This window comes from Ruegeria sp. BHSA123 (assembly GCF_059613425.1).
Map to the genome: position 1 here is coordinate 1 of NZ_JBXWSL010000019.1, position 45,000 is coordinate 45,000.

General features: G+C 58.4%; 44 protein-coding genes and 1 tRNA gene (1 of these 45 only partly in view). 21 read left to right on the plus strand and 24 right to left on the minus strand.

What is annotated here, in order from left to right; genetic code table 11:
* Positions 1–3: 3 nt before the first annotated feature.
* Together AC2FNC_RS11655 and AC2FNC_RS11660 are read right to left on the minus strand one after the other, a co-directional pair.
* Complete coding sequence (locus AC2FNC_RS11655) at positions 4–1,167, minus strand: tyrosine-type recombinase/integrase (protein WP_480625469.1); 1,164 nt, start codon at positions 1,165–1,167, stop codon at positions 4–6.
* A gap of 367 nt (positions 1,168–1,534) precedes the next feature.
* Positions 1,535–1,804: a hypothetical protein gene (locus AC2FNC_RS11660; RefSeq protein ID WP_480476954.1), complete on the minus strand. Its 270-nt coding sequence runs from the start codon at positions 1,802–1,804 to the stop codon at positions 1,535–1,537.
* Here AC2FNC_RS11660 and iolG point away from each other — a divergent pair.
* The 9 genes from iolG to AC2FNC_RS11705 all read left to right on the plus strand — a co-directional run bounded on the left by iolG (position 1,757) and on the right by AC2FNC_RS11705 (position 11,532).
* Positions 1,757–2,770 (plus strand): inositol 2-dehydrogenase, encoded by a 1,014-nt coding sequence (iolG, locus tag AC2FNC_RS11665; RefSeq protein ID WP_480554164.1) that lies wholly within the window; start codon positions 1,757–1,759, stop codon positions 2,768–2,770. The two genes, AC2FNC_RS11660 and iolG, sit on opposite strands and share 48 nt — an antisense overlap.
* Positions 2,771–2,894: 124 nt before the next feature.
* Entirely contained in the window at positions 2,895–3,815 is a 921-nt protein-coding gene (locus AC2FNC_RS11670; protein ID WP_267364100.1) for a sugar ABC transporter substrate-binding protein, read from the plus strand.
* Between the two features lie 68 nt (positions 3,816–3,883).
* Positions 3,884–4,990 carry an ABC transporter permease gene (locus AC2FNC_RS11675; protein ID WP_480475272.1) on the plus strand — a complete coding sequence of 369 codons (1,107 nt, stop codon included), beginning with the start codon at positions 3,884–3,886 and terminating at the stop codon, positions 4,988–4,990.
* A 1-nt stretch (position 4,991) separates the two neighbouring features.
* Positions 4,992–5,813, plus strand: coding sequence for an ATP-binding cassette domain-containing protein (locus AC2FNC_RS11680; RefSeq protein WP_480475274.1), 822 nt, complete (start codon positions 4,992–4,994; stop codon positions 5,811–5,813).
* A gap of 151 nt (positions 5,814–5,964) precedes the next feature.
* On the plus strand, positions 5,965–7,797 hold the full coding sequence (iolD, locus tag AC2FNC_RS11685) for a 3D-(3,5/4)-trihydroxycyclohexane-1,2-dione acylhydrolase (decyclizing) (protein WP_496715412.1): 1,833 nt from the start codon (positions 5,965–5,967) through the stop codon (positions 7,795–7,797).
* On the plus strand, positions 7,794–8,693 hold the full coding sequence (iolE, locus tag AC2FNC_RS11690; protein WP_496715413.1) for a myo-inosose-2 dehydratase: 900 nt from the start codon (positions 7,794–7,796) through the stop codon (positions 8,691–8,693). The genes iolD and iolE overlap by 4 nt, the downstream gene beginning before the upstream one ends.
* Positions 8,694–8,740: 47 nt before the next feature.
* Positions 8,741–9,922, plus strand: coding sequence for a phytanoyl-CoA dioxygenase family protein (locus AC2FNC_RS11695; protein ID WP_496715414.1), 1,182 nt, complete (start codon positions 8,741–8,743; stop codon positions 9,920–9,922).
* 48 nt (positions 9,923–9,970) lie between these two features.
* Positions 9,971–10,777: a 5-deoxy-glucuronate isomerase gene (gene iolB, locus AC2FNC_RS11700; RefSeq protein ID WP_480518586.1), complete on the plus strand. Its 807-nt coding sequence runs from the start codon at positions 9,971–9,973 to the stop codon at positions 10,775–10,777.
* The gene (locus tag AC2FNC_RS11705; protein WP_496715416.1) at positions 10,774–11,532 is read left to right on the plus strand and encodes an SDR family NAD(P)-dependent oxidoreductase; all 759 of its coding nucleotides are present in this window, start codon (positions 10,774–10,776) and stop codon (positions 11,530–11,532) included. The genes iolB and AC2FNC_RS11705 overlap by 4 nt, the downstream gene beginning before the upstream one ends.
* A gap of 15 nt (positions 11,533–11,547) precedes the next feature.
* Here the strand turns inward: AC2FNC_RS11705 and AC2FNC_RS11710 are convergent, their stop codons facing one another.
* Genes AC2FNC_RS11710 through iolC form a run of 3 tightly spaced genes read right to left on the minus strand, consistent with a single transcriptional unit; the run spans position 11,548 to position 14,210 of the window.
* Positions 11,548–12,387 (minus strand): class II fructose-bisphosphate aldolase, encoded by an 840-nt coding sequence (locus AC2FNC_RS11710; RefSeq protein ID WP_496715417.1) that lies wholly within the window; start codon positions 12,385–12,387, stop codon positions 11,548–11,550.
* Positions 12,384–13,220, minus strand: coding sequence for a 5-deoxy-glucuronate isomerase (locus AC2FNC_RS11715; RefSeq protein WP_480475288.1), 837 nt, complete (start codon positions 13,218–13,220; stop codon positions 12,384–12,386). Before AC2FNC_RS11715 ends, AC2FNC_RS11710 begins: the two co-directional genes overlap by 4 nt.
* A 9-nt stretch (positions 13,221–13,229) precedes the next feature.
* The gene (iolC, locus tag AC2FNC_RS11720; protein ID WP_496715419.1) at positions 13,230–14,210 is read right to left on the minus strand and encodes a 5-dehydro-2-deoxygluconokinase; all 981 of its coding nucleotides are present in this window, start codon (positions 14,208–14,210) and stop codon (positions 13,230–13,232) included.
* A 111-nt stretch (positions 14,211–14,321) separates the two neighbouring features.
* Here iolC and AC2FNC_RS11725 point away from each other — a divergent pair, with 111 nt between their 5' ends.
* Entirely contained in the window at positions 14,322–15,425 is a 1,104-nt protein-coding gene (locus AC2FNC_RS11725; protein ID WP_480518597.1) for a Gfo/Idh/MocA family protein, read from the plus strand.
* Between the two features lie 37 nt (positions 15,426–15,462).
* Positions 15,463–16,596, plus strand: coding sequence for a Gfo/Idh/MocA family protein (locus tag AC2FNC_RS11730; RefSeq protein ID WP_480518598.1), 1,134 nt, complete (start codon positions 15,463–15,465; stop codon positions 16,594–16,596).
* Here the strand turns inward: AC2FNC_RS11730 and AC2FNC_RS11735 are convergent, their stop codons facing one another.
* The 5 genes from AC2FNC_RS11735 to AC2FNC_RS11755 form a co-directional block, all read right to left on the minus strand.
* The gene (locus tag AC2FNC_RS11735) at positions 16,597–17,595 is read right to left on the minus strand and encodes a LacI family DNA-binding transcriptional regulator (RefSeq protein WP_480518600.1); all 999 of its coding nucleotides are present in this window, start codon (positions 17,593–17,595) and stop codon (positions 16,597–16,599) included.
* A gap of 225 nt (positions 17,596–17,820) precedes the next feature.
* Positions 17,821–18,603: a dimethylarginine dimethylaminohydrolase family protein gene (locus AC2FNC_RS11740; RefSeq protein ID WP_480518602.1), complete on the minus strand. Its 783-nt coding sequence runs from the start codon at positions 18,601–18,603 to the stop codon at positions 17,821–17,823.
* 3 nt (positions 18,604–18,606) lie between these two features.
* Positions 18,607–20,211, minus strand: a complete 1,605-nt coding sequence (locus AC2FNC_RS11745; RefSeq protein ID WP_496715421.1) for a 5-guanidino-2-oxopentanoate decarboxylase — start codon at positions 20,209–20,211, stop codon at positions 18,607–18,609.
* Positions 20,208–21,392 carry a pyridoxal phosphate-dependent aminotransferase gene (locus AC2FNC_RS11750; RefSeq protein ID WP_496715422.1) on the minus strand — a complete coding sequence of 395 codons (1,185 nt, stop codon included), beginning with the start codon at positions 21,390–21,392 and terminating at the stop codon, positions 20,208–20,210. Before AC2FNC_RS11750 ends, AC2FNC_RS11745 begins: the two co-directional genes overlap by 4 nt.
* A complete protein-coding gene (locus tag AC2FNC_RS11755; protein WP_480475304.1) occupies positions 21,389–22,045 on the minus strand; it encodes a TetR/AcrR family transcriptional regulator in 657 nt (218 codons plus the stop codon). Before AC2FNC_RS11755 ends, AC2FNC_RS11750 begins: the two co-directional genes overlap by 4 nt.
* A 77-nt stretch (positions 22,046–22,122) precedes the next feature.
* Here AC2FNC_RS11755 and AC2FNC_RS11760 point away from each other — a divergent pair, with 77 nt between their 5' ends.
* The 4 genes from AC2FNC_RS11760 to AC2FNC_RS11775 are packed head-to-tail and all read left to right on the plus strand — an operon-like array spanning position 22,123 to position 25,280.
* Positions 22,123–22,920 (plus strand): ABC transporter ATP-binding protein, encoded by a 798-nt coding sequence (locus AC2FNC_RS11760; protein ID WP_496715424.1) that lies wholly within the window; start codon positions 22,123–22,125, stop codon positions 22,918–22,920.
* Positions 22,921–22,959: 39 nt separating this feature from the next.
* Positions 22,960–23,724, plus strand: coding sequence for a transporter substrate-binding domain-containing protein (locus AC2FNC_RS11765; protein ID WP_480475308.1), 765 nt, complete (start codon positions 22,960–22,962; stop codon positions 23,722–23,724).
* Positions 23,725–23,733: 9 nt separating this feature from the next.
* Positions 23,734–24,486, plus strand: coding sequence for an ABC transporter permease (locus AC2FNC_RS11770; protein ID WP_480475310.1), 753 nt, complete (start codon positions 23,734–23,736; stop codon positions 24,484–24,486).
* The gene (locus tag AC2FNC_RS11775) at positions 24,483–25,280 is read left to right on the plus strand and encodes an ABC transporter permease (RefSeq protein WP_480475312.1); all 798 of its coding nucleotides are present in this window, start codon (positions 24,483–24,485) and stop codon (positions 25,278–25,280) included. The genes AC2FNC_RS11770 and AC2FNC_RS11775 overlap by 4 nt, the downstream gene beginning before the upstream one ends.
* Positions 25,281–25,607: 327 nt before the next feature.
* On the opposite strand, the gene AC2FNC_RS11780 is transcribed toward AC2FNC_RS11775, so the two are convergent.
* The 4 genes from AC2FNC_RS11780 to AC2FNC_RS11795 all read right to left on the minus strand — a co-directional run bounded on the left by AC2FNC_RS11780 (position 25,608) and on the right by AC2FNC_RS11795 (position 31,229).
* The gene (locus AC2FNC_RS11780) at positions 25,608–27,023 is read right to left on the minus strand and encodes an FAD-binding oxidoreductase (protein WP_496715426.1); all 1,416 of its coding nucleotides are present in this window, start codon (positions 27,021–27,023) and stop codon (positions 25,608–25,610) included.
* 103 nt (positions 27,024–27,126) lie between these two features.
* On the minus strand, positions 27,127–27,384 hold the full coding sequence (locus AC2FNC_RS11785; protein WP_209504668.1) for a DUF4242 domain-containing protein: 258 nt from the start codon (positions 27,382–27,384) through the stop codon (positions 27,127–27,129).
* A gap of 26 nt (positions 27,385–27,410) precedes the next feature.
* Complete coding sequence (locus AC2FNC_RS11790) at positions 27,411–31,007, minus strand: ATP-binding protein (protein ID WP_496715428.1); 3,597 nt, start codon at positions 31,005–31,007, stop codon at positions 27,411–27,413.
* Positions 31,008–31,153: 146 nt separating this feature from the next.
* Positions 31,154–31,229, minus strand: a tRNA-Val gene (locus AC2FNC_RS11795).
* A gap of 256 nt (positions 31,230–31,485) precedes the next feature.
* Between AC2FNC_RS11795 and modA the strand changes: the two genes are divergently transcribed.
* Genes modA through modC form a run of 3 tightly spaced genes read left to right on the plus strand, consistent with a single transcriptional unit; the run spans position 31,486 to position 34,060 of the window.
* Complete coding sequence (gene modA, locus AC2FNC_RS11800) at positions 31,486–32,265, plus strand: molybdate ABC transporter substrate-binding protein (protein WP_496715430.1); 780 nt, start codon at positions 31,486–31,488, stop codon at positions 32,263–32,265.
* A 5-nt stretch (positions 32,266–32,270) separates the two neighbouring features.
* Positions 32,271–32,963, plus strand: coding sequence for a molybdate ABC transporter permease subunit (gene modB / locus AC2FNC_RS11805; RefSeq protein WP_480476900.1), 693 nt, complete (start codon positions 32,271–32,273; stop codon positions 32,961–32,963).
* Positions 32,960–34,060, plus strand: a complete 1,101-nt coding sequence (gene modC, locus AC2FNC_RS11810) for a molybdenum ABC transporter ATP-binding protein (RefSeq protein WP_480518616.1) — start codon at positions 32,960–32,962, stop codon at positions 34,058–34,060. Before modB ends, modC begins: the two co-directional genes overlap by 4 nt.
* 2 nt (positions 34,061–34,062) lie before the next feature.
* Here the strand turns inward: modC and AC2FNC_RS11815 are convergent, their stop codons facing one another.
* Together AC2FNC_RS11815 and AC2FNC_RS11820 are read right to left on the minus strand one after the other, a co-directional pair.
* Positions 34,063–34,989 (minus strand): Hint domain-containing protein, encoded by a 927-nt coding sequence (locus AC2FNC_RS11815; protein ID WP_496715431.1) that lies wholly within the window; start codon positions 34,987–34,989, stop codon positions 34,063–34,065.
* Complete coding sequence (locus tag AC2FNC_RS11820) at positions 34,990–35,502, minus strand: toxin-activating lysine-acyltransferase (RefSeq protein ID WP_480518620.1); 513 nt, start codon at positions 35,500–35,502, stop codon at positions 34,990–34,992.
* A 182-nt stretch (positions 35,503–35,684) separates the two neighbouring features.
* Here AC2FNC_RS11820 and AC2FNC_RS11825 point away from each other — a divergent pair, with 182 nt between their 5' ends.
* The gene (locus AC2FNC_RS11825) at positions 35,685–36,092 is read left to right on the plus strand and encodes a hypothetical protein (RefSeq protein WP_480495565.1); all 408 of its coding nucleotides are present in this window, start codon (positions 35,685–35,687) and stop codon (positions 36,090–36,092) included.
* Between the two features lie 3 nt (positions 36,093–36,095).
* Here AC2FNC_RS11825 and hemF read toward each other — a convergent pair whose 3' ends face one another.
* Genes hemF through clpS form a run of 4 tightly spaced genes read right to left on the minus strand, consistent with a single transcriptional unit; the run spans position 36,096 to position 39,175 of the window.
* Positions 36,096–36,980, minus strand: a complete 885-nt coding sequence (gene hemF / locus AC2FNC_RS11830; protein WP_480495567.1) for an oxygen-dependent coproporphyrinogen oxidase — start codon at positions 36,978–36,980, stop codon at positions 36,096–36,098.
* A 5-nt stretch (positions 36,981–36,985) separates the two neighbouring features.
* On the minus strand, positions 36,986–37,786 hold the full coding sequence (locus AC2FNC_RS11835; protein WP_480475342.1) for an SDR family NAD(P)-dependent oxidoreductase: 801 nt from the start codon (positions 37,784–37,786) through the stop codon (positions 36,986–36,988).
* Between the two features lie 37 nt (positions 37,787–37,823).
* The gene (locus AC2FNC_RS11840; RefSeq protein ID WP_496715433.1) at positions 37,824–38,789 is read right to left on the minus strand and encodes a class I SAM-dependent methyltransferase; all 966 of its coding nucleotides are present in this window, start codon (positions 38,787–38,789) and stop codon (positions 37,824–37,826) included.
* Between the two features lie 44 nt (positions 38,790–38,833).
* Entirely contained in the window at positions 38,834–39,175 is a 342-nt protein-coding gene (gene clpS, locus AC2FNC_RS11845) for an ATP-dependent Clp protease adapter ClpS (protein WP_480475346.1), read from the minus strand.
* A gap of 93 nt (positions 39,176–39,268) precedes the next feature.
* Here clpS and AC2FNC_RS11850 point away from each other — a divergent pair, with 93 nt between their 5' ends.
* Both AC2FNC_RS11850 and AC2FNC_RS11855 read left to right on the plus strand, forming a co-directional pair.
* Entirely contained in the window at positions 39,269–39,970 is a 702-nt protein-coding gene (locus AC2FNC_RS11850; protein WP_480518624.1) for an HAD family hydrolase, read from the plus strand.
* A gap of 279 nt (positions 39,971–40,249) precedes the next feature.
* Positions 40,250–41,644 carry a D-alanyl-D-alanine carboxypeptidase family protein gene (locus tag AC2FNC_RS11855; protein ID WP_480475350.1) on the plus strand — a complete coding sequence of 465 codons (1,395 nt, stop codon included), beginning with the start codon at positions 40,250–40,252 and terminating at the stop codon, positions 41,642–41,644.
* Positions 41,645–41,699: 55 nt separating this feature from the next.
* Here AC2FNC_RS11855 and AC2FNC_RS11860 read toward each other — a convergent pair whose 3' ends face one another.
* The 4 genes from AC2FNC_RS11860 to AC2FNC_RS11875 all read right to left on the minus strand — a co-directional run.
* Positions 41,700–42,947, minus strand: a complete 1,248-nt coding sequence (locus AC2FNC_RS11860) for a hypothetical protein (RefSeq protein WP_496715435.1) — start codon at positions 42,945–42,947, stop codon at positions 41,700–41,702.
* A 150-nt stretch (positions 42,948–43,097) separates the two neighbouring features.
* Positions 43,098–43,859: a LamB/YcsF family protein gene (locus AC2FNC_RS11865; RefSeq protein ID WP_480625495.1), complete on the minus strand. Its 762-nt coding sequence runs from the start codon at positions 43,857–43,859 to the stop codon at positions 43,098–43,100.
* Positions 43,860–43,871: 12 nt separating this feature from the next.
* A complete protein-coding gene (locus tag AC2FNC_RS11870; protein WP_496715437.1) occupies positions 43,872–44,870 on the minus strand; it encodes a 5-oxoprolinase subunit C family protein in 999 nt (332 codons plus the stop codon).
* Positions 44,867–45,000: the final stretch of a 5-oxoprolinase subunit B family protein gene (locus tag AC2FNC_RS11875; RefSeq protein ID WP_480475358.1), read on the minus strand. It continues 616 nt past the right edge of the window; 134 of the gene's 750 nt are visible here — the last part of the coding sequence; its start codon lies beyond the right edge, outside the window; the stop codon is at positions 44,867–44,869. The genes AC2FNC_RS11870 and AC2FNC_RS11875 overlap by 4 nt, the downstream gene beginning before the upstream one ends.

A 45,000-nucleotide genomic window follows, 5' to 3' on the forward strand; every position in this document is an offset into this window, starting at 1 on the left:
GTTTCAGGAACTGCCACCGCTGATCTTCTTACCCATCACATCCGCTGCCTGCCGCAACGGGTCATCTGCGAGGTGCGCGTAGCGTTGCGTGGTAGACGGGTTCGTGTGTCCCAAAAGCCTGCCCACTATCGGTAAGCTCAAACCACTAGAAACCAGATGTGAAGCGTGTGTATGCCGGTTATCATGTACCCTGTAGTTTTCGAAACCTGCGGACTTCGTTATTGACCGCCAGAACCCTTTCAAGTCCTTGTACGGCTGCCCAGGATCGCGTCCGGGAAAGAGCCATGAGCTGTTTAGCGTATTCGACACTTGCATTTCCGACAGCAAGGCAGTGGTTGCCGAAGACAAAGGTAGGTGTTCTCGCCGTTTTTGCTTGGTGTGATGCGATGGTTTCGTCCACACGCGACGTTCTAGATCAATGTCTTCCCATTTGGCTGTCAGAACTTCTCCAATCCGCGCGCCTGTCAGAAGCTGGAAGCGGATTGCATTGGCAGCAGTCTGATTGGGGTGTTCGGATAGCGCCAATAGAAGCCGTTGAAGTTCCGCATCGGAAAGCCAGCGATCACGTTTTTCCTCTACGTATTTTTCAACACCACGCGCGGGATTGTCAGATCGCATCCCCCAGCGTACCGACAGTTGGAACATTTTTGAAGCAAGCGCGAGCGTTCGATTGGCCTGATAAGGAGTGTCGCGCATTTGGTTGTGCAATTTCTGGATATGCTGGTGTGTCACTTCAATGACCTTCAATTCACCCAGCTTAGGCAAAATGTACCTCTCCAACATGGAAAGATCATTCCGTACGCTACCGGGCCTTTTCTTTGGGACCGCATGTTCGGTCAAGTATTGCTCGGCAAGTGAGGAGACTGTTGGCGATTTTCGCAGCAACTGCCCGTCTGAGACCGGATCCCCACCTCTGATAACTTCGGCGAGAAGGTTTCGCGCCATCTCACGTGCTGTGCCAAGCGAAAGCGTTGGCCCATACTTGCCCAAAGTCTTACGTTTCGACCGACCAGTTTGCTTGCTTCGGTATTGAATGACAAAACTCTTCACGCCAGTGGTTTTCACCCGCAGTCCGAAGCCCGGTAAACTCTCGTCCCAATAGATTGCCTCACGATTTGTGGGCGAAAGGCGATCAATGCTTGTTTTTGTCAGTCGGATGTTTGGCATCGTAAGAGCATTCTACGCTAGGTAAGCAATAGGTAAGCACAAGAAAGAGAGTTGACAAGAGCTCGATCGTAGGCGGTAGTCCATAAGTTCCATAAAAATAAAGAGATTTGGTGTTTGAAAGAAGTGCCTGGAACTGCATCGAAAGGAGAGTAGTAAGACTTCTAATCAGCAGGTTGAGGGTTCGAGTCCTTCAGGGATCGCCATTGTCAAACCAGATCAATACCGGACATGCGCCTGCTTTGGTCGGCGCGATGTGATCTTGTGGCTGTTTGGTGTGGTATGAGGGGCTGGACGAGGGGGTCATGCCAGCCCCTCTAAGGGGTCACAGAGTGGTAGTATGTGTTCCTTAAGTACAATCTAACGTGATTCACCGGGCGGCGATATTGGGGGATTCCCGTAGGCTGGCATTTGCGCGGAAAATGCGTGTCGGGCGGGGTAATCCTGTTGAGATCAGACCGGGTTTTTGCGCGGTATTCGCGTTGAGGCTGCGGGAGCCGCTGGCAAAACCGGGGGCGATGCAAAAAATATATTGCAACCGGTTGCAAAGAAAATCATTGTTACGCACAACAACAAGATTCGGGAGAGCTGCATGTTGAGGGTCGGATTGCTGGGTGCCGGGCGTATTGGGCGTGTTCATGCGCAGGCCATATCTTCCCATCCGGGGAGCAGGTTGTGTGCCGTATCCGATGCGCTGCCCGAAGCGGCAGCCAGCCTGGCGCGTGAATATGGGGCCGAGGCACGCAGTTCAGAAGAAATAATTGCTGATCCCGAGATTGACGCGGTTCTGATTGCAACGCCGACGGATACGCATTCCGACCTGATCGAGGCGGCCACGGGCGCTGGCAAAGCCGTTCTGTGCGAAAAGCCCGTCGATCTGAGCCTTCAGAGGGCGCAAGACTGTCTGACAGCCGTCGCGGGGCGCGGCAAACCTGTCATGATCGGGTTTAACCGGCGGTTCGATCCTAATTTTGCAGCTTTGAAGGCCGGTTTGGACGCAGGTGAAATCGGCAAGGCCGAACTGTTGTCGATCACGTCATTTGACCCGGCACCGCCTCCGGTCAGCTATGTAAAAGTGTCCGGAGGACTGTTTCGGGACATGATGATCCACGATTTTGACATGGCGAACTTTCTGATGGGGGATGTGCCTCAGACCGTCACGGCGGTGGGATCGTCGCTTGTGGATGCGGAGATCGGCGCGGCAGGCGATGTGGATACGGCTGTGGTCACAATGACTTACGCAGACGGCCGGATTGCGGTCATCAAGAACTCGCGCCGGGCGGCCTATGGCTATGATCAGCGGGTCGAGGTGCTGGGTTCGGAAGGGTTGTTGCAGGCGCATAACATGCTGGAAAACACCGTCGTGAAATCGACGGCAGATGGCGTTGTGGGCGCAAAGCCGACTTATTTCTTTCTGGAACGCTACATGCCGGCCTATCGCGTGGAATGGGCCGCATTTGTTGATGCCGTCAGCGGCGGTTCCAACGTTCCCGTCACGTTGCAGGATGGTGTGGCGGCGCTGGCGATGGCCGAGGCCGCGACCCTGTCAGCGCAGACGGGAAAGCCCGTCCGGATGGAGGAAATTTTGAAACCGGTTGCAAAATGACCAAAATTCTTCAAACTAACGACAGCTCGGCCCTGCGCCGCAGCCACTGAGATTCGGCACAGCCGGATGATTGGGGCCGGTACCCCAACAGAAGATCAGACTGAACCAATGGGAGGAAACTGAAATGAAGAAATTCGTTAAAGGTGCACTTGCCGCGGGGGCACTGGCCCTGGCTACACCCGCTCTTGCGCAGGACATCGTGGTCGTATCGCATGGCCAGGCCAATGACGCATTCTGGAACGTCGTGAAGAACGGTGTTGAACAGGCTGGCAAGGATGTCGGTGTGAATGTGGAATACCGCGCACCGGAAACCTTCGACATGGTGGCCATGTCGCAGCTGATCGACGCTGCGGTGAACCAGGAACCTGATGGCCTGATCGTTTCGATCCCGGATGCGGATGCGCTTGGCCCGTCAATCGAACGTGCCGTTGCCGCAGGCATCCCGGTGATCTCGATCAACTCGGGGTCGGATGTGTCGAAACAGCTGGGTGCGTTGCTGCACGTGGGTCAGGACGAGTTTGACGCCGGGAAAGCTGCGGGTGAACAACTGGCTTCGATGGGGGGCAAAACCGCGATCTGTGTGAACCACGAAGTGGGCAACGTTGCGCTGGACCTGCGTTGCGCAGGTTTCGCGGAAGGCTTTGGCGGTAATGTCGAAGTTCTGCCGACCTCGAACGATCCGTCGGAAATCGAGTCGAAGGTCTCGGCTGCTCTTGCTGCTAACGAAGCCGTCGATACGGTTATGGCGCTGGGTGCAAGCTCGGCCGGTGAGCCGACTGTTGCCGCTGTCAAAGCGTCGGGCCGTGATGTGAACGTTGCATCCTTCGACCTGTCGGCCAACTTCCTGCAATCGATTGCGGATGGCGACGCGGCCTTTGCCATTGACCAGCAGCAGTATCTGCAAGGGTACCTGTCGGTGAACTTCATGGGCCTGCACGCCAAATACGGCCTGATGCCCGGTGGCAACGTTCCTTCGGGTCCGAACCTGATCACTCAGGACAAGGCCGCGCAGGTGATCGAGCTGTCCGCGCAGGGCATCCGCTGATCCATACCGCAACCTGAACTAAACGGGGCGGCGCGGTGGCGCCGCTCCCACCCAAGTGGGAGGAAACGATGAGTGACTCAGCGCAAATCGCCGGGGACGAAAGGGTCAAGAAAGAACCTTTCATGACCAAGCTCATGAAACGGCCCGAACTCGGTGCGATGGCCGGTGTCGTTCTGGTGGTCATCTTCTTTGCCATCACAGCAGACGATTCGATGTTTACCCTGGCCGGGGTCATGAATTTCATGACACCTGCGGCACAGCTGGGCATTCTAGCAATCGGTGCGGCCCTTCTGATGATCGGTGGTGAGTTTGATCTGTCCATCGGATCGATGGTGGCGTTTGCGGGCCTGTTCTTCGGCGTCTGCGTGGTGACATGGCATCTGCCACTGATCATTGCGATCCCCATGACATTTGTATTCGCGGCATTCGTCGGAGCAGTGAACGGCAATATCGTCATAAGATCTGGCCTGCCGTCCTTTATCGTGACGCTGGCTTTCCTGTTCATTCTGCGTGGCTTGTCCCTTGTTGGCCTCAAAGCGGCGACCGGAGGGTCGACCCAGTTGCGCGGTGTGCGTGACGTGGTTGAAAACGACTGGCTGGCGCCGTTCTTTTCGGGCGAAGCCTTTGGCAGCCTGTTTGCCTGGCTGGCGGCCAATGGCATGATTGACACCTTCAAAAGCGGAGCACCCAAGGTGCCCGGCGTTCCGGTCGAAATCCTGTGGTTCATCGTGCTGGCATTGGCCGCCACCTATGTGTTGCTGCGAACCCCGGCGGGGAACTGGATTTTCGCGGCGGGCGGTGACAGCACTGCGGCATCGAATTCCGGTGTTCCCGTGAGCAAGATCAAGGTGTCTCTGTTCATGCTGACTGCCTGTTGCGCTGCACTGGTGGCCATCATTACGGTGATCGACGCGGGCTCGACCGACGCACGGCGTGGTTTCCAGAAAGAATTCGAGGCGATCATCGCTGCCGTGATCGGGGGCTGTCTGCTGACGGGCGGATATGGCTCGGCCATCGGGGCGTTCTTTGGTTCGATCATCTTCGGCATGGTTGTCATCGGACTGACCTATACGGATTTTGATCAGGACTGGTTCCAGGTGTTCCTGGGCGCGATGCTGCTGATTGCCGTTCTGTTCAACAACGCGATCCGCAAACGCGTAACCGGGGAGCGCTGATATGACCGAAGATACCAAGTTCCACCATGGCGATGCGGCAGGCGATCAGGCCCCCATCGTGGAAATGAAGGATATCGAGAAGCACTTTGGCAACATCATCGCATTGGCGGGCGTCAGTTTTGACGTCAAGCCGGGTGAATGCCACTGCCTGCTGGGCGATAACGGCGCGGGCAAGTCGACCTTCATCAAGACCATGTCCGGGGTACATAAACCCACCAAGGGCGAGATCTTTTTCGAGGGCAAACCGCTGCATTTTGACACTCCGCGGGATGCGATGGAGGCAGGCATTGCGACCGTGTTCCAGGACCTTGCGATGATCCCGCTGATGAGCGTCACGCGCAACTTTTTCATGGGGCGCGAGCCGACCAAGGGTAAGGGTCTGCTGAAACGGTTCGATGTTGAACACGCGAATGAGGTCTGCATGGAAGAGATGCGCAAGATGGGCATCAACCTGCGCGGGCCGGATCAGGCGGTTGGCACCCTGTCTGGGGGGGAACGGCAGACCGTTGCCATTGCCCGCGCCGTGTATTTTGGTGCCAAGATCCTGATCTTGGACGAGCCGACCTCGGCCCTTGGTGTGCGCCAGACTTCGAACGTTCTGGCCACCATCGACAAGGTGCGCAGTCAGGGCGTCGGCGTGGTTTTCATCAGCCACAACGTGCGTCACGCGCTGGCGGTGGGTGACAGGTTCACCGTTTTGAACCGGGGCAAGACGCTGGGTACAGCAACGCGTGGCGAGATCACGCCAGAGCAGTTGCAGGACCTGATGGCAGGCGGTCAGGAAATGGCCGAGCTAGAAGGATCGCTGGGCGGTACGGTTTAAAGTACAGAACTTGGATGCCCCAATGGGGCATCCATCGGGCGGTGGCACGTGACGCCCCACTTTTTTCAGGCTTTGATACAAAAGCTGGCACCTTCGCAAATGACAAAACCCGCAGGTCGCCAAAGGCGGAGCTGAGTTGAAAGGGATCATGATGAGCAAGACAGTCCGATTGACTGCGGCGCAGGCTCTGGTGCGCTATCTGGGCGCGCAGATGAACGAGGCCGGAGAGCCCTTTATCGCAGGTGTCTGGGCGATTTTCGGCCATGGCAACGTGGCCGGTCTGGGCGAGGCGCTGCACGGTGTGAAAGACAGCCTGCCCACCTATCGCGGTCACAATGAACAGACCATGGCGCATTGCGCGATTGCCTATGCCAAGCAGTTGGGGCGCAGGCGGGCGATGGCGGTCACTTCGTCCATCGGGCCGGGGGCCACCAACATGGTCACCGCTGCTGCTCTGGCCCATGTGAACCGCCTGCCGGTTTTGTTGCTGCCCGGTGACGTGTTTGCCACGCGTGGTCCCGACCCGGTTTTGCAGCAACCCGAAGTGTTTTCGGACGGAACCATCAGCGCGAATGACTGTTTCAGACCGGTCAGCCGCTATTTCGACCGCATCACCCGGCCGGAGCACCTGTTGACGGCGCTGCCGCGCGCCTTCCGCACGATGACGGACCCGGCGGATTGCGGTCCGGTGACGCTGGCCTTTTGTCAGGATGTGCAGGCCGAGGCTTATGACTATCCCGAAAGCTTTTTTGAGCCGCGCGTCTGGTATCAGCGCCGAATTCGTCCGGATGAGGGTGAACTGACACGGGCCGTGGCCGCGATTAAAGCAGCCAAGCGCCCTGTGATCGTGGCCGGGGGCGGTGTGCATTATTCGGACGCGACCGCCGCTTTGCAGCGCTTTGCCGAGGCGCACAACGTGCCGGTGGCCGAGACGCAGGCTGGTAAATCCGCGCTGGCCTGGGATCACCCGCTGAACCTTGGTCCGATTGGCGTCACCGGCGGTGAGCCTGCCAACGATATCTGCGCCGAGGCGGATCTGGTGCTGGGCGTCGGCACCCGTTTTCAGGATTTCACCACCGGGTCTTGGGGATTGTTCGCGAACCCAGAGCGGGAATTGATCAGCCTGAACACCGCCGCCTATGACGCGGCAAAGCACGGCGCGATGCCGCTGCAGTCTGACGCCCGCGTTGGGCTGGGTGAACTGAGCGACGCGTTGGGCGGTTACCGCGCGCCTGATATGCCTGCAACGCTGAAGTCGGAATGGTTTGCCAAGGTCGACGCATTGACCGACGCGCCCGCAGACAGCAATGCGCTGCCCACGGATATGCAGGTGATTGGTGCCGTGCAGCGGGCGGCCAATGAAAACACCGTTGCCATGTGTGCCGCGGGCACGATGCCGGGTGAGTTGCACAAGCTGTGGAAGGCACCGCGCTCCGGTGCCTATCATATGGAATATGGCTTCAGCTGCATGGGGTATGAGATCGCCGGTGCGATGGGCATCAAGATGGCCCAGCCCGACCGCGACGTGATCTGCTTTACCGGCGACGGTACTTACATGATGGCGAACTCGGAAATGGCGACGGCGGCGATGATGGGGATTTCGTTCACCGTTGTGGTCACCGACAATCGCGGCTTTGGCTGCATCAACCGTTTGCAGATGGGAACCGGCGGGGCCGAGTTTAACAACCTGCTGGATCATGCAATCGGCGGCGAAAATTCGGCGATCGACTTTGCCAAACATGCCGAAGCAATGGGGGCGACCGCGGTCAAGGTCAGCTCGATCGCCGAGCTTGAGGCGGCACTGGCCAAACGCGCTAAGGTCAAAGGCCCTTATGTGGTGGTGATCGACACTGATCCCTACCCATCGACCGAATATGGCGGAACGTGGTGGGAAGTGGCGGTGCCCGAGGTCAGCATCCGTCCGGAAGTAAACGAAAAACGTGCGGCCTATGAGGTCGCCATCAAGGAAAGAAACACGAAATGAGCGTGAAGATCGGTATCTCTCCGATTGCCTGGCAGAATGACGATCTGCCGGACCTGACCGCAGCCTACACGATGGAGCAGGCGCTGAAAGAAGCGCGCGAGATCGGCTATACCGGTGTTGAACGGGGCCAGCGGATGCCCGGCGACACCGAAGGGTTGCGCGCCTATCTGGACGCAAACGACATCGCGCTGTGTGGCGGTTGGTGTTCGGGCAGTACTCTGGTCAATGACCTTGAGGCCGAGATCGCCATCGTGCGCGAGCAGGTGGAACAATTTGTTGCGCTGAACAGCCCCTGCATTGTTTACGCCGAGTGTTCAAATACCGTTCAGGGGCAGATCGGAACGCCGGTCAATGACCGCCCAAAGCTGTCCAAAGACGAGGTTCTGGCCTATGCGGGCAAGCTGACCGAGCTTGCCAAATGGATGGCAGATCAGGGTATGCCGATGGCCTATCACCATCATATGGGCACGATCATCGAAAGCGAAGAGGATGTGAACTGGCTGATGGAGGGTTCCGGCCCCGAGCTGAAGCTGTGTTTCGATACGGGTCACTTGCTGTTTGGTGGCGGCGACGTGATGGCCACGCTGAACCGTTGGGGCGACCGGGTGCATCACGTGCATTTCAAGGATATCCGTCCAGACATCGTGCAGGACACGCGCGAGAACAATCTCAGCTTTCTGGATGCCGTAATTGCCGGGGCATTCACCGTGCCGGGTGATGGGTGCATCGAATTTCAGGCCGTAGCCAACGCGTTGAAAGCAATGGATTACAGCGGCTGGATCGTGGTCGAGGCCGAGCAGGACCCCGCCAAGGCGCCGCCCTATGAGTACTCCAAATTGGGCTATGACCACATCGTCGAGGTTTGCGGCAAGGCAGGGTTGGAGATCACCGTTTAATCACTGCCCCTCGGGGCAACACCGAAGCCATGAAAGAGGAGTTTGTCATGGTACATCAAGACCTTGGATATGTCGGCTATTTTGACCGGGAATCCTGTGATCTGGATGAATTCAAGGTGTTGACCTCGCAAAACCTGACAGCCGGTGCGGTGCCTCACGCCGCATCGGTGCAAAAGAACGTTCCGATCTATGATATGCATGCGCTGCGCCCGGCGCTGGAGAAGGCAGATCAAAGAAAAGCGCTGCTGGCGGAATGGGCAGGCGTGTTGGACAAATCTGCGGGTGTGATCGTTCTAAAAGGCGCATTTGCGGATACGTCCGTGATCGACCGGGCGACGGCTGTGTTCCAGCAGATCATCGAGGAAGAACGTCAGGGCGGGGCCGGAGAAGGCGACCACTTCGCGGCCTCGGGCGCGAATGACCGGATATGGAACGCATTGCAGAAACAGTGCTTGCGCGACCCCGAAGGCTTTGCACTCTACTTCGGGAATGTGGCCATTGCAACGGCTTGCGAAGCGTGGCTGGGGCCGAACTATCAAATGACCGCGCAGATCAATCAGGTGCGCCCCGGCGGCAAGGCACAGCAGGCGCATCGGGATTACCATCTGGGCTTTCAAACCGCCGACAGCGCCGCCCGGTATCCGGCCCATGCCCATCTGGTGACGGCCTCGCTGACCTTGCAAGGCGCGGTTGCGCATTGTGACATGCCCGTGGAAAGCGGCCCAACCAAACTGTTGCCGTTTTCGCAGCTTTACGCGCCGGGATATCTGGCCTTTCACGATGCGGCACACCGGGCGTTTTTTGAAGAGAACTACATTCAGTTGCCCCTTGCGAAGGGGGATGCGGTGTTCTTCAACCCGGCGCTGTTCCACGCTGCCGGGGAAAACAGCAGTACGGATATTCAGCGGATGGCGAACCTGTTGCAGGTCTCATCCGCTTTTGGCCGCGCGATGGAGATGGTTGACCGGCAGTCCATGTCGCAGGCGGTGTTTCCGTCGCTGGTCGCCCTGAAACAACGGGGGGCGCTGAGTGCGGCAGAGCTGAATGCCGCTATTGCCGCAACGGCTGAGGGCTATCCGTTCCCGACCAATCTGGACACCGACCCGCCGATTGGTGGCAACGCGCCCGAAAGCCAGGCCGACATATTGCACAGGGCCGTATCGGAAGGGTGGGCCGAGGCTCAGCTGTCTGCCGCGCTTTTGGCCCTGCAAGCACGGCAAGCGGCCTGAGGGCAATACAGGCGGGCCGTTTAGGCCCGCCCAATAAGGAGAACAAGAATGGCAGATCTGCTGAAGAAGCCTATTGGAACCCGTGGCAAAGTACATGACATCACCCCGGACAGTGCCGGATGGCGATATGTAGGTTTTGGGCTCTATCATCTGCAAGCGGGCGACCGGGCGGCCGAGGCGACAGGAGACCGCGAAGTCATTCTGGTGATGGTCGAAGGCAAGGCGCGGATCACCGGGGCCGGGCAGGACTGGGGCGTGTTGGGCGGTCGGATGAAAGTGTTCGAAAAGACACCGCCGCATAGCCTGTATCTGCCCAACGGAACCGAGTGGGAGGCTGTGGCGGAAACCGACTGCGTTGTGGCGGTGTGCTCGGCCCCGAGCAAGGGCGGCCACAAAGCGCGCCGGATCGGGCCGGATGGCATCACCCTGACCGAACGCGGCAAGGGCGTGAATACGCGATATATCAACAATATCGCGATGGAGAACGAGGATTATGCCGACAGCCTGCTGGTGACCGAGGTTTTTACGCCCAATGGGCACTGGTCCTCTTACCCCAGTCATCGACATGATGAGGATGATTTTCCCCGCATCACCTATCTGGAAGAGACGTATTATCACCGCCTCAACCCGGCCAACGGGTTCGGAATTCAGCGGGTCTATACCGATGATGGCCAGTTGGATGAGACGATGGCTGTCTCCGATGGCGATGTTGTGACTGTTCCGCGCGGCCATCACCCTTGCGGCGCGCCCTATGGGTTTGAGATGTATTACCTGAACGTCATGGCGGGCCCCCTGCGCAAATGGCGGTTTGCCCTGGCCCCTGAGGTCGAATGGATCATGGAGCGTGACGGATGAGCCAAGACTTCGCCAATTACCCTAGCCTTGCGGGCAAAACGGTTATCATCACGGGCGGGGCCGGGGGAATTGGTGCGGAAACCGTTCGCGCCTTTGCCGCGCAAGGGGCGAAGGTCGGGTTTCTGGATATCAATGCGGATGCGGGCCATGCTCTGCTGGCGGACCTGGACGGTGAACACGCCTTTGCGCAATGTGACCTGCGCGATATCGAAGGGACGCGGGCTGCGCTGGAGCAACTGGTCGAGGAGCTGGGCGAGGCGGATGTGCTGGTCAACAACGCCGCCCAGGATGACCGCCACGACTGGCGCGAGGTGACGCCGGACTATTGGGATGAGCGGATGGCGACCAATATCCGCCATATGTTCTTTGCCATTCAGGCTGTGGCCCCGGGTATGATCGCCAAGGGCGCAGGTTCGATCGTCAACATAGGATCGAATTCCTGGTGGGAGGCCGGGGCAGGTTTTCCGGCCTATGCCACCGCCAAATCGGCGGTGCATGGCCTGACCCGCACCATGGCGCGCGAATTGGGCGATCACAGCATTCGTGTGAACACGGTGGTGCCGGGCTGGATCATGACCGAGCGCCAGAAGAACCTCTGGGTCACGCCCGAGGCGCTGGCCAAACAGGTCGACCGCCAATGCCTGCCCGATCCGATTGAGCCTGTCTATGTCGCGCGCATGGTGCTGTTTCTGGCCTCGGACGACGCCGCCATGTGCAGCGCGGGCAACTTCATGGTCGAGGGGGGGTCGATCTGAGGACGAAAGCGCGCGTCAACGTTGCGGCGGCGCGCCAAAGGTACGGATGACCATCCGCGCGGCGGCTTCGACCGGATCGTGGGTTTCTTTCAGGATGGTCACGCGGTCAAATCGTTCGGGATCGCGATTGACAGCGTCTCGCAGGGCATTGCCGAAGGCCATGCGCAGCTCGGTTCCGATGTTGAACTTGCAGATTGAGGTTTCGCGGGCCAACTTCATACGCTGATCTACCGGCACACCCGATCCGCCATGAATGACCAGAGGCACGGTGGTCAAGGCGTCGATCTCGGCAATGCGCGCTTCGTCCAGACCGCCTTCCTTGTTTTGTTGCAGGTGGACGTTGCCAACCGATATCGCCATCCCATCCACACCGCTTTCACGTGCGAACTGGGCCGCTTCTGCCGGGTCGGTGCCGTTTGATCCTTCACCGCCCGAGTACCCGACAAAACCAATCTCGCCTTCGCAGGAAATCCCTGCCGCATGGGCCATCTCGGCAATTGCGGCGGTTTCATCGATGTTTTGCTGCAGGGGTTTGCGCGACCCGTCGAACATCAGGGACGTAAAACCGCTGTCGAGCGCGATCTTGCAGTCTTCGAACGTATAGCCGTGATCCAGATGCGCAACGACGGGCACCGAGGCGTTTTCCGCCAGATACCGGAACATCTTGCCCAGTACGGGTAGCGGAGTGTGGTCGCGGCAGCTGGGTCCGGCTTGCAGGATCACGGGCGCATTCTCGGCCTCGGCCGCGGCCACATAGGCGCGCATATCTTCCCAGCCGAGTGTGACCAGCCCGCCTACGGCATAGCCCTGTTCATAAGCGGGTTGCAGGACGTCTTTCAGCGTGACGAGGGTCATTTGAATTTCGCAATCATGTCTTTGATGCCGGGAATGGTTTCGATCTGATAGGCATGTGTGGGCTGGAAATACTGCACCAGAGAACGCTGGGTCAGGCCGCCGAGGATGGTGAAATAATACATCTCGTACCCCGGCAAAACGCAGCAGGGGTGATAGCCCTTGTCGATGCAAACGGTCGATCCATCCACGATGTGATAGGCGTCGCCCGGCTGGTTATCTTCGCGCTGAAGCATCTGTAGACCCGAGCCCCAGTTGGGTTTGAACCGGAAATTGTAGGTCTCGTCGTGGCGGGTCTCATCCGGCAGGCGGTTGGTGTCGTGCTTGTGGCTGGGAAAGCCCGACCAGCCGCCCTGACCGACGGTGAACAGCTCGCTGACCAGCAGGCGACCGACCTTGTCGTGTTGCTTTTGGCCAAGGATGTGTTTGATCTTGCGGTGGGTTTTGGTGTCGTCGCTGCCATATTGCACAAGGTCGTGTTCGCGCACATCGAACGGGTCCAGCACCTTGTCATATTTCGCACCGGCAATGAACACCTCGGTCGCGTCAGAAAGGCAGACCATCTGCACCTTTGCGCCGACGGGAACATAGACGCCCTCGGGCTCGCCATCCCAGACATCTTCGCCCCGGTTGCCCAGCCTGGGGAAGGAAACGCCTTCGACATCCACATCGACGCTGCCGGTTGCAGGGACGATGCAGGTCTCGTAGCCCGGCACCCGGTATTCGAACGCCTCGCCTTTTTTCAGTTTGACGATGTTGAAATAGTTCAGCGGAACGGTCGGATCGCCGGCGTCAACGATGGGCTTGTTCTGATTGTCATAGGGCGCGATATGCATGGGATACTCCTATGTGGTCGGACCGGAGTGAGAGGCGAGGAACGCGTTCAGTTCGGGGGTCGTGGGCATAGCGGGGGCGCAGCCGGGTTTGGATACGACAATGGATGCGCAGGCAGAACCGCGCATCACCGAGTCTTTCAGCGCGTGCCCCGCCGCGATCGAAGCCAGAAGCCCTGCCATGAAACTGTCACCGGCCCCGACGGGCTTGATAGCGTCCACTGGGTAGATCCCGGTTTTGATTTCCTGCCCATCCGCCAGCGTCACGGCGCCTTTTTCGCCCATCTTGTAAATGACGACCCGGCCCGGTTTTTTGGCGAGGTCCTGTGCCTTGGCAAAGCCCTTTTCCAGACCTCCGGCCATGAAGCCGAACTCTTCATCATTGCCGACAATCAGGTCACTGGCTTCGCCCGCACGGGACAGAACGTCAGCGGCAATTTCCGGCGAAGGCCAGCTGTAGGGGCGGTAATCAACATCGAAAATGATCGGAAGACCAGCTTTGCGCGCATTTTCAAACCCTCGGAACGTGGCGCTGCGCGAGGGTTCGGATGCAAAGACGGTGCCAGCCGAAATCAAGGCCGAGAAGGATGAGTAATCAACCCTGTCCACATCCGCGTCAGTAACCTGAAAATCGACCGCTCCGTTGCGGTAGATGACATTCTGAAAGTTCTCGGTCCGGCTTTCATACAGGGCCAGAGAGGTGCGATACTCGCCCCCCAACACGCGGATATAAGAGGTATCTACCCCGTAATGTTGCAACCGGTTGAGGCAGAACCGACCAATTGCATCGTCCGAGATGGAGGTGATCAAGGATGCCTGGCTGCCCAGCTTGACCAGACCGGCACAGATATTCGCGGACGAGCCGCCAAGATCGGCATGGAACGTATCGGCCTCTTCGCTTTTGACACCGACCGGGTCTGCGTAAAGGTCCATACCCGCACGCCCCAGAACGGCAAAGCGATTTCCTTTGATACCGTCTATCAAAGCGCTCACGTCATGTCCTCCGGCAAAGTGGGTGGGCAAAGTTTGGACCTTGCGTTGAATCGATTCACACGATACTGATTTTGCAACCGGTTGCAAACACAATGTGCGAGGCCATGGCAGATGCCTGAAATCGGAGTGGGAATCGTGGGTGGCGGTTATATGGGCAAGGCCCATTCCGTCGCGATGTCGGCCGTCGGAGCGGTTTTCAACACGGCGTTGCGCCCCCGGCTTGAGGTCATCTGCGCGTCGAGCCCGGACAGTGCCGAACGCTACCGGGCGGCCTATGGATTTCAGCGGGCAACCGATGACTGGCGCATGTTGGTTGAAGACCCCAAGGCCGAGGCAATCGTGATCGCCTCGCCTCAGTCAACACATCGTCAGATCGCAGAAGCGGCTTTTGCCTTGGGCAAACCGGTCTTGTGCGAGAAACCATTGGGCGCATCGCTTGAAGACAGTCGGGCGATGGTTGCTGCGGCCGAGGCTTCGGGGGCGGTGAACATGGTGGGGTTCAACTATATCCGCACACCCGCCAGCCAATATGCCCGCCAGTTGATTACCGATGGCGCGATTGGTGACATCACGTGGTTCCGGGGCGAACATACCGAGGATTTCTATGCAGATCCGCAGGCCCCGGCCACCTGGCGCACGACCGGTATGGCCAACGGCACAATCGGCGATCTTGCCCCGCATATGGTCAATGGCGCATTGGCCTTGGTCGGGCCCATTGCGCAGGTGATGGCCGATGTTGAGACCGTTCACAAAACCCGCCCCGGTGGTGCGGTAACAAATGACGACCATGCCCAGATGATGTGCCGGTTCGAAAACGGGGTCATGGGAAGCCTGTATTTCAGCCGCGTCGCGACGGGGCGGAAAATGGGCTATGCCTATGAAATATCAGGCACAAAAGGCGCAATCCGGTTCGATCAGGAGGACCAGAATGCGCTGTGGCTGTACAAGCGCGAAGGGCCCGAAGCCGCGCGCGGGTTCACCAAGATCCTGACCGGCCCCGCGCACCCGGATTATGAGCCCTTCTGTCAGGGTCCGGGTCACGGAACCGGCTATCAGGATCAGATCATCATCGAGGCCAAGGACTTTTTACAGGCCATCCATACCGGCGAGGCGATCTGGCCCACGTTCCGCGACGGGCATGAGGTCAACCGCGTGCTGGCCGCTGCGCTGGCCTCGTCCGATCAGCGGCAGTGGCAGGACATCAGCGATTTCTGATCGCTCTACGAGACAATTCCAATGAGAGACAATGACCATGGCTAAGTTGAGATGGGGCATGATCGGGGGTGGTGAAGGCAGCCAGATTGGCCCCGCGCACCGCTTGGGGGCACAGGCTGACGGGTTGTTCGAATTTGCGGCTGGCGCGCTGGATCACCGGCCCGAGGTGGGCCGCGAATACGCGCAGCGATTGGGTGTTGCTGCCGATCGTGCCTATGGCGATTGGCAAGAGATGCTGGCGGGCGAAAAAGACCGCGAGGATCGGATTGATCTGGTAACCATCGCGACGCCCAATTCGACCCATTTTGAGATTACCAAGGCCTATCTTGAGGCAGGCTTTAACGTGTTGTGCGAAAAGCCGATGACCATGACGGTGAAAGAGGGCGAAGAGATTGTGCGCGTGGCCGAAGCCTCGGGCAGGATCTGTGCAGTGAACTACTGTTATTCCGCCTATCCGATGGTGCGTCAGGCCCGTGCGATGGTGCGCGCAGGCGATATCGGCAAGGTGCGTCTGGTGGTGACCAATTTCAGCCACGGCCATCATGGCGATGCCACAGATGCGGATAACCCGCGCGTGCGCTGGCGCTATGACCCTGCGATGGCCGGGGTTTCAGGGCAGTTTGCCGATTGCGGCATCCATGCGTTGCACATGGCCAGTTTCATCTGTGACGATCAGGTGAAAACCCTGTCTGCCGACATGGCCTCGACCATCGTCAGCCGTGAGCTGGAAGATGATGCAATGATCAACTTCCGGATGGAGGGCGGCACGGTTGGACGCCTTTGGACGTCATCAGTGGCGATCGGGCGGCAGCATGGCTTTGACATTCAGGTCTTTGGCGAAACCGGTGGGCTGCGGTGGGCGTCCGAGCAGCCCAATCAGTTGATCTATACTCCGGTCGGCGGGCGTACTCAGATCATCGAAAAGGGTGAGGGCGGTCTGCACGATGAGGTGCAACGCCTGTCGCGTGTCGCCATTGCGCACCCCGAGGGTTTTCCGCTGGCGGTCGCCAACATCTATTGCGATCTGGCGGATGCGATCCGTGGTGAAAGACGCGACGGTCTGCCCGGTGCGGCAGATGGGCTGCGGTCCATTGCGGCCGTCCACGCGGCTGTTGCGTCGGGCAAGGCCGATGGCGCATGGCAGGACGCGCGCCCGCCGATGTTTCGCTGATCAGGGGCGGGGCCGCAATGTGCCCCGTTCGATCACGCGGCAGGGGAAAATGCGGGCCTCGGGATAGCGCTGAGGCTCTTTCAGCATCTCAACGACCAGATCGACGGATGAAGTGATGATCTGTTTGATCGGCTGGTGGATCGTTGTCAGGTTAACGCTTTCCCAGCGCGACATCTCCATGTCGTTCAGACCGATGATTCCAATGTCCTGACCCGGTTTCAGCCCGTGATCGGCCAGTGCGGACAATGCGCCAACAGACAGGATGTCATCGCCGCAGAAATACGCCTCGGACGGGGTGTTGGCCAACAGGCGCAACATTTCGGCGCGGCCGGCCTCGAAGGAATAAGCCCCTGCGAAACAATGGCTTACTTCGATATCGGGGTGGTCTGCCAGTTCTTCCATGAACCCGCGATACCGGTCAAGTGCCGAGGTTGCATCTTCGGGCCCGCCCAGATAGCCGAGACGCTTGTATCCGCGCGCCAAAAGCTCGCGCGCGGCCATGCGCCCGCATTCGACGTTGTCGATTCCCACCACATGCACTTCGGGCGAGGTGGCCGAGCGGCCAAATGTATGCACCACCGGTACGCCCGCATCGTGGAACGCCTTGGCAAAGCTGGGCGGCAGCGTCGAAGACGCAACGATGGCCGCGTCAACCGAATACTGGCGCAGCATGCGGACCGAGTTTGCGGGCTCGGTCTCGTCCGTCAGGTTCACAATCAAAGGGCGTAGCCCGCGTTCCTGCAAGGCGCGGGTGAACTGATCGAACACCTCAAGAAAAATAGGGTTGTGAAAGTTGTTCGAAATCAACCCGATCAGTTTGGTGCGCCCGGTTGTCAGGGACGAGGCGAGGGCATTGGGGCTGTAGCCAAGCTCTCGCGCGGCCTTTTCAACTTTACTGCGTGTTTTTGCAGAGACCGAGGCGCCTTCGGTGAAGGTGCGCGACACCGCAGATCGCGATACGCCAGCCAAGGCGGCGACGTCTTTCAGGGTCACGCTCACGCAGTGCGGCTCCGGTCGTTGATGGTCAGAGATATCAAGGTGTTTTGCATCAGAGCTTCATTATGCACCATCGCAAAAGTCTTGCAACCGGTTGCAGGTCGCACTTGGCGGACGAGATCATCGACAGCCACCTATGTTTATGAGCGAATGGCGGGAAAGGAAAGACCGGTACGGGCGACAGTTTTCGCAAGAAACACCAAGGATCGAACGCTACCGGTTACACTCCTAAAATCTTAGCGAAAGGCAGGACATTCCTCCATCCAGCTTTGCGCAGTCGATGTTGTCGATTTCAACGACCTCATACCCTTCACGATCTAACATCTCAGCTGTGCGTGGGAAGCCAGCGGCCATCAGCACCAGATTGTTGAAGCGGATCGCATTGGCGGCAGCTTCCTCTCCGTCCGCAACATGCAGCACCCGGTAGCCCTCGAAACAGCCCGAGGCATCCAGCCGTCGGGTCGACAGTATTGTTTCGGCGTCCATCAGTGAACAATCTGTCTTGAAGTGTAAGACGCCCTCGGGCGTGAACACCTCGCGCAGTTTGTGCCCCCACTCCGAGGTGATTTTCGCCAGCTCGGCGACACCTTCCGCGTCGGTACGGTCTGACCGGCCCACCAGAATTTCGCGACCGGTAACAAGGATATCTCCACCCTCGATATGGCCGGGGCCCTGGATTTCCAGAACCGTATCGTAGCAGCCGTGAAGGGTCGGTGCCATTTCAGCCACTTCACCCATCCGCGAAGGTGCGCCAGGTCGCATCAGTATCGCACCTTGCGGCAGGCAAAGGGCTGTATCCTCGACAAATTGTGCGTCGGGAAACGCGTTCAGGGGATCCAGTTCGATTACCTCGGCCCCGGTGCTTCTCAGTGCTGCCACATATGCCTTATGCGCCGCTGTCATCCCGTCGAAATCCGGGTTTCCGATATCTTCTGCACGCAACCCGCCTGCAATAGTCGGAGCCGGACGGCGGGTGATGGCGCGGGAAAACTCAAAGGTTGGGTCTGACATGTTTCAATCTTTCTGAGCTGCGAATTTCGGAGTGGTGACTTCGATCATTACCGGCCCGTTCTGGGCGGCAGTTTGGCGCAATGCCTGCGCGACAGCCTGCGGTTCAGCTGGAACCGAAGCGAATGGAATGCCGTATGACTTGGCCGTTGCTGAAAAATCGGGAGGCGAGGGATCACATCCTATGACTGTTACGCCCGCATCCTGCATTGACGTGGCAATTTCCTGGTATCCATGATTGTTCCAGATCACGAAGGTGACCGGCAGGTCTTCGTCGACTGCTGCCATAATCTCAGGCAGAGAAAACTGCGCGCCTCCATCGCCCGCGATGCATATCACACGTGCTGTGGGATCGGCGACCGAAGCGCCGATGGCTGCGGGGATTCCATAGCCCAGTGCGCCGTACCCAGTTGCCGCGTTAAACCAGCCTCCGGCCCGGTCGTGGTCGTAGAAAAGATTGCCGGCATAGATCGGTTGGGTGGAATCTCCGACCATTAGCGCGTTCGGGAGCGCAGAGCGCATTGCGTTGAGGATTTCTACCTGTTTGCGATAGTCCGGACCAATCTCCGCCCAGGCGGCGTCACGTGTTTTGCCTGCACGTTCCGTACCGTCGCTTTGCTTTGGCTTGTGCGGTAAAGCGTCAACCAGCGCTGATACAGCCAAGTTGACGTCACCTTGAATGATGAGCGCTGCCTCATGTCGCGTCAGTTGCTCGCTGCATCGATCAACCCGTATCAACCCTGACATTTCAGCAATTTGGCCGGTGGCATACATATCATAGTCGGTTGGCCCCAACTCAGTTCCCAGCGCAAGGATGCAATTGGCGCTTTCTATCAAGCCGCGTACCGCGTTCAGGCTGGGGCTGGCCGGAACGGTCAGTGGATGCCTGTGCATCAGGCCGCGCGCGTTGACGGTTTGCACCACGGGGGCATCCAGAGCTTCGGCCAGTGCCTGCAATCCAGCCTCTGCATGCTTTGCGCCGCCGCCCGCCAGAATGACAACGTTCTTCGCTTTGGCCAGTTGCTTTGCGGCTTGGGTGATCAAAGCCGGGTCAATCGGTGAGACCGAGACAGGCGGTTCGACCGGTGTTTCCTGATAATCTGAAGCTGCGATATCCAACGGAACTTCGATATGCACCGGTCCGGATCGACCGTTGGCGAGGGTGTGGAACACGCGGTCCAAGACCGGGTCCAGAGCGTTGGTGGCGGAAACTTGTTCGGACAGCAACGCAACGGTCCTGGCCAGTCCCAACTGGTCTGGCAATTCATGCAGATGCCCTAAACCCCTGCCAAGAGATGCGGTTTTGTTGACACCGGACACCACCAGCATCGGTATTGAATCCGCGCGGGCCTGCGCCATCGGCGTCAATGTATTGGTCAATCCAGGCCCGGTGATCACAAAGGCCACACCCGGTTTGTCTGACACGCGCGCATAGCCGTCGGCCATAAACCCTGCACCCTGTTCGTGTCTGGGTGTAACGTGACGAATGCCCGAGCCTGCAAGCCCGCGGTAAAGCTCGACCGTATGAACGCCCGGAATTCCGAACACGCAGGTCACATCCTTTTGGCGAAGCTTTGCAACCAATGCTTCGCCCACGGTCATTTCACTCATGCAACCTCGCGTGATTTTCTGTTGGCGTGATCGATGAGGCGGGACACCGCAGTGGCAAAGTTGGTGTCACTGATCGTCAGGGCCACTCGCACCCAGTCTTTCAAGCTGTCCCCAAAGGCGGATCCCGGCATGACAGCCACCCCGGTCTGCAACAAGTCCCAGGCATAGGCTTCGCCGTCCAGCCCGGTGGCGGAGACGTTGATCATGGCGAACATTCCCGCCTGAGGCCGGTGAACGGTCAGATCCGTTTCTGCTTCGAGGCGATCAGCCAAAAGCGTGGCGCGCGCTGAAAAACGGGCGGCCATGCCGGAGGCAACCTCGGACCCGTCGCGGATCGCCTTTTCAGTCATATCGGCGATAAAGGGCTGATTGCCGAAAAGCATGGTCTCGGAATAGGGCAGTAGCGCTTCGCAAAACGCGGCTGGCCCGACACACCAGCCACTGCGGAACCCCGGCGCGGCATGTGATTTCGAGATGGATGATACGCCTATGACACGATCCGCCAGTTCCGGGTCTGCCAGTGGCGACACAAATCTGGCCCCGTCAAAGATCAGTTCTTCATAGACCTCGTCCGAGATAATCCACAAATCATGCGCAATCGCGAGCTGTCCGATCTCGGTTAACTCCTCGGCGGTCAGGATCGCGCCCGTTGGGTTGTGTGGCGTTGTCAGAAGAATGGCGCGGCTGCGCGGTGTTACGCGTGCGGCGATATCTTTGGCCTGCATGCGAAACCCGTGTTCCGGGCGCAGAGGTACGGGCACCATTTCCGCCCCGGAAGCACGCACGACCCCTTCGTAGGTTGCATACATCGGATCACCGACCAGAACTTCGTCACCGGCCTCGGCAACGCCGGCCATGGCAGCGAACAATGCGGTCTGCGTTCCGGGAAAGCACAGAAAATTCTCGGGCCCGAAAACGCGTCCGCGGGAAGCCGAGTAACGGGCGGAAAGCGCGTCAAGCAAGCCAGCTTCGCCACGGCCATTGGAGTAGCCCGTTCGCTGGGCCCGTAGTGAGGTTACGGTGGCTTCGACCAGCGCGTCCGGCACCGGCACGTCCGGTTCACCTATCGTCATTTCGACGATGTCCGCTCCGGCCTTAATAAGGTCGCGCGCTTTCAGATGTACGCCCCATTTGGCGCCACCCAAGCCCGCTAACCGTTCTGTCACAGATGTGGTCTTCATGGTTGTTCCACCTCTTTGATCAATGGGATACCGACGATAGCACTGACGGAATCCAATCCGATCTGCGCCAATTGACCTTCGGAAAATTCATCTGGAAGCGCACCGCCTTCCAGCCAAAGACCATCGATAACCGCGTTGCAGGCAATGGCCAGTTGCACGGCTTGCGGCGTGGTGACTGGACGTCCGGTTTCTTGCAATGCGGCGACGATCAGCTTTTCAAGCTGATCCCGGAAATAGTTATAGGTTTGCTGGTGGATGCGTTGCATTTTCGGATCACGCTGCACCTTGTTCAGGAAGCCGGCCCACAAGGCCACAGCGCTTGGATCAACGATTGGCGGTCGCAGCGACGCATCAACGAAGTTGGTCAACTGAGATACTGCGCTGCCTTTCCCTGACGACGCAGCTGTCTGATCGGTCAGCGTATTCATGTGATGTTCGTACGCAGCCTGAACCAGTTCCTCCTTGGATGAGAAATAGTGCCGGATCAGCCCTTGGGTCACGTTCGCGCGGGCCGCGATCTGACGCACAGTGGCACCCCGAACGCCCATCTCGGCAATCAGGTCCAAAGTCGCCAGGATAAGCGCCTCGCGCCGAAACTCGGCAGATTCACGTGTAAATTTACGGCTGTCGTCCTGCACGTCCGGGCCATCCATGGTACGGAATTATTATACACTTGCATAATTGCGAGATTCGAGGCTTACTGCAAGCTGAAATCAGAAGATTCTTGGATATGGACACAGCCAAAGCAGCAACACCCGCACGCGAAGCAACCACGTCTGAAGAGGCGATAAGGGTTGAGGACCTGCACAAGTCTTTCGGCACGCTGGAGGTTTTGAAAGGTGTCTCGCTGACAGCGAACAAGGGCGATGTCGTTGCCATCATCGGGGGCTCAGGCTCGGGCAAATCCACGATGCTGCGCTGTATCAACTTTCTGGAAACACCAAGCTCGGGAAAGATCACGATCGGCGGTGAGCTGGTTGAAATGCATGCCGACGGCAGCCCCTCGAACCGCCGCCAGATCGAACGTATCCGTACACGGCTGGCGATGGTTTTCCAGCAGTTCAATCTGTGGACACACCGTACGCTTCTGGAAAACGTGATCGAGGTGCCGGTATATGTCCTTAAGGTACCAAAGGCCGAAGCTATCGCTCGGGCGCATGACCTGCTGAAAAGGGTAGGGCTGGGGGACAAGGCCGACACGTATCCGGCCTATCTGTCAGGCGGTCAGCAACAGCGCGCTGCCATCGCACGCGCGCTTGCGGTGGATCCTTCCGTAATGCTTTTCGATGAGCCAACTTCGGCGCTTGATCCAGAGCTTGTAGGCGAAGTTCTGACCGTAATCCGGGATCTTGCAGCGGAAGGGCGCACAATGCTGCTTGTGACCCACGAAATGAAATTTGCGCGCGAAGTCGCGAACCACGTCGTCTATCTTTTCGAGGGCCGCATTGAAGAGCAAGGCCCACCTTCCGAAGTCTTCGGAAATCCAAAATCAGAGCGATTGAAGCAGTTCCTCAGCTCGGTCGCCTGATCCAGAAAAACAACATAATGAACCAAAGGGAGTAACAAAATGAACGTCAAAAAACTGCTCGCGTCCGGTCTTGCCGCCGCTGTCCTTTCGGCTGGTGTTGCCAGTGCAGAAGAGGTCAAGATCGGCATCGCGGCCGAGCCTTATCCGCCCTTCGCGTCGCTGGACAGCTCAGGCAACTGGGTTGGTTGGGAGATCGATGTCATCAATGCAGTTTGCGCCGCCGCGGAACTTGACTGTGTTATCACGCCGGTGGCCTGGGACGGTATTATCCCCTCGCTGACCGGACAGCAGATCGACGCCATCATGGCCTCGATGTCGATCACCGAGGAACGGTTGAAAACCATTGATTTCAGCGATCCTTACTATAACACACCTGCGGTTATCGTTGCCGATAAATCGATGGATATCGAAGCAACCCCGGAATCGCTGGCGGGTAAAGTCATTGGCATTCAGGCTTCGACGATCCACCAAGCCTATGCGCAGGAATACTTCAAGGATTCCGAACTGCGCGTCTATCAAACTCAGGATGAGGCCAATCAGGACTTGTTTGCCGGTCGGATCGACGCCACACAAGCTGACAGCATTGCGATGGCCGATTTTGTGAATTCGGATGCCGGTGCTTGCTGCGAAATCAAAGGTGCCGTGAAGGACGATCCCGCCATTTTGGGGCGTGGTGTCGGTGCGGGCGTTCGTAAAGGGCAGGATGACCTGCTTGCGGCGTTGAACAAGGGCATCGCGGCAATTCTTGCCGATGGAACGCACGAGAAGATCACGTCGAACTATTTCTCGACCAGCATCTACTAAGCCGTTGCCGTGACCGGATTTCTGGAATCACTTGGTTTGGCGCAGAGCGCAGAGCTTTTGTCGCTCTCGCCACCGGGGTGGGGGGCCAATCTGCTACGCGGATTGTCCCACTCATTGCAGATCGCTTTTGGCGCATATGCACTGGGCCTCGTGATCGGATTGTTCGGAGCGTATGGCAAACTTTACGGCGGGAAGGTCACGCGCGACCTTCTTGCCATTTACACGACCGTGATCCGGGCCGTGCCGGAACTGGTCCTGATCCTAATCCTGTATTACGTGGGATCCGATATTATCAACAAAATATCTGCTGCCATGGGTGGTGGCCGGGTTGAGATCAACGGCGTTGCCGCAGGCATTTGGGTGCTGGGCGTCGTTCAGGGCGCGTATGCGACCGAGATTCTGCGCGGCGCCATTCAGGCGGTTCCGCCCGGTCAGATCGAAGCGGCGAAATCCTACGGAATGCCGGCCTTCATGACCATGCGGCGCGTCACGATCCCTGCCATGATGAGCTTCGCCGTACCTGGTCTGGCCAACCTGTGGCTGATTGCAACCAAAGACACAGCATTGCTGGCTGTAGTCGGTTTTAACGAGCTGACGTTGGAAACGCGCCAGGCGGCCAGCAGCACGCGGGCCTACTTCACCTTTTTCTTGGCGGCGGGCTTCCTTTATCTGATGGTTACGCTGTTTTCGGGTGGGATCTTTGCGCGGATTGAGAAATGGGCCCGTCGCGGCCAACCCGCTCTGAACGGAGGCAGCAGATGATCGACCTCAGATCTCTGATGCAACCTCATCGTATCGTGATGATGCTGATCTTTGCCGGGATCGTGGTTTGGTGCGCGATGACATTGCGGTGGGACTGGATACCCAATTATGCGCCGCTTGCATTGCAGGGAATCTGGACCACGCTCTGGCTGCTGGTTGTCACGATCGTTCTTGGTTTTTTACTGGCTGTACCCCTTGGGTTAGCGCAGGCCGTTGGGCCATGGTACCTAGCGGCACCTGCAAAGGCGTTTTGCACAATCATTCGCGGCACGCCGCTGCTTTTGCAGCTTTGGCTGCTGTATTATGGCCTCGGCTCTCTGTTTCCGCAGTTTCCATGGATACGATCGTCTGATCTTTGGCCGTACCTGCGTCAGGCTTGGCCCTATGCGGTGCTGGCGTTGACACTTTCTTATGCGGGTTACGAAGGTGAGGTCATGCGCGGAGCCTTCAAGGGCGTTGCCAAAGGACAGCTGGAGGCGGCCAAGGCGTTTGGTATGCCAAGGCTGACGATGTTTCGCCGTATCTGGTTACCACAGGCAATCCGCAATGTTCTGCCGACTTTGGGCGGTGAAACCATCCTGCAATTAAAGGCAACACCGCTGGTCGCCACAATAACCGTGGTTGATATCTATGCCGTGTCGTCCCGTGTGCGCGCCGATACGTTTATCGTCTACGAACCGCTTATCCTGTTGGCCGTATTCTACATTCTCGTAGCGGGCGTAATTGCCTTGGTGTTCCACTGGCTGGAGGTGAAGGTTTTGGGAACCGGACGCCGCAATGGGCCCATCGGATAGTTCTAGCAAGAAGCCGAAGGAAACTTGCTCTGCGATTAGCGAAGCGGTTATTCGATGAATTGCTCCTAGCGACCGAGATTGCAGGCTTAAGCGTAAAACAGGTGTTTGAAACGGGATCAGGGAAGTTGGTTTCGTTCGCGATCCGTAAATTCAACGCTCTAATGATACAGCATCTAGGGTAGCTGCACGACAAGAGGGCATGAGTGCCAGCGCGGCCATAGGTGAGAGGAACCGCTTGGCGCGATAGCCGAACAGCGAGAAAATTGAGTGGTGCTAAGACAGCGGTCCCAACATCAATGCAGTTCGGGAATTGCCACTCTGGTTGTCTTACGTTGGTAGAATATTGTGGTTCATCCTGAACAAATTGGTGGGATCGTACTGTCCTTTGATCTTGGAAAGTTTTTCGCCGTTCACACCATAAGCGCCGGTCACGTGGTCTGCCTGGTCTTCAGGCATGAAGTTCACATAGGCACTGCCTGTTGAGTATGGTTTCATCTGTTCGTACAGCTGGCGTGCCCACCCGATGCAGGTGTCATCCTTGTCAGGGTCCTCCCATCGTGTGTGGACATTCATGATGAAATGCGCAGATCTTTGCGGGTAGGCGGTAGAAGCGGGTTCAACGCGGGCCATCGCGCCACCGACATGAGCAATGAAAACCTCACATGCTGGGTCAGGAAGGGTGGAAATCGCGTCCAGCAGGTCCGTGATGGCGGCCGGGGGCAACGTATTGAAGTCATGACTTTTCCAATAGTTGCGGACGCCCGGCGACAACAGGGGATCAAAAGCCGCCTGCCAGTCCACGAACCTGTGCGGTGAAATGACATCCACAATCGGTTCACCCAGCGCGCGCAAGGCCGACATCGCTTTTTCACCCTCATCCATCGGGCCGCTATAGCACGCCGCGAAAATCAGCACCTCGCGCCCGTGCCACTCTTCCGGCAGGAACGGGAGCGGCGGCGCTTTTCGCATCACGCTCCAGACGGTGAGCTCATCGGGGGCGGTGTCCGCAATGGCCACAAACGCGGAAAGCAATTCTGGTGCCTTTTCGATCGGGTGCACGATCAGGCCGGACAGGACATCCGGCCCAAGATCATGCAACTGGAATTCGAATGAGGTGACGACACCGAAGTTTCCACCACCACCACGAATGGCCCAGAAAAGTTCCGGGTGGCTCGTGGACGAGGCGGTGACGATCGCGCCATCCGCCGTCACGACTTCTGCCGACAGAAGGTTGTCGATCGTCATGCCGAATTTCCGCGTCGTCCAGCCAAAACCGCCACCCAGGGTCAGCCCGGCGATGCCGGTGGTCGAATTGATGCCTGTGGGGACAACAAGACCATGGGCCTGTGTTTCGCGATCAACGTCTCCAAGCAACGCACCAGGTGCAACGCGGACAGTTTTGCGGGCAGGGTCCACGTGAACCGAACGCATCTGGGACAGGTCCAGCATGACGGCCTTGTCCGCGACGGCGTGCCCTGCAATCTGGTGCCCACCTGATCGAACGGTCATCATAAGGCCTGCTTGTCGGACGAAGTTTATTGCCTTCTGGACATCGCTTGCCCCCATCGCACGGATCACGAAGGCGGGGTAACGCTCGAACATGCTGTTCCAGGTAATCCTGGCTTCTTCATATTCCGGGGTTCCCGGCAGGTAGACCCCACCGCGCAGTGAAGTGTCAAGCGCGTCCAAATCGCCTTGATCCACAGTCGCGATACGTCCGTCGAGTGCTTTCAGGTCAAACATGCTTAGGCCTCCCTTGTTTCAGGAAAGGTTTCGCGCACGGCTGCCTCGTGAATTTGTTATTGCCCTGAGAAGGGGATACTTGGTTGTGGGGGAAAGCTGGTCGTCAGGCAAATATTCCCGGATCGATCCGATCTACCGGCGTGATGACATCGGCAGGAATGTTTAGACGCTCGGCCGCTTTTCGCAGGCTTTCTTCATCCGGGGCTTCGTAAAGGCAGTATGTTTTGCGCTTATCTGCGCTGAGGAAGGAAAAGATCCATTCAATGCCGACTTCGTCGTTGATTTCTTTGATGTGAATTTTGTCGTTGTCGCTGATATTCAGCTGTTCCGCAAAATTTCGTTCAATGATGTATCGTGGCATTATGCCCCCCAAGCATTTTCCGGACCTTAACTGGCTACCCCTTCGAGCTTTGACTTAAGGGAAACCATACTCAATTTCTGTGATATTGCCAACGCTTCCCCTTCCAGTTGAAACGCCAGTTCCAAATCGCTGGGGCGGCCCTGTTGTCTGAGTGCTGATGCATACGCTGCCTTGGAATGCGCAATCCAGGGCGGGCAATTCATCCGCGTGTCAATCTCGATGGCTTTCCGGAACATCTTCCCGGCAATTTCCCAGTCTTTCAGCACCGTTGCCAGGCTCCCCAAGCGTCTGGCTGCGGCACCTGTGCAGACTGTGGTTGCCCCTGCGGTGATCGTCAGGTCTTCGTAAGGTTGCAGCATACTGTAAAGCGTCTGAGCATGATCCGGATGCCCGACTGCCACGCAGATGTCGGCAAGATAGGACAGAGTTGTTGAATACATGGCATCTGGCGGCAGGTCGAAGCCGTTTTCCGCCATTTCATTCAGTATTTTTTCGGCTGGTTCCGTGTACCCCAGTTCGGCTGCGATAAGGCCAAAACCCGGCTTCCACGAGATGTCTTCGGGGCTGTCGGTCATCAGTTTCTTGATCACAGGCGCGACCTCGTGCAGGCGGTTCTGCTCGCGGCGGATGGTGAACATCTGAACGCCGAAAACGCCCTCGACATGTTCGCCGTGCGTTTTTCGGCCGATCTTGACCGCTTCGGTGGCGTGCTTTTCAGCCTGAACAAAGTCGCCGTCCATGATTGCAACCATGGCGCGTGCGTGTTTTTGAACCCAATAGAGTTGCAGATGATTGTCCTTTTCGGAAATCGCTGTCAGCAATTCGAGTGAGTTGTCCAACAGGTCGCGGTCGGCCATTTCAGCGCCGACAAACAGGCTGAGCGTCCGGTCGCGGCCCTGATCAATACTGCCAAGGTGTTCCGCTACCTGATGCATGGCGTCCAGGTTTTCACGCCAATGTCGTGCCTCTTGCCCGTTGCGCGCAACGAATGGCGCCCCAAAATGCATCATCATTACCGAAAACTGGGATTTATGATCCCCAAGCTTCGCCGCCAGTTCCATGGATTGCTGACCAAAGCGGGTGCCTACGGAAAACTGGCCGACAAACATATACGCCCGCGCAAGTTGGCTCATCAACCGGCACCGCCTGACTTCGTCATTGTCAGACAGGTCTTTCAGCGCCTTTTCACAAAGGTCAATCGCTTCGTGATGTCGCTTGCTCGTCATCATGCACGAGTCAGCAAAATGATTGGCTGCATCGGCTGACAGCTCCACATCGTGGAGTTTCTGGGCAGCGTTAGATGCACTTTTCAGAACCGCTATCGCCTCGGACAACTGACCCTGGCTGTCATGGCTGCGGCCAACCAGGATCATGCCCCTGACCATTTCCCGGCCGGTTTCCGAGTTCAGCTGCTTAGCCGCTTTGAGCGTCTCTTGCGCATTAGTCATTGCTTCCTGGCTGGCTGACCGGGCCAACGCCATTTCAGCCGCAGCTTCCCATTTGTCGAATGCGGCGCGCCATTCTTCTGCTTCTGACAGATGGCGGGCCACCAGCTCGGGCCGGCGTTCGATTTCAGCAGATCGCATCGCGATCAGTGCGCGGGCAACGTCTGAATGTTGCTGCCTGCGGGTAGAGCTTAACATGGATTGATATGCCGTATCGCGGATAAGGGCGTGGCGGAACACGAAATGCCCGCGGTTGTTTCCGCTTTCAAAGATCAGTCCCGTTCGCGACAGTTCTTCGAGGCGAAGATTGATATCTGCGCGTTCCAGCCCCATCGCGGCCCTTAACAAATCTGGTTCAAATTCCCGCCCAATGACTGACCCCGTCAACGCGACCTGTTTGGCCTCGGGCGAAACTGCATCAAGCCGCGCCATCAAGGCGCCCTTCAGCGACGATGGTATGCGGACTTGTCCCTGCTCATCTGCATTCACGATCGCCTGGGTCAATTCTTCGACAAACAGGGGCACACCGTCAGTCTTTTCGATGATCGTCGCGATCAAGGCATCGTCCGGGTCCTTGCCAGTGATATTGCGGACCAGATCCGAGACATCAGCAGAACCGAACCGGCGCAGCAGGAGTGTTTGAACATGCGTGTCCCCGTCATCGCGGGCCAAGTCCCACCCGGGTCTGTGGGTCATCAGGATCATCAGGGGAAGATCGGTGCAAATCGCCTTGAACCGCTCCAGCAGGGCTTGCGTCGAGGGATCGATCCAATGTGCATCCTCAACACACAGAATAACCGGGCGCACGCTTGCCCGGACCTGCACCGTATGGATCAGGGTTTGGATCGTTATGTCGCGTTGCTCCTGCGGCGACATCTCGAGAACTTCACGAGCCAGTGCGCTGCGCGGCGCGACCAGCGCTGCAAAGACAGGCAGAACCTGTTCCCAGTCCAGACCTTCCCGGCCTTCCAGCAGCTTCCTGACATGCTCCAGAATTTGATTGTCATCAAAATCCGGTTCAACACCTGCATCCTGCGAGATTCGCTGGGTGACCGGATGAAAGGGGCTGCTGGTCAGATAGGGAGAGCAGTTCAGCCTTATCACATCGGCCTGTCCGGTTGCCGTGACATCCGCAAGAAACCCCTCAGTCAGGCGCGATTTTCCTATTCCCGCCTCACCCGACAGCAGAACCACCTCACCATGACCGCTTTGGGCGCGCTGCCACGATTGCAACAGGATACCCTTTTCGTAGTCCCGGCCAATCATGGTACTGTCGGCGTCATCCTTGTACGACGCGCGAAACCGGCTTTCCGCGCTGCGTTCCGATACGACCTTCAACAAGGTCCGAGGGTCTTTGAACCCCTTCAATTGAGTTGATCCAAGGGTCTCGAACTCGAATATCCGGTGCAAGGCGGCTTCGGTTTCTTCCGCAGACAAAACCACCGAGTTCGGCAGGCCGTGTTCCTGTATCCGCGCCGCCAGATTGACCGCCGGCCCGGTCATGGCACCTTCCTCGTACGAGTTTTCGCCGATCGTGTCGCCGACCACGACATCGCCGCTCGCGATACCCAGTCTGACCGACAAACGCTCACCGTCAGGAGTGTTGAGCTCTTCAACCCGGTGGACGCACTCAAGCCCCGCCTTTATTGCGCGAATGGCGTGATCTTCGTAGGCTGTTGGCCAGCCGAAAAACACAAGAAGACCGTCGCCAAGGTATTTCGCAACATAGCCACCATACCTGCTCACTGCCCCCGCGACGGTATCCTGATAGTTCTGTAGCAGATCCCGCATGTCTTCGGGATCAAAACGGTTGGTCAGCTCTGTCGAGCCGACCAGATCCGCAAACAAGACTGTCAGATGACGCCGTTCAGCCGCGGGCGCGATGGGCTTTTTCGTCGGTGCAGCTTCGCCCTGCACGACATCAACGGCGGATGGCCGAGTATTCTCGCGGGTGGGCTCTCCTGCGGCAGGCGCTGATGAAGACAGGTGACTAGAGCCAGCCAAATCCTGAACTGCCGCAAGGATGATCTTTCGGTGACCAAGACTTACCCCAAGCTCTTTCAGGTCGTCGCCTGTCAGCAGTGGCAGAACCCGCGCATCAATGTCGTTTACCGCAAAAACATCTGCGTACTGACCCAGTCCGAGGTCGTTAAGCCACGTGTCCATTTCAACCGACATATTCGGATCATGCTGAGATACGCGTCACTAATCAAGAAAACGCTATTTAAACTGCCGGGCGATCAATGCGCAGCGGACACGGTTTCATGCGCAGCATAGCAATAGATGCCAGTCGCGTAAGACCTTGATACACTGTGGGGAAAGGATGGTGGGTGATGAGAGACTCGAACTCCCGACATCTTCGGTGTAAACGAAGCGCTCTACCAACTGAGCTAATCACCCGTGACGCTGCATGTAGCCAAGCCAGCGGGCGTGCGCAAGAGGGTCTGTGAGATTTTTATTCCGCGATGGGTTGCGGATAGGAAATGCCGCCCCCATCAACGCGTGCCTGGGGTGACCACAGGTTGACGAGGCTGGCCGGGGTGGGTTGCCAGCGCCTGATCTGGATCAGCGGGTGTAAAAGATCAAAGGCGCTTGCAAGCGCCCTATGGCCTCCGATATGCCCGAAGAGACTGCAACTTTCCGGTCGGGAGCACACATGATCCTACCCTTCGCCTGCCGTATCTGGATGGTGGCACTGGTCCTTGGCGCATTTGTGCTGGCTCCGGTCCGGGCCGGGGCAGAAGGGGTTTTGGTTTTTGCCGCAGCCAGCCTCAAGACCGCTTTGGACGAAATCGCGACGGAATACACAGAGCGGACGGGTCACGATGTCACCGTGTCCTACGCAGCGTCTTCAGTGCTGGCGCGTCAGATTCAGCAGGGTGCGCCTGCGGACATTTTCTTCTCTGCCAATGCCGACTGGATGGATTATCTGGAACAGCAGGGTTTGTTGCGGCCAGGGACACGGTCGGATTTGCTGGGCAACAGTCTGGTTCTGATCGGCGCTGCGGGGCGTCCTGTTCTGGGTGACATTCGGGTGGTTCATGACCTCAGGGCCGAGCTGGGCGAAGGCTTTCTGGCCATGGCGCTGGTCGATGCGGTGCCCGCCGGTATCTACGGCAAGGCGGCTTTGCAGGGGCTGAACCAGTGGGAGGCGGTGCAGGACCGAGTGGCACAAACCGACAATGTGCGCGCTGCGCTGGCCCTTGTGGCAACGGGTGCCGCGCCTCTGGGGATCGTTTATCGATCGGATGCGCAGGCGGAACAGCGGGTCAGTGTTGTGGCCAGTTTTCCCACCGACCTGCACCCTCCGATCATCTATCCGGCGGCGATGACAGGTAATGCCACAGGTGCGGCGCGGGCTTTTCTGGATCATCTGCACGGCGATGCGGCTTTGGCAATTTTTCAGGAGCAGGGATTTTCCCTGCCGGGCGGGTGATCGAGTTGGAGTGGTTGGGCCCCGCTGAAGCTGAAGCGCTGAAGCTGTCGCTGCGCGTGTCGTTCTGGGCGACGCTGGCCACTTTGCCGTTCGGCATTTTTGTTGCCTACATTCTGGCCCGCTGGCGGTTCCCCGGGCGGCAGGTTCTGAATGGTCTGGTGCATTTGCCTTTGATCCTGCCGCCGGTAGTGACGGGGTATCTGCTGTTGCTGACTTTCGGCATTCAGGGGCCGTTGGGGCGGTTTTTGGCCGAGTTCGGCATTGTGGTCGCCTTTCGCTGGACTGGGGCCGCGCTGGCCGCAGGTATCATGGCGTTTCCGCTGATGGTCCGGGCGATACGTCTGTCGATCGAGGCGGTTGACCCGAAGCTGGAACAGGCTGGGGCGACGCTGGGGGCGTCGCGGCCTATGGTGTTTCTGACCGTAACCTTGCCGATGATCCTGCCCGGTGTCATCGCCGGGGCCATTCTGGCCTTTGCCAAGGCCATGGGTGAGTTTGGGGCCACGATTACATTCGTGTCGAATATTCCGGGACAGACGCAGACATTGCCATCGGCTGTTTACGCCTTTTTGCAGGTACCGGGGGGCGAGGCTGCTGCAACAAGGCTGGTCCTGATCTCGATCGTCATCGCCATGGGCGCGTTGCTGCTGTCGGAATATGTGGGACGGCGCGCCGCCGCGCGGGTGGCCGGATCATGAGCTTGTCTGTTCGTTTGCACCATCAACTGCCGGGGATCGATCTGGAGGTCAGTTTTGACGCCCCATCCGGTGTGACCGTGCTGTTCGGGCGTTCCGGGTCGGGCAAGACCACGATTGTCAACGCGGTGGCCGGATTGCTGCGGCCGCGCGCGGGCAGGGTGGCCGTGGATGACTGGGTGTTGTTTGACACCGATAGGGGGCATTGGCTGCCGCCGCACCGGAGGCGGTTGGGCTATATTTTTCAGGAGGGGCGGTTGTTCCCGCATCTGACCGTGCGCCAGAACCTTGCCTATGGCCGGTGGTTCGCCCCTAAAAGCGCGCGGCGGGAAGACCCGGAAAAGGTCATCGAGATGCTGGGGATCGGCCACCTTCTGAACCGCCGTCCAGCCGGGTTGTCAGGGGGCGAAAAACAGCGAGTGTCGATAGGCAGGGCGTTGCTGGCCAGCCCGCGACTAATCCTTGCAGATGAACCGCTTGCGGCGCTGGACGAGGCCCGCAAGGCGGAGATCCTGCCCTATTTCGAGCGTCTCAGGGATGAGGTGTCTGTCCCGATCCTGTATGTGACCCACTCGGCCGACGAGGTGGCCCGTCTGGCCACATCGGTTGTCGCTTTGCAGGATGGCAGGGTCGTCCGCCACGGCCCCGCGTCCGAGGTTCTGTCTGACCCGACTGTGGCACCGGCAGGTGTGCGCGCAATCGGTGCCGTGCTGGAGGTGCAGGTGCTGAAGCACCACACCGACGGGTTGACCGAGCTGAACGCAAATGGCGCGCGTCTGTTTCTGCCACGTATCGGGCAGGAGGTCGGCACGCATCTGCGAATTCGCATTCCGGCGCAGGAGGTGATCCTGTCCGTCCAAAAGCCCGAGGGTCTGTCGGCATTGAACGTGCTCAGCGGGACGGTCGACTCGATTCGGTCGGGCGAAGGTCCCGGTGCGATCGTGTCGGTCAGGACACCGGCGGGGACTGTTCTGGCGCGGGTCACGCGCCGGTCGGTTGCGGCGTTGAACTTGCAGCCGGGCAGCACATGCCATGCCGTGATCAAGACGGTTGCGCTGGCCCCGCAGAATGTCGGTGGCCGCATCGGTACCGGCACCTGACCTCAGGCAAGTGCGCGGGCTTCGTGTTCCAGCAGGATAAGGCGTGCGGCGCGTCCAAACCCCTGATTTCCAGAGCGGGGACGGTCGGGAAATATTGCGGCCAGTTCCTGAAGCGCGTCGGATGAAAGTGTATGTAGCGCCTCTTCCCCCAGAAACAGGCTTTCTGCTTGTGCTCCATCCGCCGAAAGGATTTCGTGCCGATCCAGCAGGATGTGCAAATACTCGACCGTTTCAACCGAGGTATCGAGCCCTATTCCATGCCATCGGCACAGGTGCTTGGCGGCAACCAGCGCTTCGGCGGTTCCGAAAAGCAGCTCAACCCAGGGGCCCTTCACCAGAATACGGTGCTGCTGAGACACCAGCAGGTCTCGCGCGGGGGTGTTAGGCCCCAGACTGCCTGCCGAGATGCGAACGGGCCGTATCGCAGGTTCGGTGCGCAATCGGTCGGGCGGGATCGTGCTGCTTTCGATCCAACGAACAGGTTGCAACCCGTGATCGGCTGTCGCCACCTTGTCCCCGACGTTCAGGGACTCGATGGCACGGGGACCGTCCTCAGCCTCGATCAGGGTTCCAGCTGCGAAACAGACGCCTTCGATCCTTATGACCACTTCGACCGGATCCGGAGAGCCGGTAAACGGAAGTGTGACAGGACCGGTTTGCGTTGTCCCTGAGACGCTGATGAAGAAGGAGTCAAAGACAACTTCACCATTGTCGAGGCTGTCGAAATACGTCGGATCGACCGTATAGGTCCACTCTCCGGTATTTGGGTCTATCGTCGCGGTGCCGTTGGCAGGAGGTGTCGCAATCGTCCAGGTTTGGGTCAGCGGCGTGAAGTTTCCGTTGTTCAGGGTGGGTTGCCCCATCGCCACATTGGGTGGGGACCCGGTCACGTCGCCGGTCAATTCACCAGTGATCGGAACTGAAACCAACTAGACCTCGCCTTGTTGCAACACCCGCTCAAATTCCTTTTTTCGGTACAGGCGCATATGAACCTCGCCTGCTTCGTCCCGCGTCCATTCGACAATCCGGTTGCGTGTCATGTCGCTGTCCATTCGGTTGGTGCGCACGCGCGGATGCGGGATCTCTTGCTTGAGGATATCAACAATCTGACTGGTCTGTCCAAACGGCGCGACAAGGTCGATGATCCAAAAGGATGACCCGCTGGTAAAATCCTTGTCCGTCAGAAAGGTTTCTTTCACCGCATAGCGATACTCGGCCTCGGGGCTGAGACCGGCAAAAGTGACAAATCCGCGGGGAAAGCCATTCTGTCTGAAGATCTGGTATTGGCCCAGACGAAACGGGGTTTCGAACGCATAAAGAACCTGCGCAAGGTTACGTTTCTGGTGCGTTTTCGTAAGCCCCGCGAGATAGAACATCGCACCCAGATCCGCATATTTCTCAGGCGGGAAATCGAACCAGTCTTTTGGAAAGCTCTTGGTCAACGGAATTGCCGATAGTTTGATGTGTTATAAATGCTTTCGGGTAGTGTACTCGTTTCCGGCGATATGAATAGTGGGAATTCCCCAAATAACTGTGTCCGCGTAGCTGGTGTGCCCCACTTTACTCGTAGGGTGTCGTGGTTATGCTATCGGTATTGGTGCCATTGTTTTGGGATATCTGGATCATGCGTTTTCTCAAGCCATTCATCGCTGCCACATTTATTTTAGCGCCTGCGGTGGCCGGGGCCGTTGGGTTCGGCCTGTCAGTCCGGCCGCAGTTCCGTACCGAGATCACGCCCTTGCCGAACGGCGTTTACGAGGTGAAGGCTGTCGGATCATCCGCGCCTGTCAATTATTGGTGCGGGATCGGAGATTATGCCATTCGCACACTTGGCGTTCCGAACTCGCAGAGGATCTATATCTGGCGGGCGTATGAACCCGGCGTGCGAACAGTGCAGTTCTCCATGACCCCGCCGCCGGGGGCCGATACGAAACCCGGCTATTCGATCACGGTCAAGAAAGTCGGGGCAAACATGTCGGCGGTGTCGGCACAGAACTACTGCTACGACAATTTCATCACGGACCCGTTCTAATCGTCAGACCCATTTTGCCATCGGCGGCAAGCTCATCAGAACGGCATCCGGGTCATGCCCGGTTTCCAGACCGAATTTTGTGCCCCGGTCATAGACAAGGTTGTATTCCGCATAAAGGCCGCGATGCACCAGTTGGGTGGTCTTGTCCGCCTCTGAGAAGTTCTGAACGCGGCGCTTTTCAACCAAGGGCAGGAAGGCGGGCAGAAAGGCTCTGCCAATATCCTGTGTCAGGGCGAAATCCGCCTGCCAGTCACCGGTGCAATAGTCGTCCATGAAGATCCCGCCGACGCCGCGCGCGCGTTTGCGGTGAGGGATGTAGAAATATTCGTCGGCCCAGTCCTTGAGGCGCGGGTAATGGGCGGGTCCGTGCGGGTCCAGATGCGCCTTTTGCGTGGCGTGGAAATGCGCGGTGTCCTCGCGATACTCGATGCAGGGGTTGAGGTCCGAGCCGCCACCGAACCACCAGGCATGGGGTGTCCAAAACATGCGTGTGTTCATGTGAACCGCCGGGGTATGGGGGTTCTGCATATGGGCCACAAGGCTGATCCCCGACGCCCAGAAGCGCGGGTCTTCGGTCATTCCGGGGATGCCTTTGCGCGCCGCCATTGCCTGTTGCGCACGTTCGCCCAGCGTGCCGTAGACGGTCGAGACATTGACACCTACTTTTTCAAACACTCGCCCGCCGCGCATGACCGACATCAACCCGCCGCCCGCGTCTGACCCATCGTCCGACTGGCGTTTGGTTTCCTTGACCTCGAACCGCCCGGGTGCGGCATCGGCAAACGGCCCGTTGGTGTGGCTGTCTTCGAGGGCTTCGAACGCTGCAACGATGTCATCGCGCAATTGGCGAAACCAGGCGGAGGCGGTAGATTTTTCTGTTTTGAACATGGGTCTTAATGTGCAGGGGCCGCGACCGGGTCAAGCAGGGTACGGCCACCGTCGATTGTCAGGATCTGCCCGGTGACGAAACCGGCGGCATCAGACGCAAGATATTGCGCGGTTTCCGTCAGTTCCGTGGCCGAGGCGATACGGGCCAGGGGTGTGTGCTTTTCGATATCGACGCGGTAATCGCGATTGTCCTTGAGGGTCGATTGCAGTGATGCGCTCATGACCGAACCCAGCGCAATCGAGTTGACGCGGATCCGCTTCGGAGCCAGCGCGACCGCAAGAGATCGGGTCAACTGGTCCAGTGCTGCGGTCGAGACGGAATAGGCCATCAGATCGGGGTGGGTCCGTCGGGCCGCGATCGAGGACAGGTTGATGATCGTCCCTGCCGGGTTTTCGAGATCGCCGTCGGCCTGCTTGATCATGCGCTTTGCAACCAGTTGGCTGAGCCGCAAGGCGGGCATCAGGTTCTGGTTCAGCAGGGTGCGCATCGAATCGTCATCCGGATCCAGCGGATCAGACGGGATCACTTGCCGTGCACCGTTGACCAGAATATCCACCTGGTCGAACGCATCCAGCGTCGCAGATAACAGGTTGGCAATGGTCAGCTTTTCGCGCAGATCGCCCGCAAAATATCGGATATTGCTGTCTTCGGCTTGTTCTCCAAGTTCGTCGATCAGGCGTTTTTCGTCTATGTCGGCAAACATGACATTTGCGCCCGCATCCGCGAAATGCCGCCCGATGGCCAGGCCGATGCCACTTGCCCCGCCCGTTACGATTGCTGTCTTGCCAGCGATGGAAAAGGACATCCGAATCCTCCTGAATTGGGGCGCAGGTTAACGGGCCTTAACGCCGAGGGCGAGAGGCCTGGAATACCTTGAACCGGTTGTCGCCGGCAATTTCACCGACCTGAGCGAAATGTTCGTTCAGTGTAGCTTCGTAGGGAAGGTGCCGGTTGGCGACCATCCAAAGGGTTCCGTTGCGTGTCAGATTGCGGGCGGCGGAGGTTATAAACCCTTGCCCCAAGGCGGGATCCGCGCTGCGTGAGGTGTGAAATGGCGGGTTCATCACAACGGTGTCGATAGGCTCCGGCGCGGTCCAGGATACGGCATCGCTCCAGTGAAAATGCGCCTGGGATTGGGTGACATTAAGCCGCGCGCAGGTCAGCGCCGCATGGTCCGCTTCGACCAGATGCAGCGAGGTTACCCCACCGCGTTTCAGGATCTCCGCAGACAGATATCCCCATCCCGCCCCCAGATCCGCCGCGCGGGGGCCAAGCCGGTCAGGCAAGGTCTTCAGTAACAGGGCCGAGGCAGGATCAACTCCGTCCGCTGAAAACACACCCGGTGCCGTGTAGTATCCGCCAACCATCTGCTGTTTCTGCGCGGCCCAGTCCACAAAGGCCAGATCATCGGCCTGAAACCAGAAAATCTTACCATGTGCTTTGGAAATCGGTCCCTCGACCGGAACCCGCTTGCGCACATCCTTCAATATGCTGTCCACACCATCGGTCTTGGCACCGTCGATGACAACCAGGCCGCTCGCCCGCGCACAGGCCTGTTGAATGAGCGACCGTGCCAGTGCTTTGGTGCGGGGCAGAAAGACAATTGCGTCCTGACAGGGGCCATCTGCGTCGGGCACCGTTTCAAAACCCTGCGCGGCGAAATGGTCGTGAAAGGGTTTGAAGGGCTGCACAATCTGCGCACCTTCCCCCAGAGCAGACAGATCATGATCCGGCGTGGGGCAGATCACACTAAGAGGGGGGGACAGCGTCAGGCCGTTTTGCAAGGCAAGTTCCAGACGAGGGGACATGGGCAATTCCGGCTGAGTGAAGGGAAAACGTCAGGCCAAAGGCCTTACTCTTCGCGTTCCATTGTGCATTGCAAAGGGTGCTGGTGCCTGCGGGCAAAATCCATCACCTGACCAACTTTGGTCTCGGCAATCTCGTGGCTGAAAACCCCGACAACGGCTACACCTTTCTTGTGAACGGTCAGCATGATCTCGAACGCCTGTGCATGGGTCATGCCGAAGAAGCGTTCAAGTACATGCACCACAAACTCCATCGGTGTATAGTCGTCGTTCAGCAACAGGACCTTGTATAAAGGCGGACGCTTGGTTTTTGGGCGTGTCTGTACCAGGACGGACGCGTCACTGTCGTCGTCCGGCTTGTCAGACATCATCCAGGTCATTTCAAGCATCGTGTGCAACTGTCCGATTCAGGCTTGGGGTTTATCTTGGCGCTTATATAACGTGTGCATGGCCGGTGAAAAGAGCAAGCGGACGTAAACAGGATGACGACCAAGCTGACGACAATCGGGTTCGATGCGGACGATACCCTTTGGCATAACGAACGGTTTTTTCAGCTGACGCAGGCTCGTTTTGCTGAACTCTTGGCCGATCATGCCAATCGTGATCACCTGATGGAGCGACTTCTTGCTGCTGAAAAACGCAACATTCAGCGCTATGGGTATGGCATCAAGGGGTTTGTCTTGTCGATGATCGAAACTGCGATCGAAGTTACCGAAAGCCTCGTTCCTGCGTCGGTCATCCGGCAGCTGATCGAAGCAGGGCAAGAAATGTTGGCCCATCCGATCGAGCTGTTGCCCCATGCCCGCGAGGCCGTCGAAGGTGTTGCCGATGCGTACCGGGTCATTCTGATCACCAAGGGCGACCTGATCGATCAGGAACGCAAACTGGCCCAGTCCGGGCTGGGCGATCTGTTCGATGGTGTCGAAATCGTATCCGAAAAGACCCCCGAAACCTATCGGTTCGTATTCGACCGTCACGGTGATGGCCCGACTGCCGCGATGATGATCGGCAATTCCATGCGCTCGGATGTCGTGGCCCCCATTCAGGCCGGGTGCTGGGGTGTCTATGTGCCCCACGGTCTGGTTTGGGAGGTGGAACATGCCGAAGCCCCTGTCGACAGCCCCCGATTCCGCGAGTTGAGAGATTTGGGCGATCTGGCCGATCTGCTGCGCGACCTGAAGTGATGTTGCCTTTTCGCCTCAGTTTCGCATAAACCCAGCCGCATCCTGACGAAGCTTCGCTTTTATCGCGCATCTGGTGGTCTTGATGGCTGTATCCGCAAGATATAGCCTCTGCCGGGACATGAAACGAAACCGCGAAAACCTCAGCTTTCGGTTTATTTCATTGGGTCGCTGTGATAGCCTTGGGGATAATAAAACAAACATTGCTGACCGGGAAAACCCGGCGGCGCGAGGCAGACAGAGGCAAAGATCGTGCAGATTCGGCGGACAGTTCCGGCCCGAATGGGCTTTTTCCTTATAGCGTTGCTATGTGTGCTGGCGTTTGCGCCGCTCAGGTCCATGGCGGCGCCTTATGCAGCTATGGTGATCGACGCCCGAACTGGCGAGGAGCTGCATTCACGCAATGCGGATGCGCGCTTGCACCCGGCCTCGCTGACCAAGATGATGACGCTGTATATCGCGTTTGAGGCGGTGCGAAACGGCGAGATCACGCTGGATACACCCGTTCGGATTACCCAGAAGGCAGCGGCCGAGCCCCCGTCGAAGTTGGGCCTGCGCGCGGGCCAGACGATTGCGTTCCGCTATCTGATCCGTGCTGCTGCGGTAAAATCGGCCAATGACGCGGCTACGGCGATCGGCATTGCCATCAGTGGCTCGGAAGCGGCCTTTGCCCGCCGCATGACCCGAACCGCCAAAGCGATGGGCATGAGCCGCACAACTTTCAAGAATGCGCATGGTCTGACTGAGGCAGGGCACCTGTCCAGCGCGCGCGACATGACCACGCTGGGACGGCATCTGCTGTACGATTACCCGCAGTATTATAACCTGTTCTCGCGCCAATCGACGGATGCCGGTATCAAGACTGTTCCCAACACCAACCGCCGCCTGCTGGCAGCCTATAAGGGTGCGGACGGAATAAAGACCGGATACACACGTGCGGCGGGGTTCAACCTGGTGGCGTCGGCCAAACGCAAGGATGAGCGTATCATCGCAACTGTCTTTGGCGGAAAATCCGGAGAGTCGCGGAACGCCAAGGTTGCGGAACTGCTGGATCTGGGGTTTCGCCTTGCCCCGTCGCGCGCACCCATTCGCAAGCCTGAGCGCCCGGTTTATGCGGGCAATGCCGGGTTGGGGGGCGATACCCAGGTCGCAGCGCTGAGCGGCGCACCGAAATCCAGCCTGCGCCCGCTTGGGCGCCCCAGCGCCGCGACACAGGTTGCAAGTGCGGTTGCGGCATCGGCAGACCAGAACAGCGACCGTATCAGCAGCGGCATTGCCGCAGCGATTGCCGAAGCGGATATAACCCCAGCCGCCCCACCAGTTGAAACATCCGATACCCGACCGGCGCTGCGCCCGGACAATCTGGTGCTGGCCTCGACCGAGCCCGTCAGCCAGCCAGAGCCCGAGCAGGAAGTGGTTACCCGCCTGTCTTCGTCCGGTGGGCATCTGTGGGGGGTCAATGTGGGCCGCTACACCACACGATACGAGGCCGAGAAGGTTCTGCTGAAAACGGCGCTGTCGGAGATGACCACGCTGGATGGCAGTCTGCGCAAGGTCAGTCAGAGCTCGCGCGGCTTTGACGCGACATTCCAAGGCATGACGCGGGAACAGGCCGATCTGGCGTGTCGCCGCCTGCAAGCCCGCAATGTCACCTGTTTCATGATCGGGCCATCATAAGGTCCGGCATATTCTCTCCTGTTGGGTCTGGGCTGCGGTCATCCGCAGCCTTTTTTTAATCGAAGACGTGACCGTGCTGATATTGCTCGTCCTGTCCCGCGGCGGCGGTCAGGGCGGCGACATTGTCCTTGGTGAAGAACCCGTCATACTTGTGACACCGCTCGATATATTCGGTGATCAGCAGCGTGTTCTTCGAGTGTTTTGAGAAGATCTGCTTCAGGTTCGGGTCGTCTTTGCATTCGCCCACTACATGCGCCAGGAACGGCACGCCCTTGTCCTTCAGCGTGTTCACGACAAAGTCGACATTCTTTTCCCCGGCGCCATGATCGCCATCCTTGATCTCGACTGCCATGTGATGCAGGCGACGGCCAAAATTGCGCACAAAATCTTCGGTCGGCATCGGCAGCTTGGCGAATGAGTTGACGAAGGACGGCGTGTTATTGGCCGTGAAAACCTTGGCCGGGGATTTCTTGTCATCATCCACATTGGCGTTGCGGTTCACGTTGGTTGATGAGTTCATGTCGAAGATGTTGTAGGCCCCCCAGAAATAGTAGGGCACCGTGGTCAGGAATTCGAGGATCGCATCCTCGCGCTCACCCGCCAGCACGCGCGTCGCCAGATGATCAATGCCCAGCATCAAAGGCGCGATTTTGCTGTCCGATCCGAAAGCGGCGGCCTGATCCAGCCGGGCTTGTTCCGCGTCACTCAGCAACACGCGATCACCAAGGCCCAGGCTGTCTGTGTCGTTGAAATCATGTGTCGAATATCCGACCCGGTTACAGGTGAAATCCGAAGGGGTCGTGAACCGGAAGCCGTCCAATGTGTAGAACGGGTTTTCGGTGTCTCCGGCATATTCGAAGCGGATGTTCTGATCCTCAAGCGTCCCGGTCAGCGCCTTCAGATCACAGGCCGCGAAAACCTCGCCAACATACCGCGTTTGGGGTGTGTTGCGGGCCAGCGGGTACATGCGATTGATGCGGGGAATAAAGTCTTCGAAACCCGGGCTGTGCGGGGCCATCACGATCAGCGCGGGATAGTCGGGATGCGAATGCAGGATCGAGAATTTGTGGGTCTGCCCCAGATAGCTGGCGGTGTGGCGATAGGGTGTCATGACGTAAAGCTCGACGAGGGTATCGAACAGCGCGTCGGTTTCGATCTGCATACAGATTGCGCGCATTGGCCCGACCTGATCGGCGATGCCCGAACTTGTCCGGCGCTCGTAGATTTTCGGAAGGTATTGCGCAAAGAAGTCCGAGTTCTTCTTGTCGCCCCGGGGTTGATAGGACATCAGATCAAAGGACATTCGACTACCTCCTTGCGCGGAACCCCGACCGGGGCGAGCTATCGTTTGAAATTGTAGGTTTTAGAACATGTGCTTGCCCGTCATGCTAGGCGCTGAGAGCTGTACGGGCAACAGTCGTGAAATTGGGTTGCCGACGTTAACGCATGATGTTCAGCGGGTGAATTTCGTGACCTCGACACCGCCCCCGATCAGGTTGTCGCGAACCGAGCGAGCGATTTGAACCGCGGTCGGGCCGTCTCCATGAAGGCAGATCGTGTCGATGGATGTTTCCAGCCGCTTGCCGCTTTCGGTGATGATCGCACCTTCGCGGACCATGTTCAGGATGCGCGGGCCTGCGACCTCGGCATCGTGGATGACGGCGCCGGGCAGGCTGCGGTCAACCAGTGTTCCGTCGTCATTATATGCACGGTCGGCAAAAATCTCGCCCACCCAGCTGCACCCGAGCTCACGCACGGCCTCTTCCTGTTTTGTCGCGGCCAGCACCATGACGATGATATCGGGATCAACATCCAATGCGCCCTGATAACAGGCGCGCGCCATATCGATATCGGCTGAACACATATTGGCCAGCGCCCCGTGCAGTTTCAGGTGCCGTACTTTGGTGCCAACCGCGTTGGCCATGCCGATTGCGGCCCCCAACTGATACCGGACCAGATTGCGGAGGTTGTCATGGGGCAGCTTCATGTTCCGCCGACCAAATCCCTGCAGATCGGGAAAGCCGGGATGCGCGCCGATGCCGACGTCGTTTTCGGCCGCCAGTTTCATCGTTGATGCCATCACATCCGGATCACCGGCATGAAACCCACAGGCGATGTTGGCCGAGGTGATGATTTTCAAAAGGCTTTTGTCATCGCCCATTTTCCAGGGGCCAAAGCTTTCCCCCATATCGGCATTCAGATCGACGCTTGGCATTGGCACATCTCCTTAGTCGGTGGCAGAGATCACTCCGCCGATCAATTGGTAGGACAACAGGTCCGGTATGTCATGGGGATCACGCACCAGCGCCTCGACTTTTGAGGGCAGGCGCGCAAGGTCTGACAGGAACGTTTTATGCATTTCTTCTGCCTGTTCCATGCTGACAAATTCGAACCGGATGTCGCCGCCTGCGGGTGTCTGTGCCGCGCGGGGCATATCGCATGGCAGAACGGTCGCGATACGAGGGTACCCGCCCGTGGTCTGACATTCCGGCAACAGGATGAACGGGTCGCCAGTACCGGTCATCTGGATATCGCCGGGGGTGATCACCTCGGACAGGATATTCAGCTGGCCTGAGGCAGCAAAGCCGTCGCCGTCGCTGTCCAGCTGCATGCCCATCCGGTTGGCGCGTGCGCCGCGCCGGAAATTGGTTTGGGCAAACCGTTCAAGTGTTGCGCCATCAAACAAAGGGGTCTGAAAGCTGGCAATCACATGCAGCACCCCGCCCGAAAACCGCTCGGCAGCAGCCAGTTTCATCCCGCTGTTGCCTGCATCCGGTCCACAGGTCAGCCTGTCACCCTGCTGTAGCGCCCGGCCTATCCGCGCTGTCAGATGGGTTGAGCGGGACCCCAGAAAAACCTCGGCATCGATACCTCCGCCCACATGCAGATAGCCATAGTTTCCAGCCAGCGTCGCCCCGATGACCAGCCTTTGCCCGGCGATCAGTTGGTGCGACGCGTTCCAGGCCACAGGGCTGCCATCAATGCTGGCCTGCATCCGCGCGCCAGTCAGGGCGATGCGCATGTTATGCGTCGCCTCGAACTCGCCTCCCATCCCGGCCATTTCCAGCGCCGCAAGTTTTGGGCTTTGATCCAGCAACGCCGCCCCTTCGTGCAAGGCCAGAATGTCCGCCGCCCCCGACCGGGACAGCCCCTGATCCAGATAGCCTGTGCGCCCCTGATCCTGAATGGTGCAGGCCGGGCCAATCCGGTGGACGATCAGGCTCATGGTGCAATCTCCTCACAGGTTGCGCCGCCTGTGCCGTCCTCGTTGTTGGCCTTGATGTGTTCCAGAACGTCGCGGGAAACGGGCTTGAACAACAGCTCATCGCCGGGTCTAAGGGTAAAGGCCTCGGCCC

What these genes read in the sequence shown, in the direction of transcription:
- AC2FNC_RS11655 (WP_480625469.1), bottom strand. Translation starts at nt 1,167, where the DNA reads ATGCCAAACATCCGACTGACAAAAACAAGCATTGATCGCCTTTCGCCC.
- iolG (WP_480554164.1), top strand. Translation starts at nt 1,757, where the DNA reads ATGTTGAGGGTCGGATTGCTGGGTGCCGGGCGTATTGGGCGTGTTCAT.
- AC2FNC_RS11660 (WP_480476954.1), bottom strand. Translation starts at nt 1,804, where the DNA reads ATGAACACGCCCAATACGCCCGGCACCCAGCAATCCGACCCTCAACAT.
- AC2FNC_RS11670 (WP_267364100.1), top strand. Translation starts at nt 2,895, where the DNA reads ATGAAGAAATTCGTTAAAGGTGCACTTGCCGCGGGGGCACTGGCCCTG.
- AC2FNC_RS11675 (WP_480475272.1), top strand. Translation starts at nt 3,884, where the DNA reads ATGAGTGACTCAGCGCAAATCGCCGGGGACGAAAGGGTCAAGAAAGAA.
- AC2FNC_RS11680 (WP_480475274.1), top strand. Translation starts at nt 4,992, where the DNA reads ATGACCGAAGATACCAAGTTCCACCATGGCGATGCGGCAGGCGATCAG.
- iolD (WP_496715412.1), top strand. Translation starts at nt 5,965, where the DNA reads ATGAGCAAGACAGTCCGATTGACTGCGGCGCAGGCTCTGGTGCGCTAT.
- iolE (WP_496715413.1), top strand. Translation starts at nt 7,794, where the DNA reads ATGAGCGTGAAGATCGGTATCTCTCCGATTGCCTGGCAGAATGACGAT.
- AC2FNC_RS11695 (WP_496715414.1), top strand. Translation starts at nt 8,741, where the DNA reads ATGGTACATCAAGACCTTGGATATGTCGGCTATTTTGACCGGGAATCC.
- iolB (WP_480518586.1), top strand. Translation starts at nt 9,971, where the DNA reads ATGGCAGATCTGCTGAAGAAGCCTATTGGAACCCGTGGCAAAGTACAT.
- AC2FNC_RS11705 (WP_496715416.1), top strand. Translation starts at nt 10,774, where the DNA reads ATGAGCCAAGACTTCGCCAATTACCCTAGCCTTGCGGGCAAAACGGTT.
- AC2FNC_RS11710 (WP_496715417.1), bottom strand. Translation starts at nt 12,387, where the DNA reads ATGACCCTCGTCACGCTGAAAGACGTCCTGCAACCCGCTTATGAACAG.
- AC2FNC_RS11715 (WP_480475288.1), bottom strand. Translation starts at nt 13,220, where the DNA reads ATGCATATCGCGCCCTATGACAATCAGAACAAGCCCATCGTTGACGCC.
- AC2FNC_RS11725 (WP_480518597.1), top strand. Translation starts at nt 14,322, where the DNA reads ATGCCTGAAATCGGAGTGGGAATCGTGGGTGGCGGTTATATGGGCAAG.
- AC2FNC_RS11730 (WP_480518598.1), top strand. Translation starts at nt 15,463, where the DNA reads ATGGCTAAGTTGAGATGGGGCATGATCGGGGGTGGTGAAGGCAGCCAG.
- AC2FNC_RS11740 (WP_480518602.1), bottom strand. Translation starts at nt 18,603, where the DNA reads ATGTCAGACCCAACCTTTGAGTTTTCCCGCGCCATCACCCGCCGTCCG.
- AC2FNC_RS11745 (WP_496715421.1), bottom strand. Translation starts at nt 20,211, where the DNA reads ATGAGTGAAATGACCGTGGGCGAAGCATTGGTTGCAAAGCTTCGCCAA.
- AC2FNC_RS11750 (WP_496715422.1), bottom strand. Translation starts at nt 21,392, where the DNA reads ATGAAGACCACATCTGTGACAGAACGGTTAGCGGGCTTGGGTGGCGCC.
- AC2FNC_RS11755 (WP_480475304.1), bottom strand. Translation starts at nt 22,045, where the DNA reads ATGGATGGCCCGGACGTGCAGGACGACAGCCGTAAATTTACACGTGAA.
- AC2FNC_RS11760 (WP_496715424.1), top strand. Translation starts at nt 22,123, where the DNA reads ATGGACACAGCCAAAGCAGCAACACCCGCACGCGAAGCAACCACGTCT.
- AC2FNC_RS11765 (WP_480475308.1), top strand. Translation starts at nt 22,960, where the DNA reads ATGAACGTCAAAAAACTGCTCGCGTCCGGTCTTGCCGCCGCTGTCCTT.
- AC2FNC_RS11775 (WP_480475312.1), top strand. Translation starts at nt 24,483, where the DNA reads ATGATCGACCTCAGATCTCTGATGCAACCTCATCGTATCGTGATGATG.
- AC2FNC_RS11780 (WP_496715426.1), bottom strand. Translation starts at nt 27,023, where the DNA reads ATGTTTGACCTGAAAGCACTCGACGGACGTATCGCGACTGTGGATCAA.
- AC2FNC_RS11785 (WP_209504668.1), bottom strand. Translation starts at nt 27,384, where the DNA reads ATGCCACGATACATCATTGAACGAAATTTTGCGGAACAGCTGAATATC.
- AC2FNC_RS11790 (WP_496715428.1), bottom strand. Translation starts at nt 31,007, where the DNA reads ATGTCGGTTGAAATGGACACGTGGCTTAACGACCTCGGACTGGGTCAG.
- modA (WP_496715430.1), top strand. Translation starts at nt 31,486, where the DNA reads ATGATCCTACCCTTCGCCTGCCGTATCTGGATGGTGGCACTGGTCCTT.
- modC (WP_480518616.1), top strand. Translation starts at nt 32,960, where the DNA reads ATGAGCTTGTCTGTTCGTTTGCACCATCAACTGCCGGGGATCGATCTG.
- AC2FNC_RS11825 (WP_480495565.1), top strand. Translation starts at nt 35,685, where the DNA reads ATGCGTTTTCTCAAGCCATTCATCGCTGCCACATTTATTTTAGCGCCT.
- hemF (WP_480495567.1), bottom strand. Translation starts at nt 36,980, where the DNA reads ATGTTCAAAACAGAAAAATCTACCGCCTCCGCCTGGTTTCGCCAATTG.
- AC2FNC_RS11835 (WP_480475342.1), bottom strand. Translation starts at nt 37,786, where the DNA reads ATGTCCTTTTCCATCGCTGGCAAGACAGCAATCGTAACGGGCGGGGCA.
- AC2FNC_RS11840 (WP_496715433.1), bottom strand. Translation starts at nt 38,789, where the DNA reads ATGTCCCCTCGTCTGGAACTTGCCTTGCAAAACGGCCTGACGCTGTCC.
- clpS (WP_480475346.1), bottom strand. Translation starts at nt 39,175, where the DNA reads ATGCTTGAAATGACCTGGATGATGTCTGACAAGCCGGACGACGACAGT.
- AC2FNC_RS11850 (WP_480518624.1), top strand. Translation starts at nt 39,269, where the DNA reads ATGACGACCAAGCTGACGACAATCGGGTTCGATGCGGACGATACCCTT.
- AC2FNC_RS11855 (WP_480475350.1), top strand. Translation starts at nt 40,250, where the DNA reads ATGGGCTTTTTCCTTATAGCGTTGCTATGTGTGCTGGCGTTTGCGCCG.
- AC2FNC_RS11860 (WP_496715435.1), bottom strand. Translation starts at nt 42,947, where the DNA reads ATGTCCTTTGATCTGATGTCCTATCAACCCCGGGGCGACAAGAAGAAC.
- AC2FNC_RS11865 (WP_480625495.1), bottom strand. Translation starts at nt 43,859, where the DNA reads ATGCCAAGCGTCGATCTGAATGCCGATATGGGGGAAAGCTTTGGCCCC.
- AC2FNC_RS11870 (WP_496715437.1), bottom strand. Translation starts at nt 44,870, where the DNA reads ATGAGCCTGATCGTCCACCGGATTGGCCCGGCCTGCACCATTCAGGAT.